Origin of the sequence: Candidatus Brevundimonas phytovorans (assembly GCA_029203145.1) — a bacterium.
Classification (GTDB): domain Bacteria; phylum Pseudomonadota; class Alphaproteobacteria; order Caulobacterales; family Caulobacteraceae; genus Brevundimonas; species Brevundimonas phytovorans.
The window spans coordinates 2,501-59,561 of record CP119309.1 but is presented as its reverse complement, the minus strand read 5'-3'; the positions used below and the strand labels follow the sequence as shown (position 1 = coordinate 59,561).

At 66.6% G+C, this 57,061-nt stretch carries 47 protein-coding genes, 1 tRNA gene, 2 rRNA genes and 1 pseudogene (1 of these 51 only partly in view); 23 read left to right on the top strand and 28 right to left on the bottom strand.

Annotation, left to right across the window (positions count from 1 at the left end; translation table 11 throughout):
* Positions 1–41: the start of a Fur family transcriptional regulator gene (locus P0Y52_00270; GenBank protein WEK58006.1), read on the bottom strand. 454 nt of this gene lie to the left of the window's left edge; the window shows 41 of its 495 coding nt (coding positions 1–41); it begins with the start codon at positions 39–41; its stop codon lies off the left edge, out of view.
* A 157-nt stretch (positions 42–198) separates the two neighbouring features.
* On the opposite strand from P0Y52_00270, the gene P0Y52_00265 reads away from it, so the two are divergent.
* Complete coding sequence (locus P0Y52_00265) at positions 199–990, top strand: SapC family protein (GenBank protein WEK58005.1); 792 nt, start codon at positions 199–201, stop codon at positions 988–990.
* 170 nt (positions 991–1,160) lie between these two features.
* Here the strand turns inward: P0Y52_00265 and P0Y52_00260 are convergent, their stop codons facing one another.
* Both P0Y52_00260 and P0Y52_00255 read right to left on the bottom strand, forming a co-directional pair.
* Complete coding sequence (locus P0Y52_00260) at positions 1,161–1,568, bottom strand: acyl dehydratase (protein ID WEK58004.1); 408 nt, start codon at positions 1,566–1,568, stop codon at positions 1,161–1,163.
* A 13-nt stretch (positions 1,569–1,581) separates the two neighbouring features.
* Positions 1,582–2,604, bottom strand: coding sequence for an NADP-dependent oxidoreductase (locus P0Y52_00255; protein ID WEK58003.1), 1,023 nt, complete (start codon positions 2,602–2,604; stop codon positions 1,582–1,584).
* 303 nt (positions 2,605–2,907) lie between these two features.
* Here P0Y52_00255 and P0Y52_00250 point away from each other — a divergent pair, with 303 nt between their 5' ends.
* The gene (locus P0Y52_00250; protein ID WEK58002.1) at positions 2,908–3,183 is read left to right on the top strand and encodes a hypothetical protein; all 276 of its coding nucleotides are present in this window, start codon (positions 2,908–2,910) and stop codon (positions 3,181–3,183) included.
* 61 nt (positions 3,184–3,244) lie between these two features.
* On the opposite strand, the gene P0Y52_00245 is transcribed toward P0Y52_00250, so the two are convergent.
* The gene (locus P0Y52_00245) at positions 3,245–4,039 is read right to left on the bottom strand and encodes a response regulator (protein WEK58001.1); all 795 of its coding nucleotides are present in this window, start codon (positions 4,037–4,039) and stop codon (positions 3,245–3,247) included.
* A gap of 195 nt (positions 4,040–4,234) precedes the next feature.
* Between P0Y52_00245 and P0Y52_00240 the strand changes: the two genes are divergently transcribed.
* From P0Y52_00240 to P0Y52_00225, 4 genes are all read left to right on the top strand, one after another.
* Positions 4,235–4,441 carry a NepR family anti-sigma factor gene (locus P0Y52_00240; protein ID WEK58000.1) on the top strand — a complete coding sequence of 69 codons (207 nt, stop codon included), beginning with the start codon at positions 4,235–4,237 and terminating at the stop codon, positions 4,439–4,441.
* Positions 4,438–5,046: a sigma-70 family RNA polymerase sigma factor gene (locus P0Y52_00235; GenBank protein WEK57999.1), complete on the top strand. Its 609-nt coding sequence runs from the start codon at positions 4,438–4,440 to the stop codon at positions 5,044–5,046. The genes P0Y52_00240 and P0Y52_00235 overlap by 4 nt, the downstream gene beginning before the upstream one ends.
* Positions 5,047–5,121: 75 nt before the next feature.
* Complete coding sequence (locus tag P0Y52_00230; protein WEK59419.1) at positions 5,122–6,795, top strand: sensor histidine kinase; 1,674 nt, start codon at positions 5,122–5,124, stop codon at positions 6,793–6,795.
* Between the two features lie 85 nt (positions 6,796–6,880).
* Positions 6,881–7,018 carry an entericidin A/B family lipoprotein gene (locus P0Y52_00225; GenBank protein ID WEK57998.1) on the top strand — a complete coding sequence of 46 codons (138 nt, stop codon included), beginning with the start codon at positions 6,881–6,883 and terminating at the stop codon, positions 7,016–7,018.
* Positions 7,019–7,078: 60 nt separating this feature from the next.
* Here P0Y52_00225 and P0Y52_00220 read toward each other — a convergent pair whose 3' ends face one another.
* The gene (locus P0Y52_00220; protein ID WEK57997.1) at positions 7,079–7,570 is read right to left on the bottom strand and encodes a hypothetical protein; all 492 of its coding nucleotides are present in this window, start codon (positions 7,568–7,570) and stop codon (positions 7,079–7,081) included.
* 157 nt (positions 7,571–7,727) lie between these two features.
* Here P0Y52_00220 and ald point away from each other — a divergent pair, with 157 nt between their 5' ends.
* The 6 genes from ald to P0Y52_00190 all read left to right on the top strand — a co-directional run bounded on the left by ald (position 7,728) and on the right by P0Y52_00190 (position 15,178).
* Positions 7,728–8,846 (top strand): alanine dehydrogenase, encoded by a 1,119-nt coding sequence (gene ald / locus P0Y52_00215; protein ID WEK57996.1) that lies wholly within the window; start codon positions 7,728–7,730, stop codon positions 8,844–8,846.
* Between the two features lie 198 nt (positions 8,847–9,044).
* Positions 9,045–11,222 (top strand): TonB-dependent receptor, encoded by a 2,178-nt coding sequence (locus P0Y52_00210; protein ID WEK57995.1) that lies wholly within the window; start codon positions 9,045–9,047, stop codon positions 11,220–11,222.
* Positions 11,223–11,291: 69 nt separating this feature from the next.
* On the top strand, positions 11,292–12,440 hold the full coding sequence (locus P0Y52_00205; protein WEK57994.1) for a hypothetical protein: 1,149 nt from the start codon (positions 11,292–11,294) through the stop codon (positions 12,438–12,440).
* A gap of 26 nt (positions 12,441–12,466) precedes the next feature.
* The gene (locus tag P0Y52_00200) at positions 12,467–13,381 is read left to right on the top strand and encodes an SMP-30/gluconolactonase/LRE family protein (protein WEK57993.1); all 915 of its coding nucleotides are present in this window, start codon (positions 12,467–12,469) and stop codon (positions 13,379–13,381) included.
* A complete protein-coding gene (locus tag P0Y52_00195) occupies positions 13,378–13,782 on the top strand; it encodes a nuclear transport factor 2 family protein (protein WEK57992.1) in 405 nt (134 codons plus the stop codon). The genes P0Y52_00200 and P0Y52_00195 overlap by 4 nt, the downstream gene beginning before the upstream one ends.
* A 40-nt stretch (positions 13,783–13,822) precedes the next feature.
* Positions 13,823–15,178, top strand: coding sequence for an MFS transporter (locus P0Y52_00190; protein WEK57991.1), 1,356 nt, complete (start codon positions 13,823–13,825; stop codon positions 15,176–15,178).
* Between the two features lie 88 nt (positions 15,179–15,266).
* Here P0Y52_00190 and P0Y52_00185 read toward each other — a convergent pair whose 3' ends face one another.
* Genes P0Y52_00185 through P0Y52_00175 form a run of 3 tightly spaced genes read right to left on the bottom strand, consistent with a single transcriptional unit; the run spans position 15,267 to position 18,182 of the window.
* Positions 15,267–15,983, bottom strand: a complete 717-nt coding sequence (locus P0Y52_00185; GenBank protein WEK57990.1) for a glutathione S-transferase N-terminal domain-containing protein — start codon at positions 15,981–15,983, stop codon at positions 15,267–15,269.
* Positions 15,984–16,023: 40 nt separating this feature from the next.
* A complete protein-coding gene (locus P0Y52_00180) occupies positions 16,024–17,556 on the bottom strand; it encodes an acyl-CoA synthetase (GenBank protein WEK57989.1) in 1,533 nt (510 codons plus the stop codon).
* A gap of 8 nt (positions 17,557–17,564) precedes the next feature.
* On the bottom strand, positions 17,565–18,182 hold the full coding sequence (locus P0Y52_00175) for an NAD(P)H-dependent oxidoreductase (protein WEK57988.1): 618 nt from the start codon (positions 18,180–18,182) through the stop codon (positions 17,565–17,567).
* Between the two features lie 158 nt (positions 18,183–18,340).
* Here P0Y52_00175 and P0Y52_00170 point away from each other — a divergent pair.
* Positions 18,341–19,596 (top strand): annotated as a pseudogene (locus P0Y52_00170) (CoA transferase).
* Positions 19,597–19,687: 91 nt separating this feature from the next.
* Here the strand turns inward: P0Y52_00170 and leuD are convergent.
* From leuD to P0Y52_00155, 3 genes are read right to left on the bottom strand one after another with little or no spacing between them, the layout of a single operon-like run.
* Positions 19,688–20,299 (bottom strand): 3-isopropylmalate dehydratase small subunit, encoded by a 612-nt coding sequence (leuD, locus tag P0Y52_00165; GenBank protein ID WEK57987.1) that lies wholly within the window; start codon positions 20,297–20,299, stop codon positions 19,688–19,690.
* Entirely contained in the window at positions 20,299–21,705 is a 1,407-nt protein-coding gene (leuC, locus tag P0Y52_00160; protein ID WEK57986.1) for a 3-isopropylmalate dehydratase large subunit, read from the bottom strand. Before leuC ends, leuD begins: the two co-directional genes overlap by 1 nt.
* A gap of 9 nt (positions 21,706–21,714) precedes the next feature.
* Positions 21,715–22,473 (bottom strand): enoyl-CoA hydratase-related protein, encoded by a 759-nt coding sequence (locus P0Y52_00155; protein WEK57985.1) that lies wholly within the window; start codon positions 22,471–22,473, stop codon positions 21,715–21,717.
* A 156-nt stretch (positions 22,474–22,629) separates the two neighbouring features.
* On the opposite strand from P0Y52_00155, the gene P0Y52_00150 reads away from it, so the two are divergent.
* Positions 22,630–24,177, top strand: coding sequence for an AMP-binding protein (locus tag P0Y52_00150; GenBank protein WEK57984.1), 1,548 nt, complete (start codon positions 22,630–22,632; stop codon positions 24,175–24,177).
* Positions 24,178–24,322: 145 nt separating this feature from the next.
* Here P0Y52_00150 and P0Y52_00145 read toward each other — a convergent pair whose 3' ends face one another.
* The 4 genes from P0Y52_00145 to P0Y52_00130 all read right to left on the bottom strand — a co-directional run bounded on the left by P0Y52_00145 (position 24,323) and on the right by P0Y52_00130 (position 29,386).
* A complete protein-coding gene (locus P0Y52_00145; protein WEK57983.1) occupies positions 24,323–26,494 on the bottom strand; it encodes a 3-hydroxyacyl-CoA dehydrogenase NAD-binding domain-containing protein in 2,172 nt (723 codons plus the stop codon).
* A gap of 27 nt (positions 26,495–26,521) precedes the next feature.
* Positions 26,522–27,724, bottom strand: coding sequence for an acetyl-CoA C-acetyltransferase (locus P0Y52_00140; GenBank protein ID WEK57982.1), 1,203 nt, complete (start codon positions 27,722–27,724; stop codon positions 26,522–26,524).
* 23 nt (positions 27,725–27,747) lie between these two features.
* Entirely contained in the window at positions 27,748–28,809 is a 1,062-nt protein-coding gene (locus P0Y52_00135) for a CaiB/BaiF CoA-transferase family protein (protein ID WEK57981.1), read from the bottom strand.
* Between the two features lie 124 nt (positions 28,810–28,933).
* Positions 28,934–29,386: a helix-turn-helix domain-containing protein gene (locus tag P0Y52_00130; GenBank protein ID WEK57980.1), complete on the bottom strand. Its 453-nt coding sequence runs from the start codon at positions 29,384–29,386 to the stop codon at positions 28,934–28,936.
* Positions 29,387–29,516: 130 nt separating this feature from the next.
* Between P0Y52_00130 and P0Y52_00125 the strand changes: the two genes are divergently transcribed.
* Complete coding sequence (locus tag P0Y52_00125) at positions 29,517–30,758, top strand: acyl-CoA dehydrogenase family protein (protein ID WEK57979.1); 1,242 nt, start codon at positions 29,517–29,519, stop codon at positions 30,756–30,758.
* 141 nt (positions 30,759–30,899) lie between these two features.
* On the opposite strand, the gene P0Y52_00120 is transcribed toward P0Y52_00125, so the two are convergent.
* The 4 genes from P0Y52_00120 to P0Y52_00105 are packed head-to-tail and all read right to left on the bottom strand — an operon-like array spanning position 30,900 to position 33,947.
* Positions 30,900–31,664, bottom strand: coding sequence for an SDR family NAD(P)-dependent oxidoreductase (locus tag P0Y52_00120; GenBank protein ID WEK57978.1), 765 nt, complete (start codon positions 31,662–31,664; stop codon positions 30,900–30,902).
* Positions 31,661–32,554 (bottom strand): hydroxymethylglutaryl-CoA lyase, encoded by an 894-nt coding sequence (locus P0Y52_00115; GenBank protein WEK57977.1) that lies wholly within the window; start codon positions 32,552–32,554, stop codon positions 31,661–31,663. The genes P0Y52_00120 and P0Y52_00115 overlap by 4 nt, the downstream gene beginning before the upstream one ends.
* A complete protein-coding gene (locus tag P0Y52_00110) occupies positions 32,551–32,919 on the bottom strand; it encodes a DUF6285 domain-containing protein (protein ID WEK57976.1) in 369 nt (122 codons plus the stop codon). Before P0Y52_00110 ends, P0Y52_00115 begins: the two co-directional genes overlap by 4 nt.
* A complete protein-coding gene (locus P0Y52_00105; protein ID WEK57975.1) occupies positions 32,916–33,947 on the bottom strand; it encodes a phosphotransferase family protein in 1,032 nt (343 codons plus the stop codon). Before P0Y52_00105 ends, P0Y52_00110 begins: the two co-directional genes overlap by 4 nt.
* A 105-nt stretch (positions 33,948–34,052) precedes the next feature.
* On the opposite strand from P0Y52_00105, the gene P0Y52_00100 reads away from it, so the two are divergent.
* The 3 genes from P0Y52_00100 to P0Y52_00090 all read left to right on the top strand — a co-directional run bounded on the left by P0Y52_00100 (position 34,053) and on the right by P0Y52_00090 (position 38,132).
* Positions 34,053–35,204, top strand: a complete 1,152-nt coding sequence (locus P0Y52_00100; protein ID WEK57974.1) for an acyl-CoA dehydrogenase family protein — start codon at positions 34,053–34,055, stop codon at positions 35,202–35,204.
* A 95-nt stretch (positions 35,205–35,299) separates the two neighbouring features.
* On the top strand, positions 35,300–35,791 hold the full coding sequence (locus tag P0Y52_00095; GenBank protein WEK57973.1) for a MarR family winged helix-turn-helix transcriptional regulator: 492 nt from the start codon (positions 35,300–35,302) through the stop codon (positions 35,789–35,791).
* Between the two features lie 151 nt (positions 35,792–35,942).
* On the top strand, positions 35,943–38,132 hold the full coding sequence (locus tag P0Y52_00090; GenBank protein ID WEK57972.1) for a TonB-dependent receptor: 2,190 nt from the start codon (positions 35,943–35,945) through the stop codon (positions 38,130–38,132).
* 151 nt (positions 38,133–38,283) lie between these two features.
* Here P0Y52_00090 and P0Y52_00085 read toward each other — a convergent pair whose 3' ends face one another.
* Entirely contained in the window at positions 38,284–39,444 is a 1,161-nt protein-coding gene (locus P0Y52_00085; GenBank protein ID WEK57971.1) for an alpha/beta fold hydrolase, read from the bottom strand.
* Positions 39,441–40,031 (bottom strand): VOC family protein, encoded by a 591-nt coding sequence (locus P0Y52_00080; GenBank protein WEK57970.1) that lies wholly within the window; start codon positions 40,029–40,031, stop codon positions 39,441–39,443. Before P0Y52_00080 ends, P0Y52_00085 begins: the two co-directional genes overlap by 4 nt.
* Before the next feature lie 126 nt (positions 40,032–40,157).
* Between P0Y52_00080 and P0Y52_00075 the strand changes: the two genes are divergently transcribed.
* From P0Y52_00075 to P0Y52_00060, 4 genes are all read left to right on the top strand, one after another.
* Positions 40,158–41,474, top strand: coding sequence for an acyl-CoA dehydrogenase family protein (locus tag P0Y52_00075; protein ID WEK57969.1), 1,317 nt, complete (start codon positions 40,158–40,160; stop codon positions 41,472–41,474).
* Positions 41,471–41,956, top strand: a complete 486-nt coding sequence (locus tag P0Y52_00070; protein WEK57968.1) for a MaoC family dehydratase — start codon at positions 41,471–41,473, stop codon at positions 41,954–41,956. The genes P0Y52_00075 and P0Y52_00070 overlap by 4 nt, the downstream gene beginning before the upstream one ends.
* Before the next feature lie 93 nt (positions 41,957–42,049).
* Entirely contained in the window at positions 42,050–42,538 is a 489-nt protein-coding gene (locus tag P0Y52_00065; protein WEK57967.1) for a flavin reductase family protein, read from the top strand.
* A 56-nt stretch (positions 42,539–42,594) separates the two neighbouring features.
* Complete coding sequence (locus tag P0Y52_00060; GenBank protein ID WEK57966.1) at positions 42,595–44,280, top strand: sulfatase-like hydrolase/transferase; 1,686 nt, start codon at positions 42,595–42,597, stop codon at positions 44,278–44,280.
* A gap of 33 nt (positions 44,281–44,313) precedes the next feature.
* Here the strand turns inward: P0Y52_00060 and P0Y52_00055 are convergent, their stop codons facing one another.
* The 4 genes from P0Y52_00055 to P0Y52_00040 are packed head-to-tail and all read right to left on the bottom strand — an operon-like array spanning position 44,314 to position 52,801.
* Positions 44,314–45,765 carry an amino acid permease gene (locus P0Y52_00055; GenBank protein WEK57965.1) on the bottom strand — a complete coding sequence of 484 codons (1,452 nt, stop codon included), beginning with the start codon at positions 45,763–45,765 and terminating at the stop codon, positions 44,314–44,316.
* A gap of 44 nt (positions 45,766–45,809) precedes the next feature.
* Positions 45,810–47,600 (bottom strand): DUF885 family protein, encoded by a 1,791-nt coding sequence (locus P0Y52_00050; GenBank protein WEK57964.1) that lies wholly within the window; start codon positions 47,598–47,600, stop codon positions 45,810–45,812.
* A 36-nt stretch (positions 47,601–47,636) separates the two neighbouring features.
* On the bottom strand, positions 47,637–49,895 hold the full coding sequence (locus P0Y52_00045) for a prolyl oligopeptidase family serine peptidase (GenBank protein ID WEK57963.1): 2,259 nt from the start codon (positions 49,893–49,895) through the stop codon (positions 47,637–47,639).
* Positions 49,895–52,801, bottom strand: coding sequence for a TonB-dependent receptor (locus P0Y52_00040; protein ID WEK57962.1), 2,907 nt, complete (start codon positions 52,799–52,801; stop codon positions 49,895–49,897). Before P0Y52_00040 ends, P0Y52_00045 begins: the two co-directional genes overlap by 1 nt.
* Positions 52,802–53,032: 231 nt before the next feature.
* On the opposite strand from P0Y52_00040, the gene P0Y52_00035 reads away from it, so the two are divergent.
* Positions 53,033–53,656: an XRE family transcriptional regulator gene (locus P0Y52_00035; GenBank protein WEK57961.1), complete on the top strand. Its 624-nt coding sequence runs from the start codon at positions 53,033–53,035 to the stop codon at positions 53,654–53,656.
* 59 nt (positions 53,657–53,715) lie between these two features.
* Here the strand turns inward: P0Y52_00035 and P0Y52_00030 are convergent.
* The 3 genes from P0Y52_00030 to P0Y52_00020 all read right to left on the bottom strand — a co-directional run bounded on the left by P0Y52_00030 (position 53,716) and on the right by P0Y52_00020 (position 56,874).
* Positions 53,716–53,792, bottom strand: a tRNA-Met gene (locus P0Y52_00030).
* Between the two features lie 102 nt (positions 53,793–53,894).
* A 5S ribosomal RNA gene (gene rrf, locus P0Y52_00025) occupies positions 53,895–54,009 on the bottom strand.
* A gap of 79 nt (positions 54,010–54,088) precedes the next feature.
* A 23S ribosomal RNA gene (locus P0Y52_00020) occupies positions 54,089–56,874 on the bottom strand.
* Positions 56,875–57,061 lie beyond the last annotated feature (187 nt).

Here is a 57,061-nt window from a genome sequence, read left to right as displayed (position 1 = left end):
GGTCGGCTGTCGGAATGATCGTGATCGCAAGCAACGCCCATGGGCTACAGCTAAGGGGTCTCAGGGCCCACCGCAACCGGCGCCGCCGCCGCAGGCCAGGCTCTTCAGGCCGGCGTTCGTCGAACGACCACGTTTGCGGCGCGCCCGGCCATAGGCTAGAAGGCTCGACCTTTCTGTTCAGAGCCGATCCGACACATCATGACCGACACCACGACCCAAGCGTCCGGCCCCCTGTCCGGCAACGTCCTGTTTTACAGCCAGCCGGAACCGATCTCGTTCGAGGCGCACGGCAAGCTGGGCGTGACCCCCGCCGACAAGCCCTATGCCTTCGTCGGCCAGACCAACATCGTGCCGCTGACCGTGACAGAGTTCGCCCCGGCCGCCCTCTCCTTCCCCGTCATCTTTGTCGGCGATCTGAAGCAGCCCGTCGTGGCCATGGGTCTGCGTCAGGGCGAAAACCTGTTCATCGAAAACGGCGACTTCCGTCCCGATGCCTATATTCCGGCCTACGTCCGTCGCTATCCCTTCGTCTTCGCCAACGACGACACGCAAAACCGCATGATCCTCTGCATTGATCGCGCAGCGGCCTTCGTCGGCGAGAATGCCGAGATCCCGCTGTTCGATGACGACAAGCCCAGCGCCTACGTCAACAACGCCATGGAGTTCTGCAACAACTTCGAGCAAGAGCGTCTGCGCACCGAATCCTTCGTCAAGTTGCTGATTGATCTGGACCTATTCGAAACGCGTGAAGCCAGCTTCACCCCGCGCAACCCCGACGGCTCGACCGGTCCGGTGCAGAAGCTGGCCGAATATTACGCCGTCTCGGAAGACAAGCTGAAGGCTCTGCCGGTCGAGAAGCTGGCTGAACTTCGCGACAACGGCGCCTTGGGCCAGATCTACGCCCACCTGGTGTCGCTGCTGGGCTGGGATCGTCTGATCGCCATGGCTTTCAACCGCGCCGCTGCGACGCCGACCGCCGCCAACGCGTAATTCTTGGGGGCCCACCGCGCATTCGCCCTGCTTGAGGCCTTCTTTGGGGGCCCACGGCGCATTCGCGCTGCTTGAGGCCTTCTTTGGGGGCCTAGCGCGCATTCGCCCTGCTTGAGGCCCGTTGGAAAAATGAAACGCCCCGTCAGGAAACTGGCGGGGCGTTTTTCTGTCTAGCGCCGGGCGACGAGGGCGCGGGTCAGGCAGGAGAAGACCAGCCGGCCCGCCTCGTCCAGCAGGTCCTGCTGAGCGATGACGATGCCCTTGTCGTCGCCGACAGGGTCCTTGCCCATGATGGTCAGCCGCCCGCGCAGAAGTTCCCCCGCCGGGGGATTGCGCATGAACCGCAGCCCGTCGACGGCCAGGGTCTTGGTCCCGGCCCAATGCCCCGCCTTGTCCGCCGATAGCCGGCTCCACAGGGCGTAGACCAGGGCGTCGGGCGCGCCGTAGGCGACATCCCAGCCCGGCGCGAACCGTTCGACGAAAACATCCAGCGCCGCCCCGTCCACCGCGCAGGCGCCCAGCGGAATGACCTGGCCGACGTCGAGATCCTCGAAATGGATATGAAGCGGTTCTGTCATCCCCTCGGCCTCCTCAGGCGGCGGGCTCTTCCGACACCCGAACCAGCAGCTTGCCGTCATGGTCGCCCGTGAACAAGCGGTTCAGCGAGGTCACGGCGCCCTCCAGACCGTCATCCACGTGGACCTTCCACTTGATCTTCCCGTCGGACAGCCAGGGCCCCATCTCGGCGACCATCTCGCGGGCCCGGTGGGCGTAGTCCAGCACCAGGAAGCCCTGGACGTCGAGGCGATGGGTGATGATCCGGCTGAAGTTCGGCGACGGCGGCATGCGCGTGGCGTTGTAGGACGAGATCAGACCGCAGACGGCCATGCGGGCATGGACGTTCAGCCGGTTCCACACGGCGATCATGATGTCGCCGCCGACGTTCTCGAAATTCAGGTCGATCCCGTCGGGCGCCAGACGGTCCAGGGCCTCGCCCACGTCCTCGTTCTTGTAATCGACAGCGGCGTCGAAGCCGAGCTCCTCGGTCAGCCAGCGGCACTTCTCAGGCCCGCCGGCGATTCCGATGACGCGCGCCCCGCGCTGCTTGGCCACCTGACCGGCGATGGAGCCGACCGCCCCCGCCGCCGCCGAGATCACCAGGGTCTCGCCCGCCTTGGCCTTCAGCACGTCGGTGACGCCGAAATAGGCGGTCAGCCCCGTCATCCCCAGGACGGACAGGTTGGCGGTCAGCGGCATGCCGGGCGCGCGATGCACCGGGCGCAGGCCCTGTTCATGGACCACCGCATAGTCGGCCCAGCCGCCCGACAGGGGGGTGACGATGTCGCCCGCTTTGAAGCGGTCGGACTTCGACTGTTCGACCACGCCAAGCGTCAGCCCGCGCATGACCTCGCCCAGGGCGACGGGCGGCAGGTAGCCCTGGCTGTCGTTCATCCAGGTGCGGTTGGTCGGGTCCAGCGACAGGTAGATGGTGCGGACCAGGACCTCGGCGTCCTTCAGGTCGGGAACCGCCGTCTCGATCAGTTCAAGATCGCCGTCCTTGATCAGCCCCTGGGGCCGTTGGCGAAGAACCCACTGACGATTGCGAAGGCTCATGGCGCGTCTCCAATGCGTTTTCTTTGAGAACTCATAGTGGCGGATGCTGCGCCGCTGTCGAGAGGGCTTTCAAAGAAAAGGCGGACCGTTTCGGGTCCGCCTGAAGGTGGCATCATCGAGAATGAGGAGCAGAGGCGACGGACCGGCGAACCGGTCAAGTCAGGGGGGCTTTGTCGCCTCCGCACTCCGGTAACGATGCTGTGCCGATCCGGTTCCAGTCCGGCCGAAAAGGCCCGCCCCGGAACGACGACCGGCCGGGCGGCGTTGCTAGACCATTAGAGGAGAGGCCGACCGGAGACCGCAATGACCCACCAGGATCCCCATTCCCATTCCGCCGACGCCGTCGAACACCATGCGCCGATCGAGGCTCAGTATGTACGGCAGGGTCGGGGCGGAAAGCGCATCCTGTGGCTGCTGATCGTGTCCGGCGGGGCTGCGGCCGTCCTGTTGCTGGGCATGTGGCTGCTGAGCAATGGGGGTTTCCAGAGCGTCAATGCCGACGCCGGCGGCACGCGCGAGGATTCCGCCCCCTTTGACGCCCCCTCACGCCCTGCCGTCCCGGCCGCGCCGTCGGCCTGATCGTGACACGACAAGGCCCCGACGGCGAACCATCGGGGCCCCGGCCGACCGCGTCAGGGCATCAGGCGGCCTGTTTCTGACGCGACGGATGGAAGAAGAGGGCCTGGCTGATCGCCGCCTTCACCGTTTCCGGCTGGAAGGGCTTGGTGATCAGGAAGGTCGGCTCGGGCCGTTCGCCCGTCAGCAGCCGCTCGGGGAAGGCGGTGATGAAGATGACCGGCACGTCGAAGCGTTTCAGGATGTCCTTGACCGCATCGATGCCCGACGAGCCGTCGGCCAGCTGGATGTCGGCCAGCACCAGACCTGGACGGTGGCGGGTGACAGCATCGACCGCCTCATCGTGGGTGGTGGCGGTGCCGGTGACGCGATGACCCAGTTCCCGAACCAGACTCTCGATGTCGGCCGAGATGATGGCTTCGTCCTCGATGATGAGGACGTCAGTGGCCAGTTCGGCGTCGATGTCGGTCTGGGCCTCGGCGATCAGGCGCTCGACCGTGCGCGGGTCGACGCTGAGAATTTGCGCCGCTTCGGACGGCGTGAAGCCTTCCAGGGCGGTCAGCAGGAAGGCCTGGCGCGAGCGCGGCGAAATACGCATCAGGCGCCGGGAGGCGTCATCGCCGTTCTCCAGACCGCTGACGTCCTCCAGCTGGGCGCCGGTCGAAGACCAGATGGCGTGGAAGACATGATAGAGGGCGACCCGCGGCGTCATGTCCGTGGGCAGTTGCCGCTCGCCGGCGGCCAGGGCCTCCAGCGCGACGCGCACATAGTTATCGCCGGTGATCTGATCGCCCGTCAGCGCCCGCGCATAGCGACGGACATAGGGCAGATGCGGCGCCAGCCTAGCCAGTAGACTCATACATAATTCCCCGACAGTCGGCGTCCCCGATCTGAAGACGCCCTAGAGTGCCAGAACGTGTCGGAGGCGCAACGGTTCCAAACCCGTCGCGCAAGCTTGAGCATAAAAACGCGGAGGCCTAGGAACTCTTGAAGGGAAGCGGCGTTTTCGGCTTCCATGAACCTTACTCCAGGCTTGGGTGGCGGCCGAAACTCCATGATCAAATCCAAGGAAACCACCTCGCGTCCTGACGCATCCGCGTCCCAGGACAACGGGTTGGAAGAAGTGCGCCTGCGGCAGCAGGCCATCGGCGTCAAGCTGCGCCACATGTTCGACCAGGTGGTGAACGAGCCGGTTCCCGACGAATTTCTCGACATCCTGCGGCGGGCCGACGAGCGGTCGTCGACCAAGGAGGGGCAGTGAGCATCTCCAGCGCGCCGCCCAAACCGGCCTCTGCCGACGACGCCGGTTTCAAAAAGGAACTGGTGACGCTGATCCCTCACCTGCGCGCCTTCGCCCGCACCCTGACTGGTGATCCCACCGCCGCCGACGATCTGGCCCAGGAAGCCATGATGAAGGCCTGGGACGCTCGGGCCAGCTATCAGATGGGCACCAATATGAAGGCGTGGACCTTCATGATCCTGCGCAACCAGTTCTATTCGGAAAAGCGCCGGTCGTGGCGCCAGACCCAGCTGGATCAGGAAGCCGCCGAGCGGACCTTGGTGGCGGTCGACGACCCCGAGGCGCCCGTTGCGCTGGACGAACTGCGTCAGGCCCTGAAGACCCTGCCCGAGGAACAGCGCGAAGCCCTGATCCTGGTCGGCGCCGGCGGCTTCGCCTACGAGGAGGCCGCGGAAATCTGCCAGTGCGCCGTCGGCACGGTGAAAAGCCGCGTGTCGCGCGCCCGCAAGGCCCTGGCGGCGACGCTGGAGCGCGGCGGATATGGCCGCGACGGCAAGGCGGCCGGCGACGCCATGCGCTCGATTCTGGCCGACGCCGACAGGCTGAGCGGCGCCAGGCAGGGCTGACGGCGCGTGGTGCGGTTCGCCCGCGCATGGGGCTTTCGGCTGGGTCGACCGAGCGTTCACGGCATTCGCTTCCGCATGGGTCTGGCCATGGCCGTGGCCCTGCTGCCCATCCTCATCCTCAGCGGCGTCCAGACCCAGGCCGAGTTCCGGCGTCAGGCCGAGGATCGTCGCATCGACCTGCAGTTGGCGGCTGAACGCAGCGCCGCCGACGCCAAGGCCCGCATCGAAAGCACCGTGGTCCTGCTCCAGGCCCTGGCGCCCGAGGCGGCCGGCTTCTATTGCGAGCCGCGACTGACCGCCCTGGTGGGGCGGCTCGACGCCCTGTCGGCCCTGCATCGCTATAGCGCGACCGGAGAACCCGTCTGCGCCTCGCGTCCCGGCCCGGGCGTTGCGCCCTCCCTGCCGCCCGCCGACGTGCGCGGCCAGGACTGGTATCAGCGACTGAAGATGGGCGAGGACATGGTCGTGGCCCGCGCCCCCGACGCCCCCGCCTCGCTGATCGTCGCTGTCCGGTCCGAGCGGCCGCTGGGCGCCTTCCAGGGCGCGATCGCGGCGGTGATCCCGCTGACGGCGCTGCAGCCCGACATCCGCGACCCGGCCCTGCCGCCTGGCGCCCAGTCGGCCCTGACCGACGCCATGGGCCGCATCCTGGTCGCCACCAATCCCGCCGATTTCAGCGACGATCGCGCCATTGCGGCCTGGGTCAAGGATGCGCGCCAGGGCGACGCCGCCCTGTTCGAAGGCCGCGACGACCGTGGCCGCAAACGCGTCTATGCGGGGACGGCGCTGGCTGGCCGCGACCTGTTCGTCCTGCTGTCGGCGCCGGCCTCGGGGCTGCTGTCCTGGGCGCGTCTCAATCCCATCGGCTCCTTCCTTCTGCCCCTGGCGGCCTGGCTGGTGGCCTTCCTGGCGGTCATGCTGCTGTCGGAGCGGGTCGTCATCCGCTGGCTGGTCTATCTGGAGCGGGTCGCCGCCATCTATGCGCGAGGCCGGTTCTCGGTGCGTCCAGTCCAGGCGGAGCACGCGCCGGCCGAAATCCGCGTCCTGGCCCGCACCCTGGGAACCCTGGGCGACACCATCACCCGCCGCGACAAGGACCTGCTGGACTCGCTGGACGAGAAGGACGCGCTGATGCGCGAAATCCACCACCGGGTGAAGAACAACCTGCAGATCATCTCGTCCCTCCTGTCGATGCAGCAGAGGGCGGTGGCCGACCCGGCGGCGCGCGCGGCCCTGGGCGATACGCGTCAGCGGATCACGGCCCTGGCCCTGATCTACCGCACCCTCTACCAGTCCGAAGATATTCGCGCGGCGGACTCGCGCACCTTCCTGACCGAACTGGTGGGACAGCTGATCGCGGGCGAGGCCATGCGCGGCCCGCTCGTGACCAGCACGGTCGAGGCCGACGCCATCATCATCGACCCGGATCGGCTGGCCCCGGTGGCCCTGTGGCTGGTCGAGGCCGTCTCCAACGCCCAGAAGCACGCCTTCGCCGGGCGCGGCGGCGACCTCAGGGTCCGCTTCAAGATCATGGACGAGACCAGTATTCTGGAGGTCCAGGACGACGGTCCGGGCGTCGCCGACAGCGATACGGCGGGCGTCGGCCGCACCCTGATGAACGCCTTCGCCAAGCAACTGCGCGGTCAGGCGGAAATGCTCGAGGCCCCCGGCGGCGGCTCCATCGCGCGGCTGACCTTCGCCACGCCTGAAGCCCCTGTCGGCGCCGCGCCCGAACGCTCGGAGCGATGACAGCTTGGCAGGAACCCCGGCGCCGCACCGGCGTTGATTTCAACGAGGGCGCCCCGTCGCGCCCGCCCCTCCACAGGAGCCGACCATGCGCAAACTGTTCGTTCTCGCGGCCGCCGCCGCCCTTCTGACCACCGCCGCCTGCAACACCATCGCCGGTGTCGGCAAGGACACCCAAGCGGCCGGTTCAGCCGTCGAAGACGCGGCCAAGGACGCCAAGAACTAGGATCAGGCCTTTCACAGACCGTCTGCCCCCGTCGCGCGCCGCGCGGCGGGGGTTTGATTGTCAGGCGAGCGCCCACGCCCTGTCGCCGTCTTCGCTCGCGGGCCTGGCGGGTCGTCGCAGACGGGAAGCCCGGCGTCGCGCCCGGGCCGCAGGACGCCGCCGGAGCCGCGAGACCATGATCGCCAACCGGTCCCGCAGCCGGGCCTTGATCAACGGCAGCCGCGCGTGGGCGGCGATCAGGCTGACGGCGGCCAGAACCTCGACATAGGCCAGCACGTCGCCCGCCATCAGCAGGGCCAGTTCAAACGGCATCAGCTGGAACATCAGCAAGGCCCCGGTCAGGATGGCCACAGTCCGCAGCGCCGAGCCGCTGAAGGCTGCGTTCGCCTTCTCCAGCGCAAAAACGCGGCTGGGTCGATGGGCCGCGCAGGCCAGACCTGTCATCGCCAGAAACAGCGGCAAGAGCGGCGCCCCGCCCGCTAGCAGCCCCGGTACGGCGACCAGAGCCGCCAGCAGGGCCAGAACCAGCCAGGCCGCATCATCGTCGAACATGCCGTGCCCCCGAAAGCTTCACCCTTGAAGTTGGAAGAGCGGGACTGGACCGCAAGGCCCGTCACAAACCCCCGCATCGCCACTGGTCGATTCATCGGCGCGGGTTTAGCGTTCGCTCCGCCCTGCCTTGAGGGCCAGCCGTTCAGAGATCAGGCCCATGCGTGTCGGCGTCCCCCGCGAGATCAAGACCAATGAACACCGCGTCGGCCTGACGCCCACGGCGGCGCGCGAATACGTGGCCCACGGCCATGAGGTCCGCATCGAGACGGGCGCCGGGCTGGGGGCGGGCTTCGCCGACGCGGACTACAGGAAGGCGGGTGCGATCATCGTCGCCGACGCCGAGACCGTCTTCGCCGACAGCGACATGATCGTGAAGGTCAAGGAGCCGCAGGCCGTGGAATGGACCCGGCTGCGCGAAGACCACATCCTCTTCACCTATCTGCATCTCGCGCCCGATCCCGAGCAGACCCAGGGCCTTCTGGCCTCGAAATGCGCGGCCATCGCCTATGAGACGGTGACGGACAGGAACGGCGGCCTGCCGCTTCTGGCCCCCATGTCCGAAGTGGCCGGGCGCATCGCCGTCTTTTCCGCCGCCGAGACCCTGTTGAAGCACAACGGCGGCATGGGGCTGCTGTTCTGCGGCGTGCCGGGCGTGGCCCCTGCGCGGGTGCTGGTGCTGGGCGGCGGGGTCGTGGGGCTGAACGCCGCGCGCATGGCCATGGGCCTGGGCGCCGAGGTGGTGGTGCTGGAAAGATCGATCCCCCGGATGCGCGAGATCGACGAACTGACCGGCGGCCGCGTCATCACCCGCTATTCCTCGATCGGGGCCATCGAGGAGGAACTGGTCAAGGCCGACGTGGTCATCGGGGCCGTGCTGGTGCCCGGCGCCGAGGCCCCGACCCTGGTCCGTCGCGATCAGCTGAAGTCGATGAAGCCGGGCAGCGTCCTGATCGACGTGGCCATCGACCAGGGCGGCTGCTTCGAGACCTCGAAGCCGACGACCCACGAAGATCCGACCTATGTCATCGACGGGGTGGTCCACTACTGCGTCGCCAACATGCCCGGCGCCGCGCCGCGCACCAGCTCCGAGGCCCTGAACAACGCCACCCTGCCCTTCGGCCTGGCCCTGGCGGACAAGGGGCTGGCGGCGCTGAAGCAGGACCCGCATCTGGCGCGCGGCCTGAACGTGCTGAAGGGCGAGATCACCTATCCCGCCGTGGCCGAGGCCCTGGGCCTGCCGTGGAGCGACCCCTTCGGCGTCTGGGCGCGCGGCTGAGCCAGGCGCGCGACCCCGCCGTCCGCGCCGCACCCTTTGCGAGCATCGTGAAAACCGCGCCCTCGCCCAAAACGGCGAGTCCAGATTTTTTGTCAAATTAGTTGCCGTATCTCGTCAGATAGTTTGACAAGATAGCCAACTGGTGCGCCAATCTCCCCATCTCGCATTCAGAACGAGAAACACAGGGAGAGGGAAAGAATGAAACTGTCATACTGGCTGAAGTGCGGCGTCGCGCTGGCCGCCGCCTGCGCCACGCCCGCCATCGCTCAGAACGCGTCGAGCGCCCAGCCTGAAGCGGCCGAAGTCGCCACCGTCGGCGACATCGTCGTCACCGCCCAGCGCCGCGAACAGAAGCTGCAGGACGTGCCGCTGGCCGTCAGCGCCTTCGGCGCCGAGGCCCTGGCCGACGGCAAGGTCGAGAGCCTGGTCAGCCTGGACGGCAAGATCCCCAACGTGATTCTGGCGCCCGTCGGCGCCTATCCCTTCGCCAGCGCCTTCTTCATTCGCGGCCTCGGCTTCGCCGACGTCGAATCCAGCTTTGAGCCCTCGGTCGGCGTCGAGCTGGACGGCGTCTACCTGTCGCGCAACGTCGGCGCGGTTCAGGACTTCTTCGACATCGACGGCGTGACCATCCTGCGCGGTCCGCAAGGCACGCTGTACGGCCGCAACACCATCGGCGGCGTGGTCAGCGTCCAGTCGCGTCGTCCCTCGTTCGACTTCGGCGCCCGCGCCCAGGCCACCTTCGGCTCCAACGGTCGCCAGGAACTGCGCGCCGGGGTTGAAGGCGCCCTGATCGAAGATCAACTGGCCGGCAAGTTCTCGTTCCTGACCAAGACCTATGACGGCTACACCAAGAACGACGACGGTCGCGACATGGGCGCCCAGGATGTCGTCTCGGGACGCGGCGCCCTGCTGTGGACGCCGACGGCGACCTTCGACGCCACCCTGATCGTCGACTACACCAAGGACAAGGGCACGGGTCCGGGCCTGCAGAACGCCAGCCTGCCCACCATGCTTCTGCCCAGCTATGGCGAGCCCGCCGACGCCGACGGCGATCCCTACCTGAGCCACATCGGCGACGACGTCTTCTCGAACCTGGAAGCCTATGGCCTGGCGCTGAACGCCAACTGGGACCTGGGTCCGGTCACGCTGACCTCCATCACCGGCTATCGCAACACCAAGTCGAACATCCTCAGCGACTTCGACGCCACCCACCTCGACTTCCTGACCGTCCATCGCGACGAAACCCACGACCAGTTCAGCCAGGAGTTCCGCCTGGCCTCGAACGCCGACGGCCCGCTGCACTATGTGGTCGGCGCCTACTACATGACCCAGGAGTACGACATCTCCACCGGCCAGTTCGGCCTGGTCTTCGGCAGCCCGACGGCGGGATCGACCGCCATCAGCAGCCAGAAGGCGGACTCCCTGGCCGTCTTCGGTCAGGCGGACTACGAGGTTCTGCCGGGCCTGACCCTGACGGCCGGCGGCCGCTACAGCTCGGAAAAGAAGACCTTCACCACCCAGCCGCTCTTTTTCCCGAACTCCGATACGTTTGACGCCGACTTCGACGACTTCTCGCCCAAGTTCGCCGTCAACTACAAATGGTCGGACAACCTGATGACCTACGCTCAGTACTCGCGCGGTTTCCGTGCGGGCGGGTTCAATGGTCGCGCGGGCACCTTCGCCGCCGTCGGTCCCTATGATTCCGAGAGCGTCGACTCCTATGAAATTGGCGTGAAGAGCGACCTGCTCGACCGCCGCCTGCGCCTGAACGCTGCGGTCTTCACCAGCAACTACAAGGACATGCAGCAGAGCGTCCAGCAGGTCATCCCCAACACCACCATCAACCAGACCCTGGTCGCCAACGTCGGCAGCGCCAAGATCTCGGGCTTCGAGGCCGAGGCCACGGCCGTCGTCACCAACGCCTTCACCGTCACAGCCTCGGTCGGTTACCTGGACGCCGGCTTCGACGACTTCGTGGCCGATCTGGGCGACGGCAAGGGCGTGATCGACCGCTCGAACCTGCCGATGACCTATGCGCCCAAGTGGAGCAACAGCGTCACCTTCAACTACAAGCAGGGCTATGAGTTCGGCCAGGTGACGGCCCAAGCCAGCGTGCGTCACGTGACCGACCTCTACACCAGCTTCAACGTCGTGAACGCGACCTCGGATCTGGCGCTGCGCAAGGCCAACACCATCGTCGACGGCAGCCTGGCGCTGGAACTGCCGGACGGCCGCTGGCGGGTCAGCCTGTGGGGCAAGAACCTGACGGACGAGGTGGTGATCAACAACACCTTCGGCGTGGGGCCCCTGCTCGCCGCCCGGGTCTATCAGCCGCCGCGTGAAATCGGCGTCGATCTCGGCTTCAACTTCTGACGACCCCGAGGCCGGCGCGGCAAGGCGCCGGCCTCTTCTTCGTTCTGACCGACAAAATCCGAGTTCCCCATGACCACCTCCGCCGAACTGATCGGTCGGGCGCGCGAGCTGCTGCCCGTGCTCAAGGCCCGTGCGGCCGAGACCGAGGCGCTGCGCCGCCCCCATGACGACACCATTTCCGACCTGATCGATGCAGGTCTCATACAGATGCTGGTCCCCAAACGCTGGGGCGGCGCCGAGTCCGACCTGAAGACCATGTTCGAGGTGGTCGACACCCTGGCCCAGGGCTGCGTCTCGTCCGCCTGGATCGCCGCCTTCTACATCGGCCACAACCTCTACGCCGCCAAGCTGACCCCGCAGGCGCAGGAAGAATTGTTCGGCCCGCGCGGCTTCGTCCTGCTGCCCGCCGCGACCGCGCCGACCATGAAGGCCGAACCGGTCGACGGCGGCTGGCGGATCACCGGCAGCGCCCCCTGGGGCTCGGGCGTCATGCACGCCGACTGGGTCATGGTCTCGGGCATGACGCCGGAAAAGACCCCGCGCAGCTTCATCATGCCGGTCGCCGACGTCAGCGTGAACGATACCTGGCGCTTCAGCGGCATGGCCGGCACCGGCTCGAACGACATCGTCGTGAACGACGTCTTCGTCCCCCATTATCGCTCGATCGACGGCGTGGATCTGCGCAAGGGACCGACCGAGGGCACGGCCCTGCACGCCAACCCGCTCTATGACATTCCCCTGGTCCCCATGGCCTACGCCACCATCGTCCCCGTCCTGACCGGCGGGCTGAAGGGCGCGTTGTCGGCCTTTGAGGAGATCGTGGACCGCCGCGTGCGCAACTTCTCGGGGGCCGTAGTCAAGGACCAGCAGCACACCCACATCGTCCTGGGCGAAATGCAGGTCGGAACCCAGGCGGTCGACATTCTGGGCCGCGCCCATGTGGCCCGCACCGAGGCCCTGATCCAGAGCGGCTTCACCACCGAGGATCGCATCAGCCTGAAGGGTTCGGCCGGCTATCTGGCGCGCACCGGCCGCGAGGTGTCGCAGAACATGATGGCCAACGCCGGCTCCTCCAACTACCACCACGATCAGCCGCTGCAACGCTTCTGGCGCGACCTGGCGACCGTCACCTCCCACGCCTTCTGGGACTGGGACATCGCCCGCGAACAGGTCGGCCGCCGCCACTTCGGCCTGCCCATCAACCACCCCATCGTCTGATCCGTCGTCTGACCGGAACGCCCTCCATGTCCCTCGAAACCGTCGCTACAGGTCTGCAGTTTCCCGAAGGCCCCATCGCCATGGCCGACGGCTCGGTGCTGCTCGTCGAGATCCGACGCCAGACCCTGAGCCGGGTCGCGCAGGACGGGCAGATCACCGTCGTCGCCCACCTGGGCGGCGGACCCAACGGCGCCGCCATCGGCCCGGACGGGCGCGTCTATGTCTGCAACAACGGCGGCCTGGGCTGGGTCGACCTCGACGGCGGGCTGACGGTCCCCCACGGCGCGGCCAGCGACTACGCCGGCGGTTCGATCCAGGCCGTCGACCTGACCACCGGCGCGGTCGAGACCCTCTATACCGAATGCGACGGCCGCCCGCTGAGCGCGCCCAACGACATCGTCTTCGACAGCCAGGGCGGCTTCTGGTTCACGGACTTGGGCAAGGAAAACGACACCACCCGCGACTATGGCGCCATCTACTACGCCCGGACCGACGGCGGCTTCATCTCGCGGCAGCGCGACCGGATTTCATGGCCCAACGGCTGCGGCCTGTCGCCGGACGGCAAGACCCTCTATGTCGCCGAGACCTGGACCTGCCGCCTCTGGGCCTATGACGTGACCGAGCCGGGCGTTCTGGCGCCCGCCGCGGCCGCCTATCTGCCGGGCCGCCACGTCCTGACCCTGTCCGACTACCGGCCCTTCGACAGCCTGGCCGTTCAGGCCAACGGCGACGTCTGCGTCGCCACCGGCATCAACGGCGGCATCACCGTCGCGGCGCCGACCGGCGAGGCCACGCACGTCCCGGTCCCCGACTTCGTCACCACCAACATCTGCTTCGGCGGGGCCGACATGAAGGACGCCTGGATCACCGGCTCCTCGACCGGAACCCTGTTCAAGACGCGCTGGGCCGAGCCCGGCCTCAAGCTGGCGTTCAACGCATGACCGAATCCGAAGACACCGCCGTCCGCGCCCTCGCCGACCGCTTCATCGCGGCCATTGAGGCCGGCGACATCGAGACGGTGAAGGCCTGCTATGATCCCGCCGTCGTCGTCTGGCTGAACACCGCCGGCGTCGGCGTCGATCGTCAGGCCAACCTCGACGTTCTGTCCGGCTTTGTCGGCAAGACCTCGGAACGCCTCTATCAGAACCGCCGGGTCCAGACCTTCCCCGGCGGCTATGTCCAGCAACACCGGCTGCGGGCCACCCACGTCAAGGGGCCGGTTCTGGAACTGGCGGCCAGCCTGATCTGTCAGGTTCAGGACGGCGTGATCGTTCGCCTGGACGAATATTTCGACTCCGCCCCGCTCACCGCCTGGTACGCCCAGATATCGGCGGCGGCCTGATGTCCGCCCTCTCGCTTCAGTTCAGTACAGGAGACCGCGGATGACTTCCGCTTCCGCCGCCGCCACCACCCCCGCCGCGCGTCCCCGCCCGGCCTACGCCATCTATGTCGTCCTGATCCTGATGGTCGCCTACATGCTGTCCTTCATGGACCGCGTCCTGATCAGCCTGATGATCGAGCCGATCCGCACGGAACTGGGTCTGGGCGACACCCAGGTCGGCCTGCTGGTCGGCTTCGGTTTTGTTCTGCTCTATTCGATCATGGGCATTCCCTTCGGGGCCCTGGCCGACAGCAGCAACCGTCGCAACCTGATGGTCTTCGGCGTCCTCGGCTGGAGCGCCGCCACCGCAGCCAGCGGTTTCGCCGGCGGCTTCGCCTCCCTGCTGGCGGCCCGCGCCATGGTCGGCATCGGCGAGGCGACCCTGTCGCCCGCCGCCTATTCCACCATCGCCGACCGCTTCGAGAAGAAGCGCCTCGGCTTCGCCGTCAGCCTCTACAACATGGGCGTGTCGCTGGGCGGCGGCGTGGCCATGCTGTTCGGCGGCGTGCTGGTCGCCTGGGCGATGAAGACCAATGTGGCCCTGCCCTGGGGCGACCTGACCGGCTGGCGTCTGGCCTTCGTGGCCGTCGGTCTGCTGGGCGTGCCGCTGGCCGCCGTCATGCTGCTGACGGTGCGCGAGGCTTCGCGTCGTCGCGGCGCCGCCAAGGCCCCGCCGCTCAGCGCCCTGTGGGCCCTGGCCCTGCGTCACAAGGCGGCCTTCGCCGGCGTGGTCATCGGTTACTCCTTCATGGTCATCGCGGCCTATGGCGCCATGCTGTGGGCGCCTGTCCACTTCGCCCGCGCCCACGGCATGAGCCCGGCCCATCTGGGTCTGGCGTTCGGCGTCATCATCGGCCTGTTCGGCACCATCGGCCTGGCCGTCGGCGGCCTGCTGTCCGACCGTTCGGCCAAGCGGGGCCACCCCGACGCCCCGGTGCGGATCGTCCTGGCCTCGGCCGTCATCCAGTTCCCGCTGATGATCGGCGCCTATCTGGTCAGCGACACGACCCTCGCCCTGATCCTGGCGGCGGTCGGCATGGCCACGGTCTCGACCATCGGCGGCCTGCAAGCCGGCACGCTGCAGATCCTGACGCCCGCCTCGATGCGCGGCCGGATGACCGCCATCTACCTGCTGGTGGCCAACATGGCCGGCATGGGTCTGGGCCCCCTGATCGTCGGCTTCATCAGCGAACACCTGTTCAACGGCCCGACCAGCCTGGGCAAGGCCCTGGCCCTGGTCACGGCGGTGTCGTTGACGGTCGGCGTCAGCCTGCTGCTGCTGACCCGCAAGGCCATCATCGCCGCCGTTCAGGACAATGACAGGAACGAGGAGGCTGCGGCCCAGCCCGCCGCCTGAGCCACACTTCAGTCCGACGACAAAACCCCCGCTGGTTCGACCAGCGGGGGTTTTCATTTGGGTGAAGGTCGTCAGAAACCTCGGCGCGTCAGGCGCCCTCGCGCACCGCCGACAGCATCTTGTCGCCGAACAGGACGGACCACTGCTCGGCCGTCAGCGTCATGTGGCGGGCGGCGGCCGGGTGATCGGCGGCGACGACGCCCGCCGTCTTCACCGCCTCGCGGGCGCCGACACGGTCGAACCAGGCCTTGAGCCGCGGCCATTCGGCGACGTCCATGTCGATGGCGCGACTGGCGCGCACCCAGGGCCAGCAGGCCATGTCGGCGATGGAGTAGTCCTCGGCCAGATAGTCGACCTCCGACAACCGCGCCTCCAGGACGTCGAACAGGCGTCGCGCCTCGCGCGTGTAGCGCTGAACCGGATAGTCGTCGGGCGCCGGGCAGTAGCGCAGGAAGTGGTGGGCCTGACCGTGCTGCGGCCCCAGGCTGGCCATCTGCCACATCAGCCAGGTCACCGCCGTGTGCCGCAGACGCGGCGCGGCGGGCAGGAAGCGGCCCGACTTCTCGGCCAGGTACAGCAGGATGGCGCCCGACTCGAACAGGGCCAGGGGCTCGCCGCCCCCGATGGGCTGATGGTCGACAATGGCGGGCAGACGGCGGTTGGGATTGATCGCACCGAAGGCTGGCGTCAGGTGGCGCCCTTCAAACAGGTTGTACTTGATGGTGCGGTGCTCAAGCCCCGTTTCCGCGAGCATGATCGCCACCTTGTGCCCATTGGGCGTGTCGCATCCGTGCAGCTCGATCAAGACGGTTCTCCGAGTGGTGGGGGAAGGGGTGGCGCGGTCGTCAGGCCGTCTGCGCGGCCTTCCAGTACTCGTCCCGGATCAGGCGCTTGTAGAGCTTGCCCGTGTCGTGGCGGGGCAGTTCCTGCATGAAGTCGAACTGACGCGGCGCCTTGATCCCGGACAGCGACTGCCGCGCCCAGGCCGACAGTTCGGCGGCGAAGGCCGGCGTGGCGTCGGCCCAGTCGGCGGGCTGGATCACCGCCACCACCCGCTCGCCCATCTCCGGGCAGGGCGCGCCGATGACGGCGGCGTCGGCCACGCGGGGGTGCTGGATCAGCAGGTTCTCGATTTCCTGCGGATAGATGTTCACCCCGCCCGAGATGATCATGAAGCTCTTGCGGTCGGTCAGGAACAGATAGCCGTCCTCATCCAGCCGTCCGACGTCGCCCAGGGTGGTCCAGCCGCGCGCGTCATAGGCGGTGGCCGTCTTCTCGGGGTCGTTGTGGTATTCGAACGGGTGGTCGCCCTGGAAATAGATGTTCCCGATCTCGCCAGGCGGCAGTTCGTTGCCCTCATCGTCGCAGATGTGGACCACGCAGAAGTTGGCGCGACCGACCGAGCCGGGCTTCTTCAGCCATTCCTCGGAGTTGATGATGGTCATGCCGTTGCCCTCGGTCCCGGCGTAGTACTCGATCAGGATCGGGCCGAACCAGTCGATCATGGCCCGTTTGACCGGCACCGGGCAGGGTGCCGAGGCGTGGATGGCCAGCTTCAGCGACGAGACGTCGTAACGGGCGCGCACCTCCTCCGGCAGCTTCAGCATGCGGATGAAATGGGTCGGCACCCATTGGCTGTGGGTCACGCCGTGCGCGTCGATGGCCGCCAGGGCCAGTTCGGCGTCAAACTTGTCCATCAGCACCACCGTGCCGCCCAGTTGCTGCACCCCCATCGACCAGCGAAGCGGCGCGGCGTGATAGAGGGGCGCCGGGCACAGATAGACGCTGGCCTCGTCCACGCCGAAGCGGGTCTTGGCCACCAGGGCGGTCATCGGCAGGGCGTTGATGTCGCCGTCCTTGGGCAGTTCCGGCCGGATGCCCTTGGGCCGTCCCGTGGTGCCCGAGGAATAGAGCATCTCGCCGCCCGCGACCTCGTCGGCGATGCGGGTGACGGGTTGTTGCGCGGCCTCGTCCTCCCAGACGCGATAGCCGGGGACCACGCCGCCCAGCGAGAACAGCATCAGGTCGGACAGGCCCTCGGGCAGGGCCGGCGTATGGGGCAGGTCGGCGCCCGCGATCAGCACCCTGGCCCCGCAGTCGCGGGCGATATAGTCGACCTCGGCCAGGGTCAACCGCGACGACAGAGCGACGAAATACAGCCCCGACCGCTGCGCCGCCCAGGCCAGGGCGAAGTAGTCCGGCGTATTGCTGAGACAGACCGCCACGGCGTCGCCGGGCTTCAGCCCCAGGGCGCGCAACAGATGGGCGGCGCGGTTCGAGGCCTCGTCCATCTGGCGGAAGGTGGCGACCTCGCCCGTTCGCGCCATGACGACGGCGGGCTTGTCGGGCGTGAGGGCGGCGAAATGGCTGGGATGCATGAGAGGTCTCAGAAGGCGCGGGCCGCGGCGTCAGCCTGGGCCTCGAAGCTGCGGACATAGGCCTGACGCGCCTCGGCGTCGGGCTGGGTCGTGGCCGGGACGACCAGGGCGCGGATGTCGCGGATGCCGATGGTCTCGAAGATGTGCTTCAGATAGGGCAACTGGAAATCGACATGGTCGCCCGCCATCGTCGACGACCGCGTCAGGATCATCTGCAGGGGCCGGTTCCGCAGCAGGCCGACGTGGCGCATCTCGTCGGCCTTGTAGCCAAAGGTCACGCGCGGCTGGACGATGATGTCGAGATAGAGTTTCAGAGCCCAGGGGATGCTGTAGTTCCACATCGGACATGACAGCAGGATGCGGTCGGCGCGGTCCAGCCGAGCCACGGCGTCAGTGACCATGCGCCAGGCGTCATCGGCCTCGGGCGAGACCGCTTCGCCGAAGATGGGCGCGAACTTGCGAAAGGCGTGCTCGGCCTCAAAGCGCGGCAGGTCTTCCTCGAACAGGGCCAGGGTGTCGACCTCCGCATCCGGGTTCCGGTCCCGCCAGGTGGCGATGAAGCGGTTCGCCAGGGCGCGCGACGCCGACCTTTCCCCCTTGGGGCTGGCCACGATATGAAGCAGCATGACGTTTCCCAGTCTGTCGGCTGAGGCCGATCTCTCCCAAGTCGAAGGGGAAGTTTTGTCAATTTATTTGGCAATCACAAGCCCTGTCTCCGCGTTGACTTTCCGACCGCCCCCGGCCAGTGATTGTAAGATTAATTGACGTTTTGGAGAATGCGCCCGTGACCAGCCAACCGCTGAACGGCCCCCTGCACGGGCTGAAGGTCGTCGAGATGGGCCAGCTGATCGCCGGTCCCTTCTGCGGTCAGTTGCTGGGCGACATGGGCGCCGAGGTCATCAAGCTGGAATCCCCCGGCGTCGGCGATCCGATGCGGCACTGGGGCCAGGGCGAGACGCCGACCTGGTGGCGGGTGATCGCGCGCAACAAGTACTCGGTCGCCGTGGACCTGCGCTCGGCCGAAGGCCAGCAGACGGCGCGCGATCTGATCGCCCAGGCCGACATCCTGATCGAGAACTTCCGTCCCGGCACGCTGGAGAAGTGGGGCCTGGCCCCCGCCGATCTGATGACCACCAACCCGCGTCTGATCGTGGTGCGGGTCTCGGGTTACGGCCAGACCGGACCCTATTCGTCGCGCGCCGGCTTTGGCGGCATCGGCGAGGCCATGGGCGGCTGGCGCGGCATCGTCGGCGAGCCGGACCGCGCCCCGTCGCGCGTCGGCGTGTCGATCGGCGACACCCTGGCGGCGACCTATGGCTGCATGGGCGCGCTGGCGGCGCTGCAACATCGTGAGCGCACCGGACAGGGCCAGGTGGTCGACAGCTCCCTGTATGAAAGCGTGCTGCAGGTCATGGAGAGCATGATCCCGGAATACGCCGTCAACGGCCACAAGCGCACCCGCACCGGCTCGGTCCTGCCCAAGATCGCCCCGTCGAACGTCTATCCCTGCTCGGACGGGGAATACCTGATCGGCGCCAATCAGGACGCCGTCTTCGCGCGCCTGTGCCTGGCCATGGGTCGGCCGGAACTGGCGACCGACGTGCGCTACGCCACCCATCTGGCGCGCGGCGAGCATCAGGCGGAACTGGACGTGCTGGTCGGCGCATGGACCGCGACCCTGACGGTTCAGGCGCTGGAAGACCTGATGATCGAACACGCCGTCCCGGCGGGCCGCGTCTTTGACGCCGAGGACATGATGGCCGACCCGCATTTCGCCGCGCGCGACGCCATCATCGAGGTCGAGGACCCGGTTCTGGGCAAGGTGGCCATGCAGGGGGTCTTCCCCAAGCTGTCCGCCACGCCCGGCTCGGTGCGCCGCCCCGCCCCGCTGGAAGTCGGTCAGGACACGGCGGAGATTCTGCAACGCTGGCTTGGCGCCTGATGTCCCGCATAGCCGTTCTCCCGATGGGAGAAGGTGGCCTGAAGGGCCGGATGAGGGTCGCTCCTAGCCGTCGGCGTATGCCGTTGCGTCACGGCTAGGAGCGACTGACGCCGCAGCCCGTCACCCTTTCGCCTTAGCGGATCGCCTTCGGCTCTCCGAGGCTCAAGCCCTCTCCCGCCGGGAGAGGGATCAGAAAGCCCTCAGATGCGGCGCCGCATAGCCGATGCGCGCCTCGAAGCCCTCGATCTCGGTCAGGCGCGCCAGGGCGGCGTCGATCTCGTCCCGGCCTTCCAGCAGCTTGATCCTGTCCGCCGCAGCGATCTCGAACGCCCAGGTCCGCCCGCCCGCCGTCACCGTCTGATCGGGCAGCGAGACCTGAAACCGCGCCGTCGCCGGGTCGCGCGCCAGATCCATCAACGCCAGACACTCCGCCTCGGGCAGGACCAGCGGCAGGATGCCGTTCTTCAGACAGTTGTTGCGGAAGATGTCGGCGAAACTGGGCGCGATGACGCAGCGAATCCCGAAGTCCAGCAGGGCCCAGGGCGCGTGCTCGCGGCTGGAGCCGCAACCGAAGTTGTCGAACGCGATGAGGACGCCCGCCCGATCCCACGGCGACTGGTTCAGCACGAAGTCGGCGCGCGGCTGATCGACGGCGTCAAAGCGCAGCGGGTGCAGCAGGATACGCCCCAGACCGGCGCGGGTGACGCCCTTCAGAAATCGCCCGGGCGCCAGCTTGTCGGTGTCGATATTGGCGAGCGGCAGGGCCGCCGCGACGGCGTCCAGAGTGGTGAAGGCCAGCATCAGCCAGGGTTCCTGACATCGACCAGCCGGCCCGCCACGGCGGCGGCGGCGGCCATCGACGGCGACACCAGATGGGTGCGGCCGCCCGGACCCTGACGGCCCTCGAAATTGCGGTTGGAGGTCGAGGCGCAACGCTCGCCCGGCGCCAGCCTGTCGGGGTTCATGCCCAGACACATGGAGCAGCCCGCTTCGCGCCATTCGAACCCGGCGTCGATGAAGATACGGTCCAGCCCCTCGGCTTCGGCCGCCGCCTTGATCCGGCCGGAGCCCGGCACCACCAGGGCGCGCACGCCCTTCGCCACATGACGGCCGCGCGCGATGTCGGCGGCGGCGCGCAGGTCTTCCAGACGGCCGTTGGTGCAGCTGCCGATGAAGACCGTGTCGATGGCCAGACCTTCCAGAGCCTGATCCGAGGCCAGCCCCATATAGGCCAGCATCTGTTCGATCCGGGCCCGCTGACCCGCGTCGGCGACGGCGCTCAGATCCGGCGTGCGGCCGCCGATGGTCGTCACGGCCTCGGGGCTGGAGCCCCAGCTCACCATGGGCTCGACGGCGGCGGCGTCGATACGCACCACCCTGTCGTAGGGCGCGCCGGGGTCGCTGACCAGGGTGCGCCAGTCGGCGACGGCGGCGTCGAAGGCCGCGCCCTGCGGCGCGTGCCGACGCCCTTTCAGATAGGCGAAGGTGGTCTCGTCCGGCGCGATCAGGCCCGCCCGCGCGCCCGCCTCGATCGACATGTTGCAGACGGTCATGCGCCCAGCCATGTCGAGGTCGCGGATCGCCTGACCGGCGTATTCGATAATGTAGCCGGTGGCGCCATTGGTCCCGATCTGGCCGATGACGGCCAGGATCAGATCCTTGGCCGCCACGCCGCGGCCCAGGGTGCCCTCGACCGCGATCAGCATGGATTTGGCCCGCTTCTGCACGAGAGTCTGCGTCGCCAGAACATGCTCGACCTCCGACGTGCCGATGCCGAAGGCCAGGGCTCCGAAGGCGCCGTGGGTGGCGGTGTGGCTGTCGCCGCAGACGATGGTCGTGCCGGGCAGGGTCAGCCCCTGCTCCGGCCCGACGACGTGGACAATGCCCTGATCCACGCTGTCGAGCGGGATCCACGGCAGGCCGAATTCGGCGGCGTTGATCTGCAACTGTTCGATCTGCGCCCGGCTTTCCGGGTCGAGGACGCCCGCCGCCCGGTTCAGCGTCGGGACGTTGTGGTCGGCCACCGTCAGGGTCTGGGCCGGGGCGTGCACCGGGACGCCGCGCTGGCGCAGCCCCTCGAAAGCCTGGGGGCTGGTGACTTCGTGGACCAGATGGAAGTCGACATACATCAGCATGTCGCCGTCGCCGAGGTCGGCCACCATGTGGCGGTCATAGATCTTGCTCAGCAGGGTGCGGGGAGGATTCATGGCGTCCTTCTAGCGGCCGACGAAGCGGGCGGGACGGCGGGCCCCGAAGGCGGCGGCGCCTTCCTGGAAGTCGGCGGTGCGGCCGGCGTCGGCCTGCGCCTCGCGCTCGACGTCCAGCGCCTGGGCGAAGCCGAGGTCGAGGGCCGCCCGCGCGGTGCGGCGCGCGGCGGCGTAGGCCAGGGTCGGGCCGTTCGACAGCCGCTCCAGCAAGACCTCGGCCTCGCCCGACAGCGCCTCGGGATCGACGGCCTTCCACGCCAGCCCCCAGGCCACGGCCTGTTCGGCGGTGATGCGCTCGCCGGTCATCATCAGCCCCAGAGCCCGATGCCAGCCCAGGGTGCGCGGCAGGAGCCAACTGGCCCCGCTGTCCGGCGCCAGACCGACCTGGGCGAAGGCGTAGCTGAGGAAGGCCGAGCGCGACATCAGGATCATGTCGGCGGCCAGGGCGATGGAGGCCCCTGCCCCGATGGCCGGGCCGTTGACCGCCGCGATCAGCGGGATCGGCAAGTCGGCCAGCTTGAGCAGCAGAGGATTGATATGGGTTTCCAGAATAAGGCCCGCGTCGTCCGGCAGGGGCGCGGACAGGGCGCCGCCGGCGCAGAAGGCCCGGCCCGCGCCCGTCAGCATCAGCGCCCGCGCGCCCGAGGCCAGCGCGGCGTCCACGGCGGCGTCCAGCGCCTCCATCATCGGTTCGCTCAGGGCGTTCATCCGCTCGGGCTGATCCAGCCGGATGATCGCGCCCTCGCCCTTGCGTTCAAATCCGATCATCGCACACCTCGCCGCGCCGCCCGGCCGTGCAAGTCGCGGCGAGAACGGCGAAAAAACGCCTGAACATGAGTTGACAGACATGGTTCGGGGCGGGATTAGATGTCAATAGATTTGACAATCTTTCCCGTCCTAGCGGCGGCAGGAGCACCCCTTTCGATGAGAATTACGCAGGGCCTGGTTCGCGCCGTCGTCACGGCCGCCGACCGCACCGCCACCATCGACGGCGACCGCCGCCGGGCCTGGCGCGAAGTCGGCGACCGCGTCGCCCGTCTGGCCGGAGGTCTGCGCACGCAGGCCGCACTCCAGACCGGCGACCGGGTCGCCGTCCTGGCCCATAACTGCGACGTCTATTTCGAGACCTATTTCGGCGTCCTCTGGGCCGGGGGCGCGCTGACGCCGCTGAACACCCGCCTGGCCACGCCCGAACTGGCCTTCCAGTTGAAGGACGCCGGGGTCGAGACCCTGTGCTTTGGCGAAGAGTTCGCCGCCGTCGCCGAACAGCTGCTGGCCGAGGGCGCCGTCAACCGCCTGATCGCCATGGACGGCCTGCCCGGCGCCTCGGCCCATCTGACGCATGAAGGCCTGATCCAGGCCTCGGAACCCGCCGAGGAGCATCTGGCCGCCAACGACGATCTGGCCGGCATCTTCTACACCGGCGGCACCACCGGCCTGCCCAAGGGGGTGATGCTGAGCCACGGCAATATGCACGCCATCGCCTCCAACCTGCTGATGACGATCCCGTTCGACGAGACGGGGGTCAATTTCCACGCCGCGCCCATGTTCCACCTGGCGGACATCGGCATCCTGTTCGCCACCATGACCGGCGCGACCCACGTCTTCCGTCGCAGCTTCAACGCCGAGACCATGCTGGAGGCCATCGCCGAGCATGGCGTAACCCACTGCTTCACCGTGCCCGCCGTCATCGACCGGATGGCCAAGTATGAGCGGCTGGATCAACTGGATCTGTCGAAGCTGAAAATGCTGGGCTACGGCGGCTCGTCCCTGCCCGCGGCCACCCTGGCCCTGGCGCGCGAGAAGTTCCCCAACATCGCCTTCATCCAGGGTTTCGGCCAGACCGAGATGGCCTCGGTCACGGTGCTGACGCCCCAGGACCACCAGTGCGCCGACGACCACCCGCGCCTGCGCTCGTGCGGCAAGGTGGCGCCGGGCTTTGAAATCCGCATCGTCGACGAGAACGGCGTCGAGGTCCCGCGCGGCCAGATCGGCGAGATCGTGGGCCGCGGCGACAACGTCATGCAGGGCTACTGGAACCGTCCCGAGGAAACCGCCGACGTGATGCGCAACGGCTGGCTGCACACCCGCGACGCGGGCTGGATGGACGAGGAAGGCTATATCTACATCACCGACCGACTGAAGGACATGATCGTGTCCGGGGCCGAAAACATCTACTCGATCGAGGTCGAGAACGCCCTGTCCTGGCACCCCGCCATCGAGGAAGCCGCCGTGATCGGCGTGCCCGATCCGACCTGGGGCGAGCGAGTCCATGCCCATATCGTCTGCAAGGCGGGCGCGGAGCAGCCCAGCCTTGAGGAGCTGTCCGCCTTCTGCCGCCAGCGCATCGCCGGCTACAAGACGCCCAAGAGCGTCAGCTTCAGCGAGGCCCGGCTGCCGCGCAGCGCCGCCGGCAAGATCCAGAAAGGCCCGGTCCGCGAGGTCGTGCTGAAAGAGCTGAACCTGGCCTGATCTCAGCGCCAGCAAGGAGGGGAAGAGGCGGGCAAGGGGTTGCCCGCCTTTTCTTTTGCCTGAAATCCAGCCTGGCCATCGGCCATAGAAAAAGGGCGGGACGCTCGCGCCCCGCCCTTCCCTGTTTTCAAGCCCTGTGCGGCGATCAGGCCGCCAGAGGCTTGGGCGCCGGATAGAAACGTTCGCCCGAGGCGGACATCGTCTTCAGCAGGGCCGGCGGCGCGAAACGCTCGCCGTACTGCGCGGCCAGGGCCTCGCAGGCGGCGGTGAACGCGGCCACGCCGATGCTGTCGATCAGGCTGATCGGGCCGCCGGTCCAGGGCGCGAAGCCCCAGCCCAGGATGGCGCCGACGTCGGCGTCGCGGGCGGCGGTGACGACGTTCTCGTCCATGCAGCGCGCGGCCTCGACGGCCTGACGATAGAGCAGACGCTGCTTCAGGTGCTCGACGAGTTCCGGCGTGGAACGCGCGATCTTGACCGGATACATCTCGGCCAGACCGGACCACAGGCTCTTGGCCCCGCCTTGCGGATAGTCATAGACGCCCTTGCCGTTCTTGCGGCCCCAACGTTCCAGAGCCACCATGTCGATCAGGAACTTGTCGGTGTCGCCGGCGGCCGGCGCCGGCAGGTTCAGGTCCTTGCGACGCTGACCCGCGACGCGGTCCACCAGGTCGATGGCCACGTCGTCCAGCAGTTCCAGCGGGCCGCGCGGCATGCCGGTCATCCGGCCGACGTTGTCGATGATGGCCGGGGCGATGCCCTCGATCAGCATCTCCAGACCTTCACGGATGTAGGTGTCGAACACGCGGCTGGTGAAGAAGCCGCGGCTGTCGTTGACGACGATCGGCACCTTCTTCAGCTGCTTGCAGTAGTCCAGCGCCTTGGCCAGGGTCTCCTGCGAGGTGGTCTTGCCGACGATGATCTCGACCAGCTCCATCCGGTCCACCGGCGAGAAGAAGTGGATGCCGATGAAGTTGGCCGGACGCTCGGAGGCCTCCGACAGGCCGGTGATCGGCAGGGTCGAGGTGTTGGAGGCGAAGACGGCGTCCGCCCCGATCTGGGCCTCGGCGCGCCTGGTCACATCGGCCTTCAGGGCGCGATCCTCGAACACGGCCTCGACCACCAGATCGGCGCCCTTGACGGCGTCATAGTCCGTGGTGGCGGTGATGCGGCCGACCAGTTCGTCGGCGGTTTGCTGGCTCATCGCGCCCTTGGCCACGGCCTTGGCGACCAGGGTTTCCGAATAGGCCTTGCCCTTGTCGGCGCCGGCCTGAGCCACGTCGATCAGGACGGTGTCGATGCCGACCCGCGCCTGAGCATAGGCGATGCCCGCGCCCATCATGCCGGCGCCCAGAACGGCGGCCTTCTTGACGGTGTAGGTCGGAACGTCCTGGGGACGGGCGCCGCCCTTGGCCAGGGCCTGTTTCGACAGGAAGAGCGAGCGGATCATGGCCCGCGCCTGCGGCGTCTGCTGGGTGTCCATGAACAGGCGCGACTCGACGCGAAGCGCCGCGTCCATCGGCAGGTTGAAGCCCTCATAGACGCAGCGGGCGATGTTCTTCTGGGCCGGATAGTTGCCGTAGCTCTTGGCCATGACCTTCGGCGGAACCATCACGAAGACGGCGCCGCCGATGTCCGAATAGGGGCCGTCCTTCATGACGTAGCCCTTGCGGTCCCAGGGCTGGACGCCCTCGCCGCCAGCCAGAATCCAGGCCTTGGCCGCGGCCAGAGCCTGACCCGGCTCGACCACTTCGTCGATGATGCCGATGACCTTGGCCTTCTCGGCGTCGACCGGCGCGCCGGTCAGCATCAGGTCCAGCGCGGCCTGCACGCCCGCCAGACGCGGGACGCGCTGGGTGCCGCCAGCGCCCGGCAGCAGGCCGATGGTCACTTCCGGCAGACCGACCTTGGCCTTGGTCGAGGCGACGCGATAGTGGGCCGCCAGGGTGAACTCGAAACCGCCGCCCAGGGCGATGCCCTCGATGGCCGCGACCACCGGCTTGCCGACGGTTTCCAGCGCACGAAGCGCCTTGCTCATGCGCGACGAGGCGGGAAGCGCGGCTTCACGGGCGGCGCCCTCGGCGCGGCCGCCGGCCGTCTCGCCCAGTTCGCCCAGGTCAGCGCCCGCGCAGAAGCCGTTGGACTTGCCCGAGGCGAGAATGGCGCCGCGAATGAAGAGGTCGTCGCGGATACGGGCCACGATGGCCTCGATATCGGCCACAGCACTGTCGGTGAAGGTGTTCATCGTGCGGCCCGGCACGTCGAACAGGAAGGTGGCGATGCCGTCGGCATCCACCGAAATGGTGAAGTTGTTCATGTCGTTGTCCTGACTGTCAGATCGCGATCAGACGCGCTCGATGATGGTGGCGGTGCCCATGCCGGCGCCGACGCAGAGGGTGGCGAGGCCGGTCGATTTGCCGGTGCGTTCCAGCTCGTCCAGCAGGGCGCCCAGGATCATGCCGCCGGTGGCGCCGAGCGGGTGGCCCATGGCGATGGCGCCGCCGTTCACGTTCATCCTGTCGTGCGGCACGTTCAGCTGCTGCATGAAGTACATGACCACCGAGGCGAAGGCCTCGTTCAGCTCGAACAGGTCGATGTCATCGATGCTCATGCCGGCCCGGGCCAGGGCCTTCTGCGTCACGGCCACCGGGCCGGTCAGCATGATGGTCGGCTCCGAGCCGATCGAAGCCGTGCCGACGATGCGGGCGCGGGGCTTGAGGCCCATCTTCTCGCCCATTTCCTTCGTGCCGATCAGCAGACCCGAGGCGCCGTCGACGATGCCCGAGGAGTTGCCGGCGTGGTGGACGTGGTTGACCGCTTCGATCTCGGGATAGCGCTGACGCATGATGGAATCGAAGCCCGCCGCGCCGAGACCGGCGAAGGAGGCCTTCAGCGCGCTCAGGCTTTCGACCGTGGTTTCGGGACGCATGAACTCGTCATGGGCCAGAACCGTCACGCCGCAGTGCTTGACCGGGACGATGGCGTTCCTGAAGCGATTGTCGGCCCAGGCGGCGGCGGCGCGCTTCTGGCTCTCGGCGGCGAAGGCGTCCACGTCGGTGCGGCTGAAGCCGGACAGGGTGGCGATAGCGTCGGCGCCGACGCCCTGGGGCGCGAAATAGGTGGTGAAGGCCACGTCGGGGTCCACCGACCAGGCGCCGCCGTCCGAGCCCATCTTGACCCGGCTCATGCTCTCGACGCCGCCGCCGATGGCGACGTCCGCCTCGCCGAAGACGATCTTGGCGGCGGCCGTGTTCACGGCTTCCAGACCCGAGGCGCAGAAGCGGTTCATCTGCACGCCGGCCACCGTCTGGGCCAGACCGGCGTTGATCGCCGCGACGCGGGCGATGTTGGCGCCCTGTTCGCCGATGGGAGCGACGCAGCCCAGGATCACGTCGTCGATCAGGCGGGTGTCGAGGTTGTTGCGGTCGCGCAGAGCTTGCAGCACCTGGGTCGCCAGCGAGATGGCGGTCACTTCGTGCAGGCTGCCCTTGGCGTTGCCCCGGCCGCGCGGGGTCCGCACGGCGTCATAGATATAGGCTTGTCTCACAGTCGTTTCCTCGGTTGTTCTGATCAGGCGCCGGGGGCGCGCGGAAGCGGCGCCGGCGTCAGGGAAAAGCGGGGCGCGGGGGCCGGCTGGGTCACGCCGTCCAGGTCGATGAAGGCCTGGCGCTGGGCGTTGTGCGGATAGGAAGGGGCCTCGGCGAAGGAGAGCACCGGGGCGAAACAGGCGTCCGACCCCTCCATCAGGGCGCGCCATTCGTCGCGGGTCTTGGCGGCGAAAATCTGGGTCAGACGGGCGCGGCGCGTCTCGCGCTCTGCGGCGCCGTCCTGATCCTTGAACATCGGATCATCGGTCAGGCCCGTGGCTTCCAGCATCCGCGCATAGAAGGGCGCTTCGATGGAGCCGATGGCGACATAGAGGCCGTCGGCGGTCTCATAGGTGTCGTAGTAGGGCGCGCCGGTGTCGAGGTAGTTGGTCCCCCGCTCGTCGCCCCAGATGCCCTGGGCGCGGAAGCCCCAGATCATGCCCATCAGCAGCGAGGCGCCGTCGGTCATGGCGCAGTCGATGACCTGCCCCTGCCCGGTCGAGCGCGCCGACAGGACGCCGGCCAGCATGGCGAAGGCCATCATCATGCCGCCGCCGCCGAAGTCGCCGACCATGTTGATCGGCGGGGTGGGCTTCTCGCCAGCCCGGCCAAAGGCGTTCAGGGCGCCAGTGATGGCGATATAGTTGATGTCGTGGCCGGCGGCCTTGGCCAGCGGGCCTTCCTGGCCCCAGCCCGTCATGCGGCCGTAGACCAGCTTCGGATTGTCCGCCAGCAGCACCTCGGGACCCAGACCCAGACGCTCCATGACGCCGGGGCGATAGCCCTCGACCAGGCCGTCGGCCTGACGGATCAGCTCACGCGCGGCGGCGCGGCCTTCTTCGCTCTTGAGGTCCAGTTCGACCCGCTTGCGCGAGCGCGCCAGCACGTCAGTGGGGTCGATCCTGGTGCCTGGCCGATCGATGCGGATGACCTCGGCGCCGTGGTCGGCCAGCATCATGCAGGCGAAGGGGCCGGGGCCGATGCCCGCCATCTCGATGATGGTCAGACCCGACAGGGTGCCGACGGATTTCGTCGCCGCGCTCATCGCGCGGACGCTCTGGCCGAAAGTCCGAAGATGTCGCTGAACATGACCGTCGCTCCCCGCACGCCCCTCTTGAAGAGGTCATACGGTGATCGACCGGCCGAACAATCTTGTCAAGAAATTTGACTTAAGCCGTTTCCAGTTCTGCCGTCGCCCCCGCATCCAGACCGCCCAGGAAGGCGCGCAGACCTTCGCGCATGATCTCCAGGCTGTCGGCCCCCACGGCCTGCTCCAGCTCGGCCTCGAGGTCCCGCAGGATCTTCTGCGCGTCGTCACGAATGGCGTGGGATTCCGGCGCGAAGCGGACGATGCGGGCCCGCCGGTCGGCCGGGTCGGGGACCAGTTCCACCAGCTTGTTTTCGACCATCTCGGCCAGGAACTGGCTCATGGCCTGACGCGAAATGCCCAGGTTCTCGGCCATGCGCGCTGCGCGCGTCTCGCCGTTGGCGACATTGACCAGGACCAGCGACTGGGTCCGGCTCAGCTTGCCCCAGCCACGGGCGTCCAGCCGCGACTGCAATTGCTCGTCGAACCAGTAGACGGTGCGGACGAGATCGAGCATCAGAAGCGAGCGAGTCATCGGGCCAGTGTCGCCGTCCTGCGCCTTCGGGGAAAGCCCGAAAACGGCGTCATGTCGATTTTTAGTCAACTTACTTGACATTCATCGCCGCACGCCGCGAACTGGACCTCCCACAGGGGAGGATAAAAACATGACGAGCCAAACGCTCGCGGACCGGCGCATTCCTGCCGGCGACGATTTTCTGGCGCCCGAGGCGGTCGCCGCCCTGACCCCGGCCGAGCTGACCGCACGGATCACGGCGCTGAAGCCCATGATCGCCGCCGCCTCCGCCGAGGCCGAGCGCCTGCGCCGCCCGGTGGACGCGGTGTGGAACGCCCTGCGCGCCACCGGCTATTTCTACATGTACGTGCCGCGCCGCTTCGGCGGGCTGGAGTTCGAGCCCCAGGCCTATATCGACGCCACGCTAGAGATCTGCGAGGCCTGCCCGTCGACCGGCTGGACGGCCAGCTTCGCCGCCGAGCACAACTGGCTGATCGCCCAGTTCCCGGAAAAGACTCAGGCCGAGGTCTGGGGCCGCACCCCCTATGTCATCGCCCCCAGCGTCGCCGCCCCTCCGGGCAAGGCCGTGCGTGTGGACGGCGGCTTCCGTATCTCGGGCCGCTGGAAGTTCGGCACCGTCGTCATGCACGCCGACTGGGTCATGCTGAACGCCATGGAAGACATGGGCGAGGGCAAGCCGCCGGTCGTGCGCATGATGCTGGCGCGCGCCGAGGACGTGAAGGTGCTGGACACCTGGTTCATGAGCGGCATGGCCGCCACCGGCTCCAATGACATTGTCGCCGAGGAGCTCTTCATCCCCGAGGCCTACAGCTTTGTGATGTCCGAGGTCCGCACCGGGCGGGGCAACGGCTCGCGCATCCACGCCAATCCGCTCTACGCCGCGCCCATGCTGCCGCAGTTGTGCGTGACGGCGGCCCTGCCCTCGGTCGGCGCGGCCAAGGCGGCGGTCGAGCTGGGCCGCCAGCGGCTGACCGTCCACACCAAGATGGGCGGCCAGTCGACCCAGGTGGACAAGCCCGCCGCCCAGATGCGTCTGGCCCGCGCCGACCTGATGGTGCGCTCCGCTGAACTGTCGATCCGTCAGGCCGCCGACGAAAATCTGAAGCTGTCGGCGATGAGCGACGAGGACCAGTTGCCTCATCGCCTGCGTCTGCGCGCCCAGATCGCCTATGCCGTCAGCCAGTGCCTGGAAGCGGTGCGGACCTGCTGCGACTCCTCCGGGTCGGGCATCTACGCCCTCGACAACCCGATGCAGCGCATCCTGCGCGACATCGAGGTCATGGCCAGCCACATCGTCTACGACATGGACGTGTCCACCGAACTGCACGGTCGCTCGCTGGTCGGCCTGGCGCCGAACTCGCTGTTGACCTGAGCGGCTCTCCCTCCCTCGAAACCCTCCACTGCCCATTCGGCAAAGGGGACCGTTCGCGGTCCCCTTCTTTTTTGCCTGGTGCGGGCCGGACATGAAAAAGGGGCCCGACAAGGCCCCTTTTCCGATCGGATTTCCGAGGGATCAGTCGATATGCTGACCGTCGTCGATCTTGATGACGGCGCCGGTCGTGTAGGCGGCGGCGTCCGAGGTCAGGAAGCTGATGGTCGGCGACAGGGCGTCGATGGGCATCAGGCGCTTGCGCGGCAGCTTGGAGATCATCTTCTGGCCCGCCTCGCTGGTGAACCACTCCTCGTTGATGTCGGTCAGCATATAGCCGGGGCAGACGACGTTGACGCTGATGCGGGCGCGCGACCACTCATTGGCCAGGGCCCGACCCAGCATGACCGCCGAGGCCTTGGACGCGCAGTAGGCCACCAGACCGGTCAGGGCGTGCAGGCCGCCCATCGAGGCCAGGATGACCACGCGCCCCCGCTCGGACCGGCCGCTGGCCAGCAGGCGGCGACCGCCCTCGCGCGCGGTCAGGAAGACGCCGCGACTGTTGACCGCCTGGATCTGGTCGAACTCGTCGATGGGCAGGTCGGTGGCGGGGCCGTCGGCGTTGACCCCGGCGTTGGCGATGACGGTGTCGACCAGACCAAAGCGCGCCTCGGCGGCGTCATAGCCGGCGATGACCGAGGCCTCGTCCGACACGTCCATCGACACGGCCAGGGCCTCGCCGCCCGCCGCCTCGATCTCCGCCACCAGGGCCGCCAGCCGGTCGGCCCGGCGCGCGGCCAGCACCACCCTGGCGCCGCCCCGCGACAGGACGCGGGCGAACTCGGCGCCGATGCCAGACGAGGCGCCGGTGATCAGGGCCACGCGGCCTTCATGCGTCAGTTGGGTCATGCGTCTTTCCTCTCGCGTGCGGACTGCCAGGCGCGCATCATGGCGCTGGTCCGAGTCCGCTGCAGTTTTTCATTGAGCCAGACGGCGGCTTCGCAGACGGCGTCGATGTCCACCGCCATCCGACCGTTCAGGGCATAGGCCACGTCCTCGGTGGCGACATTGCCCGCCGCCCCCGGCGCGAAGGGACAGCCCCCGGTGCCGCCGATCGAGGCGTCCACGGTGACGGCGCCCGCCGCCACAGCGGCCACGGCGTTGGCCACGCCCGTGCCGCGCGTGTCATGGAAGTGGACGCGAACCGGCAGGGGTCGCACAGCCTCGACTACCGCCGCGACCAGGAACGACACCTCGTCCGGGCGGGCCGCGCCGATGGTGTCGGCCAGGGCGATCTCCAGCGGCCCGAAGGCGGCCAGACGGCGCGCCATGTCGACCACGCGCGCCGGATCAACCGCGCCCGACAGTGGGCAACCGAAGGCGACCGAAATCGTCACCTGCGCGTCCCGGCCTGCGGCCCGCGCCTGTTCGATGACGCGTCCGGCCATCGCGATGCTGGCGTCCACGTCCAGACCCTGATTGGCCGTGCCGAAGACGTCCGAGGCCGCGACCACGACGCCCAGCTCATGCACGTCCGTCGCCAGCGCGCGCCCGGCGCCGCGCTCGTTCAGCACCAGGCCGATGGTGCGCACGTCCTCGCGACGCGGCAGGGCGGCGATCACCGCCTCGGCGTCGGCCATCTGCGGCACCAGCCTGGGATTGACGAAGCTGGCGACCTCGATCCGGCGTGCGCCCGCCGCAACGGCCCGTTCGATCAGGGCGACCTTGTCTGCGGTCGACAGGATGGTCTTTTCGTTCTGCAGGCCGTCGCGCGGCGAGACCTCGACCCATTCGATCATGCTGAGATGTCCTTCGGCGCCGCCAGTTCGTGGCGATAGCGCGGCTGGTCGATGGCCAGGGCAGCCAGCGCCGTGCGGCGCAGATGGTCGAAGACCAGCGGATCATCGCCGCTGACCGTCCCGTCGCGCAGGCCCTCGGCCAGGGCGGCGTTCAGCACGGCATAGTCGCCGTCCCGGCCCAGAATCGTCCGCATCCGGGCGACAGCGGCGGCTTCAGCAGCGGGCCATTGGGCCAGTTCGCGCGACACGATGCCGAGAGCGTTGGCGGCCACCTTGCGGTGGAAGCCGTCCGCCGAGGTCGGCGGCGATCCCAGCCAGGCGACGGTCGCCTCGACCAGTTCTTCCTTGCGCGGACCTTCGATCATCGCGACGCCTCCATCAGGGCCAGAAGATCGACTTCGCATTCGCTGAGACGCCGGCCGATCACGGCGCGCTCGACCGACCGCGACGCGCCAGACGCAAAGGTGCGGTACATCATCATCGTCACCACGGCCCATTTGAACGTGCCGACCGCCTGCCAGAAACGGACGCGCTCGACCGACCACGGCTCGCCGCCCGCCGCGCGGTAGGCGTCCAGCAAGACCTCCAGATCAGCGAAGCCCCCGACCACCCTATCCGTCACGCCAAAGCGCCAGCTGTTGACGCAGAGCCAGCCCAGATCCTCGGCCGGGTCGCCCAGATGGGCCAGCTCCCAGTCCAGCACCGCGGTCAGACCCTGATCGGGATCGACCATCAGATTGCCGTTGCGGAAGTCGCCGTGAACCAGCCGCGGCTGGACCGGCGCCGGCAGGCGGGCCTCCATCCATTTCAACGCCGCCTCCATGACGGGGCGCGGATTGCTGCTCCTGCGATAGATGTCGGCGTAGCGGTCCAGCACGGCCCGACCGTCCTGAACCTCCAGCGGCGGCAAGCCTGGGGGGTGGATGGCGTGGATGCGAGCCAGGGCCTCGCCGCACTGGCGGCCGAGAATCTCGCGCGCCGGGGCGAAGGCGGGGTCGGCGGCGATGCGGCGGCCCAGGGTCTCGCCCGAGACCCGCTCGACCACATAGGCCTCGCCCAGACCGTCGGCTTCGCCGCAGTCGCGCACCAGACGGGCGACGGCCACGCCGCCCTCCTCCGCCGCCTTCAGCAGTCTGGCCTCGACCGGCAATGCCAGGGAGGTTTCGAACACCTCGGCCTCGCCGCCCCCGCCGCGACGGCGCAGGATCAGGGGACGCAGGTCGCTCTCGCCTTCAATATCGAAGGCCCAGGTTTCCAGACTGGCGCCGCCGGTCAGGCGGCGCAGGCCCGTGGCGCGCGCGCCGCCGGGGGCCAGGACTGACGCCAGAGCGTCGAGTTTGGCCAGAACGAGATCAGCCGGTTCGGACGCCGGTGCGGGTTGAGAGGCGGACATGGCGAATGGATGACCGAAGCGGCCGATCTTTGTCAAATAGATTGACGTTCATCGCGCAAACAGGACAGGATGAAACCCACTTTTGTTCCAGTCTGCGAGCCCCCGATGAGCGCCCACGCCGGTCCCTCCGCCTACACCCAGGAAGACATCGACCTGTTCCGCGAGGGCCTGTCGAAATTCCTCGACGCAGAATGCCCGCCCGAGGCGATCGAGCGCTGGAACCACAACAAGATCGTTCCCCGCGACCTGTGGGCCAGGGGCGCCGCATTCGGCCTGCTGGGCCTGTCGGTTCCTGAAGAATACGGCGGCATGGGCGCCGACTTCCGGCACGAACGCGTGGTCATAGAGGAGTTCGGCGCGCGCGGCATGGAGGGCTGGGGCGTGCCCCTGCACAACATGATCGTGGCCCCCTATCTGATCGCCTTCGGCACCGAAGAACAGAAGCAGAAGTGGTTGCCAGGCGTGGTCTCGGGCGAGATCGTCCTGGCCATCGCCATGACCGAGCCCGGCACCGGATCGGACCTGCAAGCCATCCGCACCCGCGCCCGTCTGGACGGCGACGAATGGGTGCTGAACGGCCAGAAGACCTTCATCTCCAACGGCCAGACGGCGGACCTGATTCTGGTCGTGTGCCGCACCTCGGACAACGGATCGCGCGGTATTTCGTTGATCGCGGTCGAGGGCGACCGGCCCGGCTTCGTGCGCGGGCGCAACCTCGACAAGATGGGCCGCGCCGCCCAGGACACATCGGAACTCTTCTTCGAGGACGTGCGCGTCCCGGCCTCCAATCTGGTCGGCGAGGTCGAGGGCAAGGGCTTTGGCCAGCTGATGCAGATGCTGCCGCAGGAACGGCTCGGCATCGCCGCCATGGGTCTGGCGATTCTGGAGCGGGCGCTGAAGCTGACGGTCGACTACACCCGCGAACGCCAGGCCTTCGGCAAGCCGCTGATGGAGTTCCAGAACACCCAGTTCACCCTGGCCGACATCAAGACCAAGGCGGTCATCGCCCGCAGCTTCATCGACGCCTGCACCGAAAAGCTGATCCGCGGCGAACTGGACGCCGCCACCGCCTCCATGGCCAAGCTGTGGATTACCGAGACCGAACTGGACGGGGTCAACCGCTGCCTGCAGCTGTTCGGCGGCTACGGCTATATGAACGAATATCCGATCGCCCAACTCTACAAGGACGCCCGGATCGACACGATCCACGGCGGCACGTCTGAGGTCATGAAACTGCTGATCGCCCGCACGCTTTGAGCAAAGCGATGCGACCTGGACGCGAGTCAGGCTAGAGAGAATTCTGCTTGGCGCGTCGCGGGTGACAAAGGCATAACTCGGTTCAGGAGCCGCTCATGATCTTCAAATCCGACTACCTGATCGTGCCCTTGCTGGCCGGCTTCGAATGGTTCGACGAGAGCCTGCAGATGAGCCTGCGCGAAGCGGGCTGGCCGCACCTGACCCGGCCGGAGTCGATGGTGATGATGCACGTCCAGATGGACGTCAACCGCCCGGCCGACATCGCCCGCAGCCTGCGCCTGACTCGTCAGGCCGTGCATTCGACCATCAACTCCCTGGTCGAGCGCGGCGTCTTTGAACTGGTGGACGACCCCACCGACGGCCGCATCCGCATCGTGCAACTGACGCCGATGGGCAAGGCCATGCGTCAGGACGCCCGCAAGATCGTCGAACATCTGAGCCAGGAGTTGAGCCGCCGCATTGGCGCGCGTCGCGTCAAGGCCCTGCACGAAGCCTTCGCCGGCGACTGGGGGCCGCCTGTCCTCCACGCGCTCAGCGAGGCCGAATCCGGGGTCTCGGCCTTTCCGGCGGCCATGAGACAAAAATAGTAAAGTAACTTGACGACTACCCCGTAAGGGGATTGTCTACTTTCTTGACAATGCGGGCCGCCAAGAGCCCCGGTCAGGGAGGATGATCTGCGACCCGCTCAGGGCCGCACCCCTCCTCGTTGCCAATCAAGCCTCCCTGATCGGAGGCCGCATGGGGAGGAAACGCATGCGCTACAAATACCTGATGCTGCTGGCGTCCAGCAGTCTGGCGCTCGGCTCGACGGCTCACGCTCAAGCCGTTCCACAGGACGCCGCCGCCGACACGCCCGTCACCTCGGTCGGCGAGGTTCTGGTCACGGCGCGCAAGCGCACCGAACGCCTGCAGGACGTGCCGATCTCGGTCAACGTCACCAGCGGCGAGGAACTGGCCAGCCAGGACATTCGCAACCTGGAATCCCTGTCGGGATCGGTGCCCAACCTGCACATCCAGGCCACGCCGGGCAATAACGCCATCTATATCCGCGGCATCGGCTCCTCGCCGGGCAACCTGGCCTTTGAGCAGTCGGTCGGCCTGTTCGTCGACGGCGCCTATGCCGGGCGCGGCCGCCAGTTCGCCGCCCCCTTCCTGGACGTGGCGAGCGTCGAGGTCCTGCGCGGCGCCCAGGGCGCCCTGTTCGGCAAGAACACCGCCGCCGGCGCCATCAACATCACCTCCAATGGTCCCACCGCCAGTCGTGAGATGTCGACCACCGTCACCGGCACGATCGACGGCGACAACGGCTATGAGATCACGCAGATCATCTCGGGGCCGATCACCGACAAGCTGCTGGTCCGCCTGGCCGGCAAGTACAGCGACAACGAAGGCTGGCTGGAAAACACCACCACCGGCGACCACAATCCGGCGCGCGAGGACCTGATCGGTCGCGCCGTCATCGACTACCTGGCCAGCGACACCCTCTCCTTCCGCCTCAAGGTCGAGGGCGCCAGCCAGGACCTGACCGGCCAGCCGATGAGCAGCGTGGCGCCGGGCGGGGCCAAGGCCTTCACCCGCGCCACCACGCCCGGCGTGCCCGACTTCGACAACGCCAACAGCTTCAACAGCGTGCTGACGGTCAACAAGGACTTCGCCAACGGCGTGACCCTGACCGCCATCACCGCCTATTCGGCCTTTGACTACGACAAGCAGATCGACAGCGATTTCACGATCAATCCGCTGCTGCGCACCACCTTCCAGGAAGAATTCAACCAGGTGTCGCAGGAGGTCCGTCTGACCTCGCCCAACGACGGGGCGCTGACCTGGATCGTCGGCGCCTATGCGCACCGCAACGAGATCGACATGCATCAGAATTCCAGCATTCTGATGGGCCCCTTCAATGGCGCCAGCGACCGTCTGTTCAACCAGACCGACGAGAGCTACTCGCTCTATGGTCAGGCCACCTACGCCCTCAACGACCAGTGGAAGCTGACCGCCGGCCTGCGCCAGACCTGGGAAGACAAGGCCGCGGATCAGACCCGCGCCACCACCGGCGCCCTGCCCCCGGCCTGGGTCAACACCCCCCTGAGCGGCCAGCGCAAGGAAAGCCAGCTCGATCCCTCGGTGCAGGTCCAGTACGTTCTGGACCGCAACACCATGTTCTACGCCTCCTACGCCAAGGGCTCGAAAGCCGGCGGTTTCGTCGGCGCCCAGTCGACCGGCGGTCAGGCCGCGTTCGAGTTCGAGGGCGAGACCTCGCAGTCGGTGGAGATCGGGACCAAGCTGACCCTGCTGGACGGACGCGCCACCCTGAACCTGGCGGCCTACACCTCCAAGTTCGAGGATCTGCAGGTTTCGGGCTTCAACGCCGCCACCAACGCCTTCATCACAACCAACGCCGCCAGCGCCAAGAGCCAGGGCGTCGAGGCCGAGGGCATGGTGCGTCTGCATCCGTCCGTCACACTGTCGGGCTCGATCGCCTATAACGACGCCAAGTACGACTCCTATCCCACCGCGCCCTGCGTCTACAAAAACGGCGTGGCCCCGCCAGCCAACTGCGTCGAGGACATCGGCGGCGTGCGTCTGCCGCGCGCGCCGAAATGGTCGGGCGCCCTGACGCTGAACGTCGATCATCCGCTCGACAACGGCATGCGGGTTCAGGCCGACGCCACCGTGCGCGGTCGCAGCGGGACCTATCTGGAAGAGAACCTGAACCCCCTCTCCTATCAGGAAGGCTTCTCCAAGGTGGATCTGCGCCTCGGTCTGGTCACGGCTGACGATCGCTGGACCCTGGCCCTGATCGGCCGCAACCTGACCGACGAACTGACGGCGTCCCATTCGTTCGGCACGCCCTTCCTCGCCGGCTCCCAGACCTATGTGGTCGATCCGGGCCGGGTCGTCTCGGTCCAGCTGGGCCTGCGCTACTGATCCCTTCCTCGTCCGGGGTCTGATCGGAGCCCCAGACAAACTGGCCGGAGCCGTCCCCCGACGCTCCGGCTTTTTTCTGCCCGCTGTCCGGGGCGCAAAGAAAAACGGCCGGTCCCGCCAGGGACCGGCCGTTGATGGCCTCAGTCGTCGATCAGAAGGTGGCGTTCAGCCACTCGACGAAGACGGTCGCCGATTCCGCCGCCTTGTCGGGCTGGCCGGAATAGTAGTGGTTGGCGCCCTTGATGACCGCGTGGGTCTGGGGCGCCTTGACCGCGGCCGCCATCAGGCGGCCTGCGTGGCTGGGGGTGCAGGCGTCGTCGGCGCTGTTCTCGATGACCAGCATGGGGACGGTGATCCGCGCCGCGCACTTCAGCCCGTCAGCGTTGGAATAGTCATAGGACCATTGCGACATCCACGACCGCAGGGTCGAGAAGCGCGCCAGACCGACCGGGCCGTCGTTGACCACCACCGGATCGCCCAACATGCAGTAGTTCGGGCGACGGTCGCTGGGCTCCAGCGTCTCGTCGATGAAGCGCGGGTCGGCCATGGTCCCCTGCACGACGAAACCGCGCTCGTGGTTGTGCAGACCGGCGGCCTTCAGCTCGGCCAGCTGCGCCTTCACCCAGGCCGTGATGCGGCGGTTGCGGGCGATCTGCGCCTCACGATAGCGGGCGATGAAGTCCGCCGAATAGGGCGCCTGGTTGGGGTTGGCCGGGTCGTAGATGTTCAGTTCGGGATCGCGGTCGAAGGGGCGGGCCTCGTCCGTCACCGAGGGATCGATCCACTCGGTCAGGGTCAGGTTGCGCGACAGGTGGGCCGCCAGAAGCGCGATGCCGTCCGCCGGGATCAGGTCAGCCTTCGTCAGGTCGATCGGGTCGCCCGCCGGGGTCTGGGTCACGGTCGGGTTCTCGGCTTCCGCCTGATAGAAGAGCGACAGGGCGCCGCCGCCGGACCAGCCGCCGAGAATGACCTTCTTGTAGCCCAGACGCTCCTTCGCATCCCGGATGCAGGCGCCCAGATCGAGCGCGCATTTTTCCATGATCAGGGCGTTGTCGATGCCCCGATAGCGGCTGTTGCAATAGATGACGTGGACGCCCTGCTTGGCCAGGGCCGCCGGCATGGGCAGCCAGGCGCCGCCGCCGATCGGGTGCATCATGATGACGACGGTGTCGGACTCGACGTCCGCCTTCAGCAGGTGGGCCTCCAGCGCGACCGAGCCCTCGGCGCCGCCATAGGTGTCCTTGAAGGTCGCCTGCTCCTGGAAGACGATCAGATAGGGAATGCGCTGATACTTCTTCTTCACGGCGCTCATCCCTTCAGCTCCGACTGGGGCTTGCCGCGTCGATCCAGCGCCTCGGCGCCGAACTTGGCTTCCTTTTCCGCACGGGTGCGGGCCGACCAGTCCTTGATCAGCTGCGGCAGGATGGCCTTCTCCTCGGCCAGGATGCGGTCGTGGTCGGCGGTGCGGCAGGTGACTTCGACCTGGATGCCGTTGGGATCGTACATATAGACCGAGCGGACGAAGTGATGCTCGACCGGGCCCAGGCAGCTGACGCCGTGCGAGCGGATGCGCTGCTGGATTTCCAGCATGTGCGCCTCGTCGCGCGCCTGCAGCGCGATGTGCATGTCGAAGCTGTCCTTGCGCTTGAACCAGCTCGGGTCGGCGGTGGAGGGCGCGTCGAAGAAGGCGACGAAATTGCCGTCCTCCATCTCGAAGAAGATATGCATGTAGGGGACCGGATCGCCCGAGCCCGGCACCTCGTCCAGCACGATGCCAGCCGAGGCCTTCAGCCCCATGACGTCCTCGTAGAACCAGCGCGTCTGCTCGGCGTCACGACAGCGGAAGGCCGCGTGATGCAGGGCCTGCAGGCCGCTTGGGGGGAACGTGGTCGTGCCCATGGAATCCATCCTTCCTGACGTTTCTTGTCTTGATTTCACTCCATACCGGCGCCCGATGTTTGTCAAATTGCTTTACGTTATTCCTCGACCCGCCTAGGCTCGATCCAACGATAAGGAGGAGCCGAAATGGACTTCGAACTGCCCGCCGAACTGACCGGCTATCTGGCGGAACTGGACGCCTTCATCGCGGCCGAGATCGCTCCGCTTCAGGCGCAGGACGACAACGAACGCTTCTTCGACCACCGCCGCGAATGGGCCCGCACCGACTATGATCGGGGCGGCCTGCCCCGCCACGACTGGGAAGACCTGCTGGCCGAGGCCAAGCGTCGCGCCGACGCCGCCGGCCATCTGCGCTTCGCCCTGCCCGCCGAGTTCGGCGGCAAGGACGGCTCCAACCTGGCCATGGCCGTGATCCGCGAGCATTTCGCCGCCAAGGGCCTGGGCCTGCACAACGACCTGCAGAACGAACACTCGATCGTCGCCAACTATCCGCAGGTGCTGATGTTCCGCGACTTCGGGACGCCGGCCCAGCGTGAGGAATTCATCGGCGGCATTCTGAACAACACCCGCTCGATCTGCTTCGGCCTGACCGAGCCGGAGCACGGCTCCGACGCCACCCACATGGAGACGGTCGCCGTTCCCGAGACCCGCGACGGCGTCGCCGGCTGGCGCATCGACGGCGAGAAGATGTGGACGACGGGGATGCACGTCGCCACCCACGTCATGGCCTTCTGCCGCACCTCGGGCAAGGCGGGCGACGCCGACGGCATCAGCTGCCTGCTGGTCCCGGCCGAGGCGCCGGGCGTCAAGGTCGAGGAGTATCTGTGGACCTTCAACATGCCCACGGACCATCCGCGCGTCAGCTTCACCAAGGTCTGGGTGCCGGAAGACGCCATGTTCGGCCCGGTCGGCGGCGGCCTGGCCCTGGCCCAGCATTTCGTCCACGAGAACCGCATCCGTCAGGCGGCCTCGTCGCTGGGCGCCGCCGATTTCTGCGTCAAGCAGAGCGTGGCCTACGCCCGCGCCCGCAAGCCCTTCGGCAAGCCGCTGGCGGTCAATCAGGCGATCCAGTTCCCGCTGGTCGAACTGGCCACCCAGATCGAGATGCTGCGGCTGATGATCCGCAAGACGGCCTGGGAGATGGACCGGATGTCCAAGCCCGAGGTCGCGACCACGCTCTCGGATAGGGTCTCCATGTGCAACTACTGGGCGAACCGTCTGGTCTGTCAGGCCGCCGACACGGCCATGCAGGTGCACGGCGGCATGGGCTATTCGCGCCATACCCCGTTCGAGCATATCTATCGTCACCACCGTCGCTATCGGATCACCGAGGGTGCGGAGGAAATCCAGATGCGCAAGATCGGAGCCTGGATGTTCGGTTTCGCCGGCCCCAACAAGATCGCCCGCGAACCGAAGGCCGCCCAATCGAGCGCAGAGGCGTGAGCGATCCGTTCGTCGTCGCCTTCAGCGACCTGCCGGACATGGCGGGTCGCGACCTCGGCGTGTCCGACTGGCTGAACCTCGACCAACCGCGGATCAACCAGTTCGCCGACGCCACCGACGACCATCAGTGGATCCACGTCGACGTCGAGCGGGCGACGCAGGAACAGGGCGGCCCCATCGCCCACGGCTTTCTGACCCTGTCGCTGCTGCCCCGGCTGCAGGACGACCTGTTCCGCATTGAAGGCGCGGCCAAGGTGCTGAACGTCGGCGTCAACAAGGTGCGCTTCGTCTCTCCGGCCCCGGCGGGCGGGCGCGTGCGCATGCGGCAGACGGTGGCGGCGGTCGAGCCGCGCGCCGGCGGCTGGCAGATCATCAGCGACTGCGTGATCGAGGGCGAGGGTCAGGACAAGCCCCTCTGCGTCGCCCAGAGCGTCATGCTGGCCCTGCCTGCACCAAACGCCGAGGTCGCGGACGCGGCCTGATTAGTAAAGTAACTTGACATATATTTCCCCGGTCGCAGTATCGGGGAAATCATGTCCGGCAACAGGACAGGCTCACCGGGAAGGACGACGGCCATGGACGACGCTCTGGCGCCCGCGCTGAAAAGCGCCCTGCGCAATCTGGTGCGTTCGGTCGTCGTGGTCACGGCCCAGGTCGACGGCCAGCCCTTCGCCATGGCGGCCACCGCCGTCAGCGAGGTCAGCATGGACCCGCCCTCCATGCTGGTCTGCATCAACCGCAACGCCGCCATCTTCCAGGCCATCGACGCCGGGTCGGACCTGATGCTGAACGTGCTGAGCGCCGACCACGAGGCCGTGTCGCGCGCCTGCGGCGGCGGCGTGCGGGGCGGCGAACGCTTCGCCATCGGCTGTTGGGAAGGGGCCGTCGAGGGCCGCCCGCCCTTCCTGCGCGACGCCTGCGCCGTCATTCATCTGACCCAGGCCAATGTGGTCGACCACGGCAGCCACCGGGTCGTCATCGGCGACGTCCTGTCCGTCACCCTGCCCTCAAGCCTGCCGCCCCTCGCCTATTTCGACGGCCGCTATGTGCAGGTGGCCGCCTGACCTGACCGACGCCCAAAAGCCGCACAGAACGGCAGGGTTCATAGTGGAGTAGAAACATGACCAGGATCGACCGCCGTTCCCTGCTGGCCGGCATGGCCGGCGCCGGCGCCGCCGTTGCGGCTCCCCCCGTGCGCGCCCGCTCGCGGACGCCGCGCGATCCGTCCAAGCCGCTGAACATCCTCTTCATCGTCACCGATCAGGAGTTCGGGCTGCAGTCCTATCCCGAGGGCTTCCTCGATCACCTGCCCGGCCACCGCGCGCTGCTGGAACGCAGCCTGCATGTGCGGAACTATCATGTGCACACCACGCCCTGCACCCCGTCGCGCGCCGTCATCTACACCGGCCAGCACACGCAAAGGACCAAGGTCTATTCCAACGCCGAACAGGGCGCTGTCCTGACGCCCGAGATCGACACCCTGGGCGACATGATGCGGGCGGCGGGCTACTACACGACCTACAAGGGCAAGTGGCACCTGTCGAAACTGCCCACCGCCGCGCCGGGCTTCCAGCGCGAGTTCCTCGACACCACCGACGCGATGGAGCCGTTCGGCTTCTCCGACTACAACTTCTATGGCGAGGAGATCGGCCTGACCTGGGCCGGATACCGCACCGACCGCGCCGTCACCGGCGACGCCGCCATGCTGATCGAGCAACTGGCCAAGTCACCCGAGAAGCGCGAGGACAAGCCCTGGTTCATGGCCGTGAACCTGGTCAATCCGCACGACATCATGTTCTACGACGCCACCGGCGAGCAGGCCGAGACGCGCGCCGTGTGGAACCTGGCCGGGGTCATGCGCGCCGAACCGGGCGACCCGCTGTATCAGACCAACCTGGGCTATCCCCTGCCACGCAGCTTCCACCTGGACGACCTGTCGACCAAGCCCGAGGCCCATCGCGGCATCTCGGCTCTGGACGTGAAGACCTATGGCGCCCTGCCGCGCGACAACGAGGCCGCCTGGCTGCGCTTCGTCAACTACTACTGCAACTGCATCCGCGACGTGGACCAGAACATCCTCACCCTGCTGTGGGCGCTCGAAAACTCGGGCCAGATGGACAACACCATCATCGTCTACACCTCGGACCACGGCGAACGCGCCGCCGCCCACGGCATGCGCCAGAAGGGCGGCACCATCTATCGCGAAGAGACCAACGTCCCGATGTTCATCGCCCACCCCGACGGCGTGCGCGGCGTGACCACGGAAGCGGTGATGAGCTCGGTCGACATCGCCCCGACCCTGCTGGGCTTCGCCGGCCGTGACGGGGCCTGGAGCAAGACCGCCTTCCCGCAACTGGTCGGCCACGACCTGTCGGGCCTGACCCGCACCCCGACGGCCCGCACCGCCCGCGACGCGGAAGGCCATCTGTTCAACTACGGCGTCCTGCTGTCGTGGGAACGGACCAACAAGAACTACCTCGACCGGCCTGTCTTCGATCTGTCGAAGCGGCGCGTGCACCGGGGGGTGTTCGACGGCCGCTACAAGTTCGCGCGCTACTTCGCCCCCGGCGAGCACCATACGCCCGTCACCTGGGAACAGCTGACGGCGCACAACGACCTGGAGCTGTACGACACCCGCACCGACCCGGAAGAGATCATCAACCTGGCCGCCCGGCCCGAGGCCCACCGCGACCTGATCCTGCGCCTCAACGCCATGACCAACGCCTTGGTCGCCCGCGAGGTCGGCGAGGATCGCGGCGGCGAATACCCCGGCCCGATCGCGCAGTATAACCAGCTGAGCCTATAGGCCCCGATCGGTCGCCCGCGGGGCCCGGCTTCGTCAGCCGGCCATTTCCTCGCCCTTGGCCAGGCGCGAGTGGCGTGACGACCAGAGGAGGTAGATGACCAGGCCCAGGCCGTTCCAGATGAAGAAGGCCGTCTGGGTGAAGGGCTTGAGGCTGAAGAAGAAGACCAGGCAGCCGATCACGGTCACGCTGCCGATCAGCCACCACAGGGGCGCCTTGAACATCCGCTTGCGGCCCGGATCGCGGACCCGCAGCACCATCAGGCTGACGCCCACGGCGGCGAAGGCGCACAGGGTGCCCGCATTGGCCAGCGAAGCCAGTTCGTCGAGCGGCAGAAGGCCCGCCAGGATCGCCACCACGATGGCGGTGAACACCGTGACCGCCGCCGGCACGCCCCGGGCCGAGACGCGCGCCAGCCGTCGCGGCAACAGGCCGTCCCGCGCCATGCCCAGGAAGATGCGGCTCTGGCCGAACAGGAAGGCCAGCAGGACGGTCGGCAGGGCCACCACCGCCGCTCCCGCCACCATCTGCGCAGCCCAGGGGGCGCCGACTTCCCGCAGGATCATGGACAGGGGCTCTGCGCTGGCGGCGAAGGCTTCAACCGGCCGCGCCCCAATCGCCGCCGCCGCCACCACCAGATACAGCGCCGTGCAGACCACCATCGAGCCCAGGATGCCGATGGCCAGGTCGCGCTCCGGCCGCTTGGTCTCCTCAGCCGCCGTCGAGATGGCGTCGAAGCCGTAGAAGGCGAAGAAGATGATCGCCGCCGCCGCCATCACCCCTGTCTGGGCGGCTACGGGATGGCCGGTGATCTGGGCCAGGAAGGGCAGTTGGGGGGCGCCGAAGCCGTTGGGCATGAAGGGCGTGAAATGGGCCGGGTCAAAGCGCGGCAGGGCGATGGCCACGAACATGGCCAGGGCCGCGATCTTGATCAGCACAAGGACGACATTGACGGTCGCGCTCTCGCGGGTGCCCAGCAGCAGCAGGGCGGTCACCACGCCGATGATGAAGACGGCGGGCAGGTTGATCAGCCCGCCCGCATGGGGCCCCGCCGTCAGCATGGTCGGCAGGTCGACGCCGATCCCGCTGAGGAAGGGCGTGGCGTACCCCGACCAGCCCACGGCCACCGCCGACACCACCAGGGAGTATTCGAGGATCAGGCTCCAGCCCACGATCCAGGCGACCATCTCGCCCAGGACCGCATAGGAATAGGTGTAGGCGCTGCCCGCCGCCGGCATCATCGTCGACAGTTCAGCATAGGCCAGGGCCGCGCAGGCGCAGACCACACCCGCCAGGGCGAAGCTGATCATCACCGCCGGTCCCGCCAGGCCCGCACCGACCCCGATCAGGGTCAGGATGCCGGTGCCGACAATGGCCCCGACGCCGAGCGCCATCAGGTGCGGCCAGCCCAGCGTCTTCTTCAGGGCGTGGCCGCTGTGCGGGGCCAGCATGGCGTCGATAGAGCGTCTGCGGTTCCAGAAGGCCATGAGGGTCCTGCCAAGGTTTGAACTGTGTCGTCAGTGGGCGGGGGTTAGGCCGTCGGCGGCGCGTCCGCCGTCTGCTCGTCGCGGATGAAACGCGCAATCCGCGCCTCAAGCGTCGGCAGGGGCACGGAGCCAAGGGCAAGGATGGCGTCGTGGAAGCGCCGCTGGTCGAAGCGCGGCCCCAGGGCCGCCTCGGCTTCGCGCCGCAGTCGACGGATGGTCAGCTCGCCCAGCTTGTAGGACAGGGCCTGGCCCGGCCAGCTGATGTAGCGATCGACCTCGGTCTCCACCTCGTGCTGCGACAGGGCCGTGTGCGAGGCCAGGTAGTCGATGGCCTGCTGGCGCGACCAGCCCTCCTGGTGCAGGCCCGTGTCGATGACCAGACGGGCGGCGCGCCACATCTCGTAGGAAAGACGGCCGAAATTCTCATAGGGGGTGCGATAGATGCCCATCTCCACCCCCAGCCATTCGGTGTAGAGGCCCCAGCCTTCGCCGAAGCCCGAGAAATAGGTGTTGCGCCGGAAATCCGGGCCGTCGTCGCGTTCTTCCGCCAGGGCCGCCTGCAGGCTGTGGCCGGGCGAACACTCGTGCAGGGTCAGGGCGGGGATGTTGTAGAGCGGCCGACTGGGCAGGTTGTAGGTATTCATCTGACAGCTCGTCAGGCCGCCGCGCCCGGCGGTGTAGAAGGGCGCCAGCGCCTCCGGCACCGGCACGATGGTGAACCGGCGACGCGGCAGCTGGCCCAGGACCTCGCCCAGTCGCCCGTCGACCCGCACGGCCACCCAGGCCGAGACCATCAGCAACTCGTCCGGCGTCTTGGCGTAGAACTGCGGGTCCGTGCGCAGAAACTGGATGAAGGCCTCCAGCGTGCCGTCGAAACCGGCGTCGCGCATGGTCTGTCGCATCTCGGCCTCGATGCGCGCGACCTCGGACAGACCGATCTGGTGGACCTCGGCGGCCGTGATGTCGAGGGTGGTGTATTTGCGGATCTGGGCGGCGTAGTAGGCGTCGCCGTCCGGCAGGTCGTGGGCGGAAATCGTCGTGCGCGTCTGGGGCAGATACTCGTCGGTGTAGAAGCTCAGCAAGGCCTCATAGCCGGGCGTGACCGCCTCGCGGATGGCGACGCGCGCCGCCTCGCGAAGCTGGGCCTGCTCCGCAGCCGGAATGGTCGAGGGCATCTGACGGAAGGCGGCGTAAAAGGCGCTGTCCTCGGGATCGGCCACGATGAAGGCGGCGATCGACTGGTCACGGCCCTCGACGGTGACGCGAGGCACGCTGAACCCGCGCGCCAGCCCGGCGCGCATATTGGTCATCTGATCGCCGAAGTAGCGCGGAACGTCGCGCATCCGCCCGATGTAGCTACGGTAATCAGCCGCGGTGCGCAGCGGTTGCCGTTCGTCCAGATAGGTCCAGAAGGAGCTGTCGCTGTTGAACGGCATCTCCCATTCGCGATAGCGGCTATCGGTCAGGGCCGCCTCGAAGATCGTGCGAAAGACGTCGGCGTTGATCTGATCTTCGTCGGACAGTTGATCGCGCGGAATGCGCGCCAGACCCGCCAGCATCGCTTGGGCGTGGGCCGTGCGGTCCTGCTGACTGGCCGGGTCGACAAGGGGCAGCCGGGCGCTGTCGCCCTGACCGTCTTCACTGTCGGACACCCGGCCTGAGCCCTTGAGGCTCCATTCCTGATCGGCGTCGAACAGGGCCTTCAGGTCTGCTGCGGCCCGGGACGCCGGCGCGGCCTCGACGGGGGCTTTCGCCGTCGTCTGGGCGAGGGCCGGCGCGGCCAGTCCCATCAGGGCGACGGCGGACACGGTCAGCAAAAGGCGTCGTGGGGTCATGTCGAGGGCGGGTCCTGAGAAAAGGCGTCGCGAAAACTAACGTCGAGGGAGCGGCGAACCGGGCGAAGGCCGCCCCGCCGCCGCCAGCGCGCGGTCGATCCGGGAGAGGCCCAGCCGCCAGGCCGCAAAGGCCAATCGGTCCGCCGCCGCCGCCGCGGTTTTCGACCGACTGTTGCCCGCCCCGTGACCGGCGTCCATCTCGACGCTGAGAAGCACCGGGCGCGACGGGTCGGCCAGGGCCTGCATCCGCGCCGCGTATTTGAAACTGTGCGTCGGGCTGACGCGGTCATCGGTGTCGCCCGTTCCGATCAGAAGAGCGGGATAGGTCTGTCCCGCGACGACGGCATGATAGGGCGAATAGCCATGCAGGATCGGGAACATCGCCGGGTCCTGGGGATCGCCGTATTCGCGAATCCACAGCCGGCCGTTGGTGAAGGCGGGGAAGCGCAGCATGTCCAGAACGCCGACCGTCGGCATGGCCGCCGCATAGAGGTCGGGCCTGCGGGCCACGGCGCCGCCGACCAGCAGGCCGCCGTTGCTGTAGCCGAACGCCGCCATCCGCTCAGGACGCGTATAGCCGGCCTTGATCAGATGCTCGGCGCAGTCGTTGAAGGCGTCGAACACCGCCGGTTTGTTCTCCAGCATGCCTGCGCGGTGCAGGGCCTCGCCATAGGCGCCGTCGCCCGGCAGGGCGGCGATGGCGAAGATGCCGCCCATGTCCATCCATGTCACCTGCTCGGGACTGAAGTCGGGCGGATACCAGTCGCCGAACCCGCCGTAGCCATAGAGGATCAGCGGCGTGTCGCCGGGCACGATCGCGCCCCGGCGATAGCCCAGGAAGACCGGCAGCCGTCCGGCGCGGGTCTCAGCCATCACCCGTTCCACGACATAGTCGCCGGAAGCAATCGGGCCGGCCGGGCGGTCGATCACCTCGGACACGCCTCGCGTCACGTCATGGCGATAGGTGGTGTAGGGCTGGGCGTAGCCGCAGAACTGATAGAAGATCTCGTCGTCATGGCGGCCGGGGGCGGGTCCGCGCAGCCGGCCCGCGCCCGGCAGGACGATTTCCCCCGTCAGGGCGCCTTCGGCCTCATGGATGGTCAGCCGGTACTCGCCGTCGTTGAGGCGACAGGCGTAGAGACGCTTTCCGAGCAGACGGACCGAAACCAGCGGCTGATCGCCCTCCGCCAGGATTTCGACGGGCGGGTCCTGCGGACGATCGGCGTCGATGGACACCAGACGCCAGTTCGGCGCCTCGACATTGGTCATGACCAGCAGGCGCGAGCCGACCGAGCCGACGAAGCGGTTGCCGGTGAGCGGCTGGAAGACCCCGAACTGCACCGGCGTGAAGTCTGAGCCCTCGACGCTCAGGTCCTTCCACAGCAGTTGCGCCCCGCCGCCCGCATAGCCGGTGTTGATCACCAGGAAGCGGCCCTGCGACAGCCGGCCGACAAAGAGCCAATCGGGATTTTCGGGGTCGGCATAGACCAGCCGATCCTCGGCCTGCGGGTCGCCCAGGCGATGGAACCGCAGCTGCAGGTTGCGGTTGCCGGCCAGATAGAGGGCCTGCGGGTCCGGCGCGGGGAAGCCGGTGTAGTAGAAGCCCGTCCCGTCCGGCGCCCAGAAGACGCCAGCGTACTTGGTCCAGCGGATCTCGTCCGACAGCGTCCGCCCGGCGTCGAGGTCCAGCACCTTCCATACCCGCCAGTCCGAACCCGCGGTCTGGACCGCATAGGCGACATGGCGACCGTCGCGCGACACCACGAAGTCGGCCAGGGCGACGTCGCCCCGGTCGGACCAGTCGGCGGGATCGAGCACGCGCCGGGGCGTGCCGGTCTCGCCCTCGCGCATCCACAGCGACGCCTGCTCGGCCCCCGCCAGCCGACGCGTGTAGAACAGACGCTCGCCCGCCGCCTGCGGCAGGCCGATGCGCTCGATCTCGTCCAGCGCATCGATCCGCGCCGCGATCGCCGACCGCCCCTCCAGCCCCGCCAGGCAGGGTCTGGAGACGCGGTTCTGGGCCGCGACCCAGTCAGCGACGCGCGAGGACGTGCGGATGTCCGCCTCAAGCCACCGATAGGGATCGGCCACGTCGACGCCGCCATAGGCGTCGACGACCGGCTCAATCGGCGTCGGCGGATAGGCGCCCCACGCCCGGCGCGCGGCGGCGCTGAGCGGTCCCGGAACGACGGACGCCGCAACAGCAGCCCCGCCGAGCAGAAGGAGCCGCCTCCGGTCCATGCGAGCCGGAGACCGCCCGATAGCCGCCGATGGCGACGCTTCTGCTTCTGGCATCAGTAGGTCGCGCGGAGACCGATGTAGTAGGTCCGGCCGATGACGTCGAAATTGCCGGCCTGGTAACCGAACTCGAAGTTCGCCCCGCCCGCCTCGGTGCCCGGAAGCCGCGGCGGCGCCTTGTCGAAGGCGTTGCGCAGCCCGCCAAAGACCGAGACCCGATCATTGATCGCATAGCCAGCGTAGATGTCGCTGTAAAAGACATTCTCTGTCTCGTAGACGTCGTACAGCTCCTTGGTCACGGATGAGCCGGGGCGCATCGGGGAGACGTGGCGCACGGTCCAATTAGCCGTCCAGGGTCCGGCGTTCCAGGTCGTGGTGATCGCGCCCTTCCACTCGGGCGAACCAAACAGGCCCACGGTGTCCGACTGGGTGCTGGGATCCGTCGGATCCAGAATGAAGCTGCGCTCCAGCAACTGGGTGTAGACCGCGTTCACGGACAGGGTCCCCAACTTCTCGCTGAGACCAAGCGCGCTGAGCCTGAACCAGTAATTGGCCTCGAAATCGATGCCGCGCGTGGCGAACTGCGACAGGTTCAATTCCTGAACATTGACCGAGATCAGGTTGCCGGTGTCAGGATCGCGCTTGACGAGATCACAGAACTGGTTGTCCAGGGTCGCGGCGTCGACGCACTTGTTCATGATGGTCTGGGCGCTGAACGAGCCGATGGCGTCATCCAGAACGATGTCGAAATAGTCGATCGTCAGCGACAGGTTGGGAATGAACCGGGGCTTGATCGACACGCCGACCGTAAAGGTCGTGGCCGTCTCGACCTTGAGGTCCTCGTTGCCGCTCGAGATGACGTCCAGATACTGCCAGTAGGTATTCACATTGTCCGGGGCGATGGCCGCGCAGTTGGGTTGCGTGAACTCGGTCCGGCTCGTGCGGTTGACGACGTCGTAGTAGTTGCAGGGGTCCGAGAGCCAGGAACCGCCGACCTGGTCGGCGGTGTAGAGCTCGCTGATATTGGGCGCGCGCACCGCCTGACCATAGGTCGAGCGGAAACGGATGTCTTCTATCGGACGCCAGTTGAGGGCCGCCTTGTAGGCCGTCGTTTCACCCGCCGTGCTGTAGTCCGAGTAGCGCACAGCCCCTTCGATCGACAGGTCTTCGGCAAATGGAAGGTTTGCAAGCAGGGGAAGGCGCAGCTCGCCGAACACCTCGGAGACGCTGTAATCGCCGACCAGTCCGTTCTGGGTGATGCCGATCGTGGGGTCGAAGAGCGGGCTGTTCGGATCATACTCGGGGGTGGCCCCGATGTTGTTGCTCTCCTTACGGTATTCCACACCCAGAACGCCCTGCACGGCGCCCGCCGGCAGATCGAAAATGTCACCCGTGGCATAGGCCGAGAACACCCGCTGGCGCAGGGTCTCTTCGGTCGGCGTGGTGTCGTATTGCAGGTAGTCGATGACATCCTGCGTCACCGTCTTGAACGGATTGAGCGGAACGCATCCATCGTTCGAGTCGATATAGAGGGTGCTGTAGCAGGCTACGCCGCCTTCGCCGTCGTCAACGGCGTCCAACGCCAGGAAATAACGGTCCACGGCGGTGGCGTTGACGACCTTGACCTCTTGTCGGGTCTTGCCCTGGGAGTAGTGGGCGGCCCAATCCCAGGTGCGCCCGCCGAAGAAGGGCACAGTGCCTTCAGCCCCGACCGTCAGCTGGTACATGCTCCGATCGTAGGTGTTTTCCTGTCGTCCGAATTCGGGGAACCGTCGGGCGAAGGACAGGTCGCCGATCGGTCCGCCGTTGGCCGCCTCCATCTCGGGCGTGATGAAGGGGTTGCCCTCGTAGAGGACGTCATAGCCATAGGCGTTGTAGGCTCTATAGATCCCCTTGGAGTCGGTGTGAGCATAGGTAAAGTCGCCAAAGAGACGGACCGTGTCGCTCAGATCGTAATTGCCGGAGACCGCGACGCTGTAGCGCTCGCTCGGCACGATGAGCGCCCAGTCGTCGTAGCGTCCCAGGAACTCGCCGCCATCGGTGCGGAACGAACCCAGATCGGCATCGGCGCTGCTGGCGTTCTGTACGCCGCCCGGCCCCAGGATCACGGGGCGCAACGCCCCGTTCGGATTGAAGGTGAACAGGTTGGCGTGTCCGCCCAGTTCGACCACAGCGGTGTTCAGATCATAGACGTTCCGAGCGCCGTCAGTCAGTTCGTAAACGCCGCCGGCCTTGCGCACATAGAGAGGCCGCCCCCCAGCGGTCCAGGGACGATCCTGACCAAGTACGGTGCCGTTGTCGCTGTTGTAGGCGCCGAAGGCGGTGACGTTGCCGCGCCCGTCAGCGAAGTTGCGGCCCCAAAGGATGTCGGCGCTGTAGCCGGGCATGTCGCCGCGGCTGGAGTCGCTGTACATGCTGCTGAATTGCAGCCCGTCGAAATCATCTTTCAGGATGAAGTTGGCCACACCCGCCACGGCGTCGGCGCCGTACAGGGCCGAGGCGCCGCCGGTGATGACCTCGACGCGCTCGACCAGGCCTGCCGGGATGGCGCTGACGTCAACGGCGGAAGACCCCGGCATGGCGGGGACACGGCGGCGGCCGTTCACCAGCACCAGGGTCCGTTCGGTGCCCAGTCCGCGCAGGTCCAGCGCGTTCAGGCCAGCATTGCCCAGTTGGTTTGACGTCTGATTGCTCTGCGTCACGAACATGCTGGGAATCTGGTTCACCAGATCAGCGATTTCGGTCACGCCCGACTGACGGATGGCTTCGGCGTTGATGATGGTCGTCGGCGTCGGCGTATCAGCGCCGGACCGGCGGATGCGGCTGCCCGTCACGACGACGTCATCGACCGAAACAGCCTCCGCCTCCTTGTCAGCGGGCTGCGTCTGCTGGCTCTGAGCCAAGGCCGGAGAGGTCAGGGTCACCAGGATCCCAGCAGCGGCGACCCCTGTGAGCAGTTTCACATTGTACTTCATTTTTCTTCCCCAACCCCTTTTTGAAGATCGAAGCGAAAATGTGATAAAATGAGCGTTGAGGCAATATATTTTATAACATCAAAATATTTGATGCATAAATAGGATGGTGCCCCTCGGCCTGAGGCTCAGGCCAACGGAAAACGCTCGACAATGATGTAGGGGCGCTTCAATTTTCAGTCTGATCGCCACCGACGATTCGGATGACAGAGGAGGTCAGGGATGCGATCGACGGCAGCCAGCAAAAAACGCGCCTTCCTGAAGTTCGAAGCCCGAACGGGTCAGGTTCGACTGCCGATCGGCGAGAGAATCAAGGCGCGCCGCAAGGAAATGGGCCTGACGCTACAGGAGCTGGCCGCACGGAGCGGGCTCTCCGCCCCCTTCATTTCCCAGGCGGAGCGCAGCCTGACGACGCCGTCGGTCTGGTCCCTTCTCGATCTGGCCAAGGCGCTGGACGTGGACGTCTCCTACTTCATGGAACTGCCTCAGACCGACGACATCGTCTTCCGCTCTGACCAGCCCAAGCGGATCGATATCGGATCATCGGTCGAATACATCGACCTGGCGTCCGACTTGCCGGCGCGTAAGCTGGACGCCGTCCTGGTGCGGATTCCACCCCAGTTCGCTTTTCCCGTGGACTCCATAAACGGCGAGGTTTTTCGCTATGTCATCGAGGGCGAGTTGTTCGCCGTCGCGGGCGATGTCGAGACCGTTCTGAAGGCGGGCGACGGGATGCATTTCGACGGGCGGATCGCCCATTTCGTGCGCAACGACTCCGAGCAGGACGCCGTCCTGCTCTACGTCGGCACGCCGGCCGTCCTCGTGGACAGTCCGTCAGAAAGATAGGCCACGCCTGAGCGCTCGGCAAAAAGCCCCGCAGTTTTGGCTGCGGGGCTTTTCGCATTTGGGTGCGGGAGCAGGATTTGAACCTGCGACCTTCAGGTTATGAGCCTGACGAGCTACCGGGCTGCTCCATCCCGCGGCAAGGCGGTTAGTGAAGGAAGAAGGGTTCGAGACAGTCCTCAAGTAGACCGAAGTTCGGTAGGACAAGAGGAATGAGAAGACTGATTTATGTATCTGGTAGACCCCGCGGCGACCTACTCTCCCGCGCCTTGAGACGAAGTACCATTGGCTCTGGAGGGCTTAACGACCGAGTTCGGAATGGGATCGGGTGTGGAACCTCCGACATAGCCACGGGGTCAACCAGACACATAAAAAAGAGAAGACATCGTCGCGTATTGTTATCGGCAAGTAGAACCGAATGAGTTTTGCTGAGAAACGATCAAGCCGATCGGATTATTAGTACCAGTAAGCTTCATGCGTCGCCGCACTTCCACACCTGGCCTATCAACGTGGTAGTCTTCCACGATCCTCAGCGAAGCCTTGTTTTGAGGTTAGTTTCCCGCTTAGATGCTTTCAGCGGTTATCTATTCCATACTTAGCTACCCTGCTGCGCGGCTGGCGCCACGACAGGTCCACCAGAGGTATGTCCATCCCGGTCCTCTCGTACTAGGGACAGATCCTCTCAAGCTTCGAACACCCACGGCAGATAGGGACCAAACTGTCTCACGACGTTCTGAACCCAGCTCACGTACCACTTTAAATGGCGAACAGCCATACCCTTGGGACCTGCTCCAGCCCCAGGATGTGATGAGCCGACATCGAGGTGCCAAACTTTGCCGTCGATATGGACTCTTGGGCAAAATCAGCCTGTTATCCCTAGAGTACCTTTTATCCGTTGAGCGATGGCCCTTCCACTCGGGACCACCGGATCACTATGGCCGACTTTCGTCTCTGCTCGACTTGTCAGTCTCGCAGTCAGGCGGGCTTATGCCATTGCACTCGACGACCGATTTCCGACCGGTCTGAGCCCACCATCGCGCGCCTCCGTTACACTTTAGGAGGCGACCGCCCCAGTCAAACTACCCACCACGCCATGTCCCGGACCCGGATAACGGATCTCGGTTAGACGTCAACGACAGTAAGGGTGGTATTTCAAGGATGGCTCCACCAGAGCTGGCGCCCCGGTTTCATAGCCTCCCACCTATCCTACACATACGGTCGCTAACGCCAAGGCGAAGCTATAGTAAAGGTTCATAGGGTCTTTCCGTCTGACCGCGGGAACCCCGCATCTTCACGGGGAATTCAATTTCACTGAGCCTGTGCTGGAGACAGTGGGGAAGTCGTTACGCCATTCGTGCAGGTCGGAACTTACCCGACAAGGAATTTCGCTACCTTAGGACCGTTATAGTTACGGCCGCCGTTTACCTGGGCTTCAGTTCGGAGCTTTCACTCCTCCCTTTAACCTTCAGGCACCGGGCAGGCGTCAGACCCTATACGTCGCATTGCTGCTTCGCAGAGCCCTGTGTTTTTGCTAAACAGTCGCTACCCCCTGGCTTGTGCCACTCATTCCCAGTTGCCTGGGGTGAGTCACGCTTATTCCGAAGTTACGCGTGCAATTTGCCGAGTTCCTTCAGCACAGTTCTCTCAAGCGCCTTGGTATGCTCTACCTGACCACCTGTGTCGGTTTCGGGTACGGTCTCTGCTGGAGTTATTTCCAGGGACAACGCCCCTGCAAGGACAATCCAATAAGCCCTTACAAGTTATGCCATCCGTCACTTCCAGCTGGTGCAGGAATATTTACCTGCTTCCCATCGACTACGCTTTTCAGCCTCGCCTTAGGGGCCGACTAACCCTGCGCAGATTAGCTTTACGCAGGAACCCTTGGTCTTTCGGCGACAGTGTTTCTCACACTGTTTATCGTTACTCATGTCAGCATTCTCACTTCCGATACCTCCAGCCAACCTCACGGTTGACCTTCACAGGCTTACGGAACGCTCCGCTACCGCTTGCAGTAAACTGCAAACCCATATCTTCGGCGCATGGCTTTAGCCCCGTTACATTTTCCGCGCAGGATCGCTTGATCAGTGAGCTGTTACGCTTTCTTTAAAGGATGGCTGCTTCTAAGCCAACCTCCTGATTGTCAAAGCAATCCCACATCGTTTCCCACTTAGCCATGACTTGGGGGCCTTAGATGATGGTTAGGGTTGTTTCCCTTTTCACGACGGACGTTAGCACCCGCCGTGTGTCTGCCCGATAGTTCTCTTGGGTATTCGGAGTTTGGTTAGTATTGGTACCGCTCGCGCAGCCCGCAACCATCCAGTGCTCTACCCCCCAAGGAATTCGTCGGACGCTCTACCTAAATAGATTTCGCGGAGAACCAGCTATGTCTAGGTTTGATTGGCCTTTCACCCCTATCCACAAGTCATCCCAGAATTTTTCAACATTCACGGGTTCGGTCCTCCAGTTAGTGTTACCTAACCTTCAACCTGCTCATGGATAGATCACCTAGTTTCGGGTCGTCATACGTCGAACTTAGCGCCCTATTCAGACTCGCTTTCGCTACGCCTACACCTAACGGCTTAAGCTTGCTCGACACATGAAGTCGCTGACCCATTATACAAAAGGTACGCCGTCACCCCGCTTGGGGGCTCCGACTGCTTGTAGGCTTCCGATTTCAGGATCTGTTTCACTCCCCTTGTCGGGGTGCTTTTCACCTTTCCCTCACGGTACTTGTTCACTATCGGTCGTAGAGGAGTACTTAGGCTTGGAGGGTGGTCCCCCCATGTTCAGACAGGATTTCACGTGTCCCGCCCTACTCGAGTCTCTTGCTGTTTGACGGCTACGGGGCTGTCACCCGCTATGGCCGGACTTTCCAATCCGTTCGCCTTTATTTCACAAGAGCACTGGCCTGGTCCCGGTTCGCTCGCCACTACTACGGGAGTCTCGGTTGATGTCCTTTCCTCCGGTTACTGAGATGTTTCAGTTCACCGGGTTCGCTTAATGAAGCCTATGTATTCAGCTCATTATACCTTTAAACAACCTACCAATCCGTACCCTCCCGAGGGAAGGCAAAGTTGGAAGACTGTAAAGGTGGGTTTCCCCATTCGGAAATAGCCGGATCAAAGGGTGCTAGCGCCTCCCCGGCTCTTATCGCAGCTTGCCACGTCCTTCATCGCCTCTCTACGCCAAGGCATCCGTCAGAAGCCCTTCAACGCTTGATCGTTTCTCAGCAAAACTCATGCATGGACTACCCGGGGGATGGAAAGAGGTATCCGCCGGATCCAATGCCTGATTTTACTTGCCAGACGATGTCTTCTCGAACCTGTCCTGAAAGCCTATGAGGGGCCGGACAAATTCTTCCTTCACAATGTCAATGCAACCGATCCGAAGATCAGCTGCAAACCTTGA

Coding starts and splice junctions, on each gene's coding strand:
- P0Y52_00210 (WEK57995.1), top strand. CDS start 9,045: ATGAAACTGTCATACTGGCTGAAGTGCGGCGTCGCGCTGGCCGCCGCC.
- P0Y52_00255 (WEK58003.1), bottom strand. CDS start 2,604: ATGAGCCTTCGCAATCGTCAGTGGGTTCTTCGCCAACGGCCCCAGGGG.
- P0Y52_00250 (WEK58002.1), top strand. CDS start 2,908: ATGACCCACCAGGATCCCCATTCCCATTCCGCCGACGCCGTCGAACAC.
- ald (WEK57996.1), top strand. CDS start 7,728: ATGCGTGTCGGCGTCCCCCGCGAGATCAAGACCAATGAACACCGCGTC.
- P0Y52_00150 (WEK57984.1), top strand. CDS start 22,630: ATGAGAATTACGCAGGGCCTGGTTCGCGCCGTCGTCACGGCCGCCGAC.
- P0Y52_00125 (WEK57979.1), top strand. CDS start 29,517: ATGACGAGCCAAACGCTCGCGGACCGGCGCATTCCTGCCGGCGACGAT.
- P0Y52_00075 (WEK57969.1), top strand. CDS start 40,158: ATGGACTTCGAACTGCCCGCCGAACTGACCGGCTATCTGGCGGAACTG.
- P0Y52_00085 (WEK57971.1), bottom strand. CDS start 39,444: ATGAGCGCCGTGAAGAAGAAGTATCAGCGCATTCCCTATCTGATCGTC.
- P0Y52_00145 (WEK57983.1), bottom strand. CDS start 26,494: ATGAACAACTTCACCATTTCGGTGGATGCCGACGGCATCGCCACCTTC.
- P0Y52_00175 (WEK57988.1), bottom strand. CDS start 18,182: ATGCTGCTTCATATCGTGGCCAGCCCCAAGGGGGAAAGGTCGGCGTCG.
- P0Y52_00050 (WEK57964.1), bottom strand. CDS start 47,600: ATGACCCCACGACGCCTTTTGCTGACCGTGTCCGCCGTCGCCCTGATG.
- P0Y52_00180 (WEK57989.1), bottom strand. CDS start 17,556: ATGCATCCCAGCCATTTCGCCGCCCTCACGCCCGACAAGCCCGCCGTC.
- P0Y52_00055 (WEK57965.1), bottom strand. CDS start 45,765: ATGGCCTTCTGGAACCGCAGACGCTCTATCGACGCCATGCTGGCCCCG.
- P0Y52_00200 (WEK57993.1), top strand. CDS start 12,467: ATGTCCCTCGAAACCGTCGCTACAGGTCTGCAGTTTCCCGAAGGCCCC.
- P0Y52_00065 (WEK57967.1), top strand. CDS start 42,050: ATGGACGACGCTCTGGCGCCCGCGCTGAAAAGCGCCCTGCGCAATCTG.
- P0Y52_00205 (WEK57994.1), top strand. CDS start 11,292: ATGACCACCTCCGCCGAACTGATCGGTCGGGCGCGCGAGCTGCTGCCC.
- P0Y52_00190 (WEK57991.1), top strand. CDS start 13,823: ATGACTTCCGCTTCCGCCGCCGCCACCACCCCCGCCGCGCGTCCCCGC.
- P0Y52_00240 (WEK58000.1), top strand. CDS start 4,235: ATGATCAAATCCAAGGAAACCACCTCGCGTCCTGACGCATCCGCGTCC.
- P0Y52_00220 (WEK57997.1), bottom strand. CDS start 7,570: ATGTTCGACGATGATGCGGCCTGGCTGGTTCTGGCCCTGCTGGCGGCT.
- P0Y52_00095 (WEK57973.1), top strand. CDS start 35,300: ATGATCTTCAAATCCGACTACCTGATCGTGCCCTTGCTGGCCGGCTTC.
- P0Y52_00230 (WEK59419.1), top strand. CDS start 5,122: ATGGGTCTGGCCATGGCCGTGGCCCTGCTGCCCATCCTCATCCTCAGC.
- P0Y52_00035 (WEK57961.1), top strand. CDS start 53,033: ATGCGATCGACGGCAGCCAGCAAAAAACGCGCCTTCCTGAAGTTCGAA.
- P0Y52_00060 (WEK57966.1), top strand. CDS start 42,595: ATGACCAGGATCGACCGCCGTTCCCTGCTGGCCGGCATGGCCGGCGCC.
- P0Y52_00265 (WEK58005.1), top strand. CDS start 199: ATGACCGACACCACGACCCAAGCGTCCGGCCCCCTGTCCGGCAACGTC.
- P0Y52_00105 (WEK57975.1), bottom strand. CDS start 33,947: ATGTCCGCCTCTCAACCCGCACCGGCGTCCGAACCGGCTGATCTCGTT.
- leuD (WEK57987.1), bottom strand. CDS start 20,299: ATGCTGGCCTTCACCACTCTGGACGCCGTCGCGGCGGCCCTGCCGCTC.
- P0Y52_00045 (WEK57963.1), bottom strand. CDS start 49,895: ATGCCAGAAGCAGAAGCGTCGCCATCGGCGGCTATCGGGCGGTCTCCG.
- P0Y52_00100 (WEK57974.1), top strand. CDS start 34,053: ATGAGCGCCCACGCCGGTCCCTCCGCCTACACCCAGGAAGACATCGAC.
- P0Y52_00120 (WEK57978.1), bottom strand. CDS start 31,664: ATGACCCAACTGACGCATGAAGGCCGCGTGGCCCTGATCACCGGCGCC.
- P0Y52_00225 (WEK57998.1), top strand. CDS start 6,881: ATGCGCAAACTGTTCGTTCTCGCGGCCGCCGCCGCCCTTCTGACCACC.
- P0Y52_00080 (WEK57970.1), bottom strand. CDS start 40,031: ATGGGCACGACCACGTTCCCCCCAAGCGGCCTGCAGGCCCTGCATCAC.
- P0Y52_00135 (WEK57981.1), bottom strand. CDS start 28,809: ATGAGCGCGGCGACGAAATCCGTCGGCACCCTGTCGGGTCTGACCATC.
- P0Y52_00090 (WEK57972.1), top strand. CDS start 35,943: ATGGGGAGGAAACGCATGCGCTACAAATACCTGATGCTGCTGGCGTCC.
- P0Y52_00245 (WEK58001.1), bottom strand. CDS start 4,039: ATGAGTCTACTGGCTAGGCTGGCGCCGCATCTGCCCTATGTCCGTCGC.
- P0Y52_00110 (WEK57976.1), bottom strand. CDS start 32,919: ATGATCGAAGGTCCGCGCAAGGAAGAACTGGTCGAGGCGACCGTCGCC.
- P0Y52_00130 (WEK57980.1), bottom strand. CDS start 29,386: ATGACTCGCTCGCTTCTGATGCTCGATCTCGTCCGCACCGTCTACTGG.
- P0Y52_00115 (WEK57977.1), bottom strand. CDS start 32,554: ATGATCGAATGGGTCGAGGTCTCGCCGCGCGACGGCCTGCAGAACGAA.
- leuC (WEK57986.1), bottom strand. CDS start 21,705: ATGAATCCTCCCCGCACCCTGCTGAGCAAGATCTATGACCGCCACATG.
- P0Y52_00260 (WEK58004.1), bottom strand. CDS start 1,568: ATGACAGAACCGCTTCATATCCATTTCGAGGATCTCGACGTCGGCCAG.
- P0Y52_00195 (WEK57992.1), top strand. CDS start 13,378: ATGACCGAATCCGAAGACACCGCCGTCCGCGCCCTCGCCGACCGCTTC.
- P0Y52_00155 (WEK57985.1), bottom strand. CDS start 22,473: ATGATCGGATTTGAACGCAAGGGCGAGGGCGCGATCATCCGGCTGGAT.